Below are 57,671 nucleotides of genomic sequence, written 5' to 3'. Positions count from 1 at the left end.
TGTGAGGAGAAATCAAAATTCGACGCGGAAGCGATATCGCCGCCACCGTCACCACCAGAATCCTGCTCATCCTCTTCAACGTCGTCTACACCGTGAAGAAGCGCATCAATTTCGTCTTGACTGAGGAGATCGGTCACATTGCACCTATTGCATTACAAAGCCAGTAAATAACACCCGCTCAACGACTGTTTTGCCGGTGACTTTTTCCATTGCAGCCTGCACGGTATCTACAGCCTGCTTGCGGACTTCCATCTGTCCTTGCGGCGTACGCAGTTGCTCCACAGTTGCAGCCCCGAATGTTGTTAGGAGGCTATGTTCAACCAGAGGTAAGTTCTGCTTCGCCATTATCTCGTTCTGGTCACCACGCACCATCAACTGCACATTCACCTGCACTAGCCGCTGCTGCATGTCACCGGTGACGTTAAACACAAACGGTTGTGGTAACGACACATAAATTGCTTGAAGGTTCACAGGTTCAGGTTCTTCAATCACAATATCTTCTTCCTGTGGCGCGCTTTCGCCCCCCATCAGGAAAAAGAATGCACCTGCACCACCACCGAGTAACAACACTGCCGCTACGATGATAATGATCAGTTTCTTTTTACCACCACCGCCACCACCGTCGCCAGCTTCAATATCTTCATCTGCCATGGTTTACCTCAGTTAGGGGTTAATTCCGTTTCCAGCTCCAAAACAAGCGCAGCAAGAATGCTACATCAAGCATAATAGTCAACACGATCTTTCGGTGTGTTGACATAGTAGTCTTGGCTTGTCACAGAGTGATCTGTATCTTGTTCATCGCCCCGTCCAAACTGGGAAGAATTGCCTTGTCCACTTTGGCTTTCACCCTGTTGGGCTTGGTTACCTGCAAAAGACTGTCTTCCCCCTGCATCCTGATGCTGAACGGAAGACTGCGCAAGTTGCAAACCTTGTTGCTGCATCATTTCACGCAGGCGCGGTATGGATTGCTCCACCAGCTCCCTTGCAGCCTGATTTGCCACGGTAAACTGTACTGATGCCTGATCGTTGTTTACCGAGAGTTTAATTTGTAGTCTGCCAAGCTCTGGCGGGTCTAAACGAATATCAACATGCTTCAGGTTTTTCGACATCATCATGTTCACACGTTCAGACAAAGCATTTGCCGCTTCTGTCTGGTTCTGACTCATTTGCAATGGTGTCTGTACAGCTGAGGCATCAAGTTTCGCTACGGTTGTACCCGCCTGATGACCAAAGCTCGATGCCAGTTGCTGTGCCAAATGATCGGCTTTTGCTTCAGTACCTGGACGCGCGGTTTCTGTCAGTTGCTTGGCGGCGGTGGCTTCTAGCAAAGCCTGACTTGCTTCAGGTTGTGGCTGATTCGAACCTTTTTGCATTACCCCTGGTGTCCACGGTATAGCGGAGAATGCGGACATCGGTGTCGCTGGCTGGGTTTGTGGGTTCACCGCCGCATGCACAGCAGACGCAGCCTGACTCATATTAGCCTGTCCCGCTGGAGTTAAACCTTTAGCCTGCAGGTCAGCCAATGCCTTTTCTGGTTCACCGTTCATGGTTGAAGCCGCAGCAACCATCTGAGCCCGCATCATCATTTCTTGCTGAGCTTTTGTTCCCGCCCACTCAGGGGACTGGCTGGCTTTGGCCATCATCTCCGGTATGATTTCACCGTCACTATTAGTAGTGGCTACTGTAGGCTGACCCATTATAGATGCTGCGATAACAGGGGCATCTGGGTTTGTTGTTTCCTGCGCGATCAACGTGCGCAAAGCATCAACCGCGGCGATGAGTTCTGCATCGCTCAACGCTTTTGTTTTAACTTGAGCAGCACCACTTTCTGTTGGCACATTCAGTAAGCCAGTTTCCATTTCAGCAACCAGTTGCTCAACAATCATCCTCTCATCATCGGTGAGTATACTGATAGGCTTGGAAAGCAAAGCATCCACTCCAACTTTCGCCGCCTGCTCCAAATTGGGCGTGTTGGTATCGGCAGGTGTCTTTCCGTCAAGTTGAGGGACCGCGACTTTCAGTTCCGCTTTCGGTGCCTGAGCTTGCAATGCCAACGCGACTTTTACTTCTTCAGGCAGCGCTCCACTGTTATTGGCTTGTTGCGGCAAGCTTTTGCCATCAGCTTTGATCGATTCTACCTGAGCCGCTTTCAATTCCAGTGAAGCTTCATCTCGTTTGGTCTGAAGCACTTGATTAGATTCGTTCAGACGTTGTAACAGAACTTCACCATCCTGTTTGGCGGCCTGTTGGAGGTTCAAGGTGCTTTCATCGCCATTCTCAATCGCTTTTGTGGTTTTCGCGACCTGAGCATCAGCCTCGCCGTTAATGGCGAGCTTGGCGGCGACGTGTTCACCGTCGGCGTTAAAAATTTCTTTATCCAGCGCCAACTTTTCGGCATCTTCACCTTCAACACCCGCCAATGATTTTGCCAGCGCGGCATTGATTGTCTCTTCACTGACAGCATCACCTTCAGCAACGACCGCTTTTTCATCTGATATAGCTTCAGCTCCGCCAGAAACCAGCTGAGCCAGTTGAGAAAAGAAACCTTCTCCTTCGCTTTCAGACACTTCTGGAGACATGACAGCTTTGCCTTCGGCCATCGGCGCTTTGCTGCTTGATAAACCGGAGAGTAAGAAACTGGTTTGGCTCATAATTATCCCGCTTCAGATTCTTTATCGTTTGGCGCCGGAAACCTTGTCCGGCAACGTATTAGAAAGTTAAAAGCAATTATCAGGCCAAAATATTAGAACGAGGATTTCTGACGGGTGTATATGAGGGTGGCGAACTCATCCATCTGTTTTTGCTCCAGACGTTCAGCCCGCATTTTTGCTTCCTTTTGGCGCTTTTCCACCAGCCATTCCAAAGACTTGGTTTTTTGACGGCAATGCTGCCAATGTTCGCGGCACTGCTCTACATTGTCTTCAAAATCCATTGCCGCCTGGCGCTGTTTTGCCAGTGTTTCATCCAGTTGGACGATAAAGCGGTTAAGGTGACCATAGCTGCTGGCACTTAGGCCTGCCTGCCCACGTTCAGACATTTGACGAAAATAGTCCAGACGGTAGCGCTCAATCTGCTCCACCTGAACATAGTAGCTTTGCAACTCCTGCTGAGCAGCCACCAGCGTCAAATGAGCATGATGCTCCTGCTCTTTGGCTTGGTCGATAAGAAGGTTCATCGCCGCTTCTGACATGGATTACCTATTGAAGTGTAGACCGTAGCATGTTGACGCACATGTCATACGGCACCACATCTTTCATGCCCTGCTGCAGGTACATATACAAACGTGGTTTAAGGGTGAACGCCTGATCGATAGCCTGATCGGTTCCCGGCTTATAAGCGCCGATAGAAACCAAATCCTGATTTTTACGGCAGACGGACAGCACTTGCCGCACGGCGCGTGCCATCAGCATATGTTCATCATTCACTATGTTTGGCATCACACGGCTCACCGAGCGTTCTACATCAATGGCTGGGTAATGCCCTGCATCTGCCATTTCTCGGGAAAGCACGATGTGACCATCAAGGATCGCACGTGCAGCATCCGAAATGGGATCCTGCAGGTCATCACCTTCGGTCAACACAGTAAAAAACGCCGTGATAGAGCCCTGACCTTCGTTACCGTTACCCGCACGTTCTACGAGTGCTGGCAATTTAGCAAACACCGAAGGTGGATAGCCTTTGGTGGCTGGAGGCTCACCGACCGACAAGGCAATTTCACGCTGTGCCTGGGCAAAACGGGTCAGGGAGTCCATCAAAAGCAGCACATCCAAACCCTGATCACGAAAGAATTCTGCGATAGTCAGTGCGGTTTGACAGCCTTTCAAACGCATCAGAGGTGACGCATCTGCAGGAGCTGCTATGACAACTGAGCGCTCGCGTCCTTCTTTGCCAAGGATCTCGTCAATGAACTCTTTGACTTCGCGGCCACGTTCACCAATCAGCCCCACAACAACCACCTGTGCTGTCGTGCCTCGGGTCATCATACCCAGCGTCACGGATTTACCCACACCAGAGCCAGCAAAAAGACCAATACGCTGACCTTTACCGACTGTCAGCAAACCATTGATGGCTTTAATACCCACATCCAGTGGCGTATCAATAGGTTTTCTTGCCAACGGGTTGATAGCTGTAGGGGTGAAAGGAGCGGTTTGTCCGGTAAAGATATCACCTAATCCATCCAGCGGATTACCGACACCATCAATCACGCGGCCAAGCAATTCATGACCCACAGGAATGCCCTGTTCGCCAACCATTGGTGTCACGCGCGCGCCTGGGAGCACACCGGAAATTTGCTCGCTTGGCATTAAATAAAGGGTTTCACCGGCAAAACCGACCACTTCGGCTTCGATGGTTCCATTGAGGGTTTCGACTTTGCAAAGGCTACCAATAGGTGCGCGGCAACCGATAGCTTCTAACGTTAAACCAACCACACGCACCAGTTTGCCAGAGGCAACCGGACGCGTGGATAAACTGTCGGTTTTAAGTGCTGCAAGTCTTTCAGACAGGCTGACCATCATCATCTCCCGCCAGAACCTCTGCATCATGGATTTCTTCAGAAGTAGGTTCCATATCAAGCACTGGTTCGTCGCCGGAATTAGCAGGATTTAAATCTTGCTCTTGTTGAGCGACAGTGACATCTTCTCCTTGCTCGGGAATATCGCCCGTCACCAACTTGTCTGCGCCCTGAAGCACGTCCGCCCCGAGCCCATCAGCTGATGGCTCAGGCTCTTTAGGCATATTCTGCCCGGCAAAACGGGTCAGCATTTCACGAATGCGATCTTCCATCCGGTAATCCACCACAGAATCACCGCAAGCGACCTGGATATCGCCTCGATTGATGGCTGGCTCAGCAATCAAACGCCATTCGCGATCCCGCAGCGATTCCACTCTATGGGCGGTTGTCACCACATCCAAATCTTCGGGATGGAGATAAATAGTAATTTGACGACCATTCATTGGCAGTGCGTTCACGGCTTCACGCAGGGTATTTAAAATCACCTGAGGGTTAGTCTGAACTTCGGTCTGAATCACCGCTTTAGACAGGTGTAACACCAATTCAACGACTTGGTTTTGAACCTGGTGATCAACCTGCTCTAACGGGAAGGCAAGCTTAGTGAGAATCGCATCAAGGTGGTGGCAGCGATTTTCAATCAACTGCTGACCGTCATCCATTGCCTGCTGGTAGCCTTCTTCTTTGCCGGCTTCGAAACCTTCTGTTTTGCCTTCTCCGAAGCCCGCTTCTTTACCTTCAGTGAAACCCGCTTCGCGGCCTTCAGCCATGCCCTCTTCAACAGCAGACTGGCGGATTTGCTCCAACGATTCTGCGGTCAGCATGGAAAGGTCAAGTTCCGGTTCCTGATCTTCTTCAGCCAGTTCCGCAGGTTCCCAACCTGGATCGTAGTTCATCGCCGTATCACGCGGAGGCGCGTTGGACGGGTCGTAATTTGGAATATCCCAACGCTCCAGAACGCCCTCTGGCTGCTCGTTTGCACGAATATATCCGCGACGACGTTCTAAGCTCATGTTGTTACCTTATAAAACTCTTTATTAAAGCATTTTTGATATTGAAAAAGGTGCATAATTACAGGAATTCGTCCGCACCACCGCTGCTCAGCATAATTTCGCCAGAATCAGCCAACTTGCGGGCAACGGAAAGAATTTCTTTCTGAGCCGCTTCGACATCTGCCACACGAATTGGGCCCATGGTTTCGAGGTCGTCCTGCAGCATTTCTGCCGCACGTTTCGACATGTTGCCAAGGATCTTGTCGCGAAGACCTTCCTCCGCACCTTTAAGCGCTTTGAGCAGCGCTTCCTGAGGTACGTCTTTGAGAATGGCTTGAATACCACGATCGTCCACATCGGCCAAATTGTCGAAGACGAACATGAGATCCTGAATTTGTGATGCCATCTCTTCGTCGGTTTGACCGATTTGTTCCATCAGTGCCGACTCAAGCGAGTTATCCATATAGTTCATGATATCTGCAGCCGCTTTCAAGCCGCCGATCTTGGCTGCTTGCGCGCCGGCTTGGCCTGCGAATTGTTTCTCCATGATTTCATTCAGCTCATGCAGTGCAGCTGGCTGAACTTCTTCCAGGTTGGCAATACGCATCACTAGGTCAAGGGCATCACGTTCTGCAAACTGCGCCAGAATAACAGCTGATTGTTCCGGTTCCAGATATGAAAGCACGATGGTTTGTATCTGCGGGTGTTCGTTGATGATGATGGAGGCCACCTGACGGGGATCCATCCATTTTAGAGAATCCAGACCTTTAGAGCCGCTGCCCAGTACAATCTGGTCAACCAGATTGTTAGCCTTGTCTTCACCCAAAGCTGCAATCAGCGCATTACGTACGAAGTCTTCACTACCCAACCCAATGGCGGTATAGCCTTGGATTTCTTCTAAGAATGCTCGGTGTACCGCGTTCACTTTGTCTGGATTTAGGTCTGTCAGCTGGGTCATGGCACCACCCACTTTCTGAACCTGCTTCGGCTCTAAGTGACGGATGATACTCGCCGCATCCTGCTCAGTTAGACTAAGCAGCAGAATGGAGGCCTTTTCCATACCTGATAGCTGAGAAATATCAAAGTTACTCACAGCGCCATCTTTATCTTCTTTAGCCATCGTTACTTAACCAACTTTTCACTACCTGAGCAGCAAGATCAGGTTCATTTGCAACAAGAGCCCTGACTGCTTTGAGCAGGTCTTCATCTTTATGGAGATCAGGCAGGTTGAGGTTTGATGAGCTCATACCAAAGCTACTCGAACCATCCAGATCTGCGCCGATCAGGCCGATATCATCATCCGGGCTGAGAGGCAGGCCATCGGGACCAAGCATCTCGCCATTCGGTCCCAGTGTACCGTCGTCGTCTTTCGCTGGATTAATAAGTTTGGACATTGCTGGGCGAATCAAGACCAGTACCACCACGATGACAACCAGTGAAGCGGCCAGCCAGCGCACCCAATCGTTGAAATTCTCGTGTTCCCAAATAGGCACTTCACCCAGCGCCACTTCTTCCGGCGTAACAAACGGAACAGAAATGACTTCCAGAATATCCCCACGGTTTTCAGCGTAACCCACACCACCAACAAGAAGACGGCGAATTTTCTCAAGCTCTGCATCACCCACTGGTGTGCGGGTTATTTCACCGCTTTCCGGGTTCGTTGACGTCATGTAGTCCACCGCAACGGACACGGTTTGACGGGCAATGGTACCAGTCTGACCACGACGATGGCTGATGGTGGTATCTAATTCATAGTTCCGGGTCGCTTCGCGGCTCAATGAGCCTTTATCGCCAGCACCGCCATTTTTTAGATCCTGCACATCCTGAGGAATGGCGGAATCAACAGGTGGCTGATTACTGAGTGCGCCAGGAACACCAGCTACGTAGTCGGTGTTGTTGTAATTCTCGCGGGTGTATTCGCTTCGCGTTGAAGAGGTTGCAGGGTCGAAACGCTTACGGGTTTCCTCAATCGCACTGAAATCCATGGTGACATCGACCTGAGAGGTGTAGTTACCCAGCCCCAGTACAGGGATCAGAATCGCGTCAATTTTCTCGCGCAGTGATTGCTCTTGTTTACGCTCCAGCTCATATTCCTTACGACGCTGGGAGGCCATTGGGTCCTGGCTGCCCGAGCTCAGCAGACGTCCGTGTTGGTCTGTCACTGTCACACGGGATGGCTTGAGGCTTGGTACCGCAGATGCCACCATATCAACAATGGAGTCAACTTCTTCCTGGCCTAGCTGCGTGCTACCGCGAACGGTAAGGAAAACCGTCGCGGAGGCTTCCTGGTTATGGCGAACAAACACGCTTTGTTTTGGCATAGCCAGCAGTACGCGGGCTTTGCTGACAGCGCGGATTTTTTCAATCGCTGCAGCAAGCTGACGTTCGCGGCTCAGTTTGAGACGTTCTCGCTCCAGTTGCTGGGACACACCAAAGCCCATGTCCTGCATCAGAATGTCATCACCTTCTTCAGATGCTGAATTCAGGCCGGCACGGCTCAAGTTTAATTTAATCGTGGAATAGTCCTTGGCTGGCACACGAATCGTGTTGCCTTCCAGCTTATAATCAATTTTCTGTTGGTCGAGGTGGTCGAGAACCGGTATCAGTTCTTCGGTTTCGTAAGTCCCCAGTGGGCGCATTTCAGGTTCCTGAACCCACAAAAACAGCAACACAACAAGAGAAATACAAATCGCGACGGCAGCAACAAGGATCAATTGGCGCGCGATATCTACCCCACCCAAAGGACCGGTTGGTGTGACATCACGCTCCATCATATCCGGATCAGCAAACGATGATCCGCCATCTGTGGTGGCGGGCAATGCCGCAGCACCATCGTTGAGGGCAAGTTGTGTGTTGTTATCTTCCGCCACAGGTTAGATCCTAAATTAAACAGGCATGTTCATCAGTTCTTTATATGCTTCGACCAGCTTATTGCGGGTCTGGACCGTCGCTTCGAATGCCACGCTGGATTTGTTACGTGCAATCATTACGTCAGACAGGCTCACGCTGCGGTCGCCTTGGTCAAAGCGTGTCGCCATTTCATTGGAGGTCTTTTGGATCCCATTCACTGTATTGATAGCACCAGATAAAAGTTCGCCAAAATCTTGGGAGACCTGTTGACCAGTCGCAGCACGAGACGTGTTCTGCGCTTCCAATGCCATGGTCTGCATCTCATGTTGCATCGGGTTAATTTTCATAGGTCTTCCTCACTGTCAAAACTTTGGCAATTCCCGTCTTTTCGGGCTTTAGGGGCGTTCTGATTAGCTTTCATGCAATTATCAAGCCAATCCCAATAACGTACTTACTCAACAAAAAGCACCGCTTCATTGAGGAATATCGATGCCCGCATCACGCATTTTGGCGAGCTTATAACGAAGGGTTCGTGGGCTGATACCCAAGCGTTCAGCTACATCCTTACGACGGCCCTCACAGGCGCGTATTGTTTCCAAGATGATGGCAAACTCCTGATCGCGAAGCTCACTGCCAAGGCTGTCCGCCGAAGCCACGATGGACTCAGTGCGACTCGGTATAGCCTGTGGCTGGATAATCGGCGTAACGATTTCGTTGGAGGACACCAGATTTTGTAGGCTGCCCGCATCTTTCCAGTCCACTCCTTCAAGTAAGATATCGCCGGCTTCAATAATACCCTGATGGCAAAGGATCAGCCCACGCTGCATCACGTTGTCCAGTTCGCGCACATTCCCTGGCCAGCGATACTGTGTCAGTTTTTCGGCAGCCTCCTGGGTCAGTTGCGGCACCGCTTGACCCAGCTTGCAGCAATGGCGTTTAAGAAGGTGTTCTGCCAGAGGGATAATGTCTCCAACACGTTCACACAAAGGCAGCCAGGAGATTGGAAAAACATTCAGTCGGTAGTAAAGGTCTTCACGGAAGTTACCTTCTTCTACATATTGGCGCAGATCGCGGTTACTGGTTGCCAGCACACGTACATCAAGCTTGATGCTCTTCCGACTACCCAGGCGCTCAACTTCACGTTCCTGAAGCACACGAAGTAATTTAGCTTGAAGCGCTAAGTCCATCTCACTGATTTCATCAAGCAAAATGGTGCCGCCCTGTGCCTGTTCAAATTTACCAGGACACGCCTGGACCGCACCGGTAAAGGCACCTTTTTCATAGCCAAACAGGGTCGCTTCCAGCATGTTTTCTGGAATCGCCGCACAGTTAATAGCAACGAAAGGACCTTCCATACGCAGTGAATGGCGGTGAATATGACGTGCCATCACTTCTTTACCTGAACCACTCGGACCAAGAATCATCACGTTAGCATCAGTTTTGGCAACACGATCCGCCAATGCAATCAACGCCTGGCTTTTCGGGTCAGCAACGACTGCGTCACTGTTATCCGCTTTCACTGGCGCATAGCGGCTCACCATGTTTAGCAGCACTTCCGGCGCAAACGGCTTTGCCATGTAGTCGATAGCGCCCTCTTTCATGGCAGCTACTGCATCCTGAATGTTGGCGTAGGCTGTCATCAAAAGCACGGGCAGGTTGGGATAATTCAGTTTGAGGTTTCTCAACAGCCCCAGACCATCCATGCCCGCCATCTGTACATCAGAGACCACGATGTCGACCGTTTCATTTTTCAGCAGTAACAAAGCCTGCTCGGCACTGTTTGCTTCGAGCCACTGGTAACCTGCAAGCGCGAGGGTATCCACCAAGGCTTCACGCAAGCCTTCATCATCTTCAACGATAAGTACTTTGCTCTGATTCATTATGCTTCTCCTGATACCTCTTCCTGCGTGGTATCGCAGTTGTCTGCCAGTGGTAGGCAGAGCGTAAAACAGGCACCCTGGCCCGGTTGAGATTGAAGTGTCAGCCGGCCTTTGTGGGCATGGCAGACCATTTGAACAACAGCGAGACCAAGGCCTGTGCCTTGTTGCCTCGTTGTGAAAAAGGGTTCAAGAATCTTGCTTTGAAGTTCTGGGGCGATACCTGGACCATTATCAGCCACCGACAGGAAGAGCTGTCCATGAATCGCACGGGCATCGACGACAACTTTGCTGCCTTTACCAGCAACCTGAATGGCATTAACGACCAGATTCGACAGCGCACTTGCCAGCGCATTCATGTTGCCCAGCAACTGATGGGATTCATCATCGCAGTTAATTTCAAAATCGACCTGTTGGCTGCTGACGAGTGCTTCGACCATGGGCTCAAATTCATTAAGCAGGTGCTCAAGCGAAAAGATGTTTACGACTTTGTTGTCACCGCCTTTAGCAAACAGCAGCATGTCATTGACCTGCTTTTCAAGATCATGAAGCCTGTCCACCAGCTTCATCTGGAAGCGTTTACGGGTTGGCTCATTGAGGTTTGGCGCACCGAGGTTTGCCGCATAAAGTAAAGCACTGGAAAGTGGCGTACGCACCTGATGCGCCAGTGAAGCAACCATCTTACCCAACGAGGAGAGGCGCTGGAGATCGCTGACACGCGATTGCAAAAGGCGGGTTTCCGTCATGTCGGTAATAAGAATGAGCTGACCGGAATCAGAAGCGGAAATGCCGAGTTTCACTTTGCGTCCGTCACGCAGTGAAACTTCATGACCGTCATCTTCTCGGGGCGAAAACGCTCGGTTGATCACATCAACCCAACGCTCTTGCGTCAGCGGAGTGCCAAGCAGACGAAATGCTTCTGGGTTGGCTTCTGCCACCCGGCCGAACGGATCGAGCAATATCACGCCTGCTGGCATGACATCTAATACCTGTTTGTATCTCAGCACCTGCTGATCGACGGTTCCCAAAGGAGAATGATTGGCTTCCATAATGCTCGACTATTTAGCTCTCTTTTTTCTGACGCCAGATAGCTCCAAGCAGATAATGTGCCAATTATTAATTTGATAAGATTCAGATAGTTAGACAAAAAGACACAAAAAAGCGAAGTCAAAAAAATGACTTCGCTTTCATATGAATCAATTCCGTATCACGAAGGAATGTTTGCGATCAGGCAATATCTTCTTTGTTCAGGCCGTATTTACGCATTTTCTCAACCAGTGTTGTGCGTCGCATACCCAGCATATCTGCTGCGCGTGCCACGATGCCCATTTGCGCCTCCAGTGCCTGACGAATCATGTCTACTTCCAGGTCTGCCAGCATCGCCTTAAGGTCAACACCTTCTGGTGGGAGCCCAGCAGTCGAAGGATTGGCAAAGCCAGGCATCTCTTCTTCCGGTTCATCCATTGCAAACACGGCATGAAGAGCATCACGTTCCAGATCCTCCTCTGCTTCAAAACCACCCAGCGTCTCAGGCTGAAATTCGGGAATGTCGCTGTAACGATATTTCTTCGGCAGTCTGTTCACATCCACCATTTGGCCCGGATACAAAATAACCATGCGCTCAATCAGGTTCGCGAGTTCACGAACGTTACCTGGCCAGTCGTGTTCCATCAGCGAGCTGATAGCACGAGGCGTCAGGTGCACCTGATTCCCGCCTTCTGCCTCCAAACGCGCCATCAGTTCCTGAATCAGCAATGGTGTATCTTCAATACGTTCACGCAATGCCGGCATTTCGATAGGGAATACGTTCAGGCGATAAAATAGATCCTCACGGAATGAGCCTTCTTCGATCATAGTGTCGAGATTGCGGTGTGTCGCCGCCACAACACGCACATTCACCTGAATGGTCTTATTGCCGCCAACACGCTCAAAGCAACGCTCCTGAAGCACACGAAGTAGTTTGACCTGCATCGGCTGCGGCATGTCGCCAATTTCGTCCAGGAATAGAGTGCCGCCCTCTGCCAGTTCAAAGCGGCCTTTACGCGCAGAAATTGCGCCAGTAAATGCCCCTTTCTCGTGACCGAACAGTTCACTCTCTAGCAGTTCCGGTGGAATCGCACCGCAGTTTACGGGCACGAAAGGCCCTTTACCGCGCTGCGAATGGTAATGGATGTTGCGTGCAACAACTTCTTTACCGGTACCAGATTCACCTAGAATCAGTACGCTGGCGTCGGTTCCAGCAACTTGCTCGATAAGATGACGAACATCAGCGATAGCTTCACTACGACCAACCATGCTTCTGAAGAGCGTATTTTTTCGGCTAAGTTGAGGAATGTTAAATGCAAGCTTGCCAGAAAACTCCTTACAGTGTCGGAGTGCATCAGCAAGTTGGGGGTAATTTAGTGGCAGCTCAAGCTCACCAACAAAATTCGGCAGTCCAGACAATTCCGTTTTATGTTTCGCAAGCGCTATAACAGGAATATGATTGTTAATTGCCAAACTGTCCAGCACCTGTGAAAAGCGCTGTGGTGAGTGAATGTTACCCAGAAAGCAAGCGCCCTCGGCCTGTTTCCAATGCGAATCATTTAGCTCAGTGGTCGAACATAGCAGGTATTGCTCACCAATAAACTCCAAGACAACGCCTAAATCGTGACGAAATTTTTCATCATCCTCGATAACAAGAATCTTCGTTAAACCTTGCATGTGTGAGATATATCTGCCCTAAAACTTTCTAAGTCATCGGCGAGACGAATGTCACCAATAACTAAATAATCCAGCTATTGTAATTATTGCTTGCTATAAGGCAACCAGAGACACAATAAAGCTGTGACTCCAGTACCAAGACAGAATAGATTGTAGTGAATCCGACGAGATTTTATGCGTCTGCAGAGGTGATATTGTGATACTCAGCCGGTATTTGATCCCACGCTGATTTAATTTCGCGCAAAATATCGATCACATCGTCGATAGGTGTTTCCAAGTTGTCTCGGTTTGCCTCAGAAATTTGACGGATCATAAAGTCGTAAAGTGCATCCAAGTTAGTTGCAATTTCACCGCCATCATCCATCGACAAACACGTACGCAGGCTAATGATAATATCCAGCGCCTTACCCAGACGTTCGCCTTTCACTGCAACGTCACCTTGCAACATTGCCGCTTTGCCCTGAACCAAACGTTCGATAGCGCCCGCCATTAGCATTTGAATCACCTTGTGTGGTGATGCAGCACTCAGCTGGCTGTCTACTGAAACTTTTTTGTAGGCCTGAAGTGACCCTCTCATAACATTCCTCACCTACTCGAACTTTTTATAAACTTGCACTGACTGGCGCCCTTTCTTAAAACGACTGGCATGGGCGGCAGCGCTATCACGCTGTACTTTTATAAGACTAAATAACTGCTCTGTTCTGGCGATTGCCTTTGACCATGCAGCTTGTTCCGGCTTTTCCGGCAACACCGTGATTTCTGCCAGACATTGTTTTCTATTATTCAATAACCGTGCCATCTCACTGGAGTCGACAGGGTCTGAATTCAGTATTGCCAGAAGCTGTTCATCAATCTCTGACAGTTGGGATAGCAAAGCTTGCATCGTCATCTCTCTTACATTGCCGGCATGATATTCATCATGGCGGACAATTGAGATTGCATCTCTGCCATCGCGTTATCCATAGCGGAAAACTGTTTTAAAGTACGGTTTTCCAAGTCTTCCATTCGGCGATCCAGTTTGTCCTGCTCATCTTGCAGTCGGATACGCTGATCACCCAGACTGGATTCACGATTACGGATTGCGCCACCCACCCCGGTAAAGTTCTTTACAGTGTCTTCCACTTTACGGGCGAACCCCTGATTACCACCGAAGAAGCCTTCTAACGCACCAAAGTTGCGCGTCAATTGTTTGTCCAGCAGGTTGTAGTTGATTTCTAAACGTCCATCCATAGTGGTGGAGATACCAAGTTCACTGAGCGTTTTCAGGGAATCCGGTGCGCCTTCAATTGGCGTAGAAAACAACGAGCGCATTTGGTTAACCGCAGATCGAATAACGCTGTCACCCACCAAAGGACCACCTTGTTGGGTTTCCGGGTCGTATTTAGATAACGCCTTTGTTACCTGATAGAAGGCATTGTAAGCATCAACAAACTCTTCGAGTGACGCTTTTACGGTGTCTCTGTCTTCATCCACCGTGATGACCACAGGGCCATCTGAGGGTGCAGTCAATTGAGACACTTCTATTTCCACGCCCCGGATAGCGTCAGCAAAGGTGTTGGTATCGCTGGAAACCGAAGCCAGTCCATCGATCAGAATGCGGGCATCTAAAGCGGCTTGCATTTCATTCATCGAATTGGTTGCACTGGCCGGGTTATATGCCAGTGCCTGCAACGGTGAGGTTACTGGAGCATTCACACTGACCGAAATTTGGTTGTCTGCGCCTGTTTTGTCTCCACCGAGGATCAACCTCGCCCCGCTATCATCATTAATGACAGAGGCTTTGATACCAGGATTGCTTGCATTGTTATTGATGGTTCTAACGATGTCGAGTAGCGAACTGCTGTTCGCGTCGATATCAATCGTGGTAGTTCGGCCGCCCAAACTCAGTGTGATTTGCCCTGCGCCAAAATCGGCCTTGGAGTCTAAACCGTCAGAAACTAGCTTGTGAGACTGCGCGAGTTGCTGTACATCGATGGAGTAAACACCGGTAACGGCTTGGTGGTCGGCGGAGGCGGAGACAGCTTCTGGATTGTTTGAAACTGTACTCCGCGCCGCGAAGGTATTATTACGGCGAAAGTCATACATCATGTCTTTCATCGTATCGAGGGAAGTTTTAAGCCTGCCGTAAGCACTGATGTTAGTTTCAACATCGTTCAAGCCTCTCACGATACGCTCTTGTTTGGGCGCTCTCTCGGCTTCAACAATTTTGCTGACCATGGAGTTGATGTCCATGCCACTGCCAAGGCCTGTTGCGCTTAAACCCATTGTTACTTACCTCAGTTATACCTTTTCTGCAACGAGCCCCCTCGCATGAAGAGACAGTTGCTGAGCTAGCTCTAGCATTTCTTTCTCGGGAATCTGTCGAATGATGTCACCACTACTCATTTCGTAGACAGTAACCACACTTCTTCCTGAATCCTCATCGAGTCGAAATGACAAGCCTTTGTTAAAGGTAGACACAAACTCATCCAGTCGCTCAACCAGCATTTCGAGCTGTTCTTGCTGCATACGACGCGTATCTTCAAGCTTTTGGACTTGTTCTACACGGCGCTGAGACAGCTTTTCAACATTCTCTGCCATCTGCCGCTGGTTCGTGATGTTGGGTTGAGTCCCCTCCACAGATTGTTTACTGCTAGCAACTTTCGTGCCTGACTGTGGAGTCACATGAGACAGGGATGACGTCGAAACGGATGATAGGTCCATCGTAGTTCACCTCCTGTTAGCTATTGACGGTGAGGGGCAAGCTCACCGTCATTTTTCGTCTTGCTATTAGCCTAACAGGCTCAGTGCAGCTGACGGTGCTTGCTTCGCTTGTGCAAGTATAGACGTACCTGACTGCTGTAGGATCTGAGATTTAGTGAACTGAGTCGTTTCTTTTGCAAAATCAACGTCACGGATGCGGCTGTTAGATGCGCTAACGTTCTCGTTAACGTTATCCAGGTTCGCAATCGCGTGGCTTAAGCGGTTCTGTTTCGCACCCAATTCGGCACGATGTGAATCGATGTATTGCATCGCATTATCCACAAGACCAACTGCGCGCTGAGCGCCACCAACGGTGCTGACGTCAACATCTTGCACTGTTTGGTCAACTTTCGTTGCACCTGCAATGCCCAGAGAGGTCGCCAGTGCACCGGTGAATGCAACATCAGCACCTGAAGCAGATACGATTTGCAGTTCGCCGTTTTCAGTCACAGACGCTGACACTTTGCCATCTGCCTGACCATTAATGTACGTTGCTACTTCTTCAACATCATCGCCTGCTTTTGAAGAAACGTTGATGGTCGCAGTCGTACCGTCCGCATTAGTGATCGCCATAGACAGAGTAGAGCCACCAGTTGCGGTCCAAGCAGCCATGTCTGCAGATGCCGCCACAGTCGCTTTATAGGTCGCACCACCCATCATTGCTTCGTCAGCACGGATGTTCTTGAACTCCATGAAGACCGCTTCACCCGCGTCAGCACCGATTTGGAATGCTTTGGTACCGTAAGTACCGTTCAACAATTTCGCACCACCAAACGAAGTGGTTTCCGCGATACGGTTCAGCTCGTCTTGAAGGGCAACAATTTCTTCCTGGATGGCCAAACGCTCTTGGTCACCGTTGGCACCGTTCGCAGATTGCAGTGACAGGTCTCGCATACGCTGCAGGATGTTGGTGGATTCTTCCATCGCACCTTCAGCAGTTTGCGACATTGAGATACCGTCGTTTGCGTTACGTACTGCAACGTCCAAGCCACGGCTTTGTGAAATCAGGCGGTTAGAGATTTGCAGACCTGCTGCATCATCCTTTGCACTGTTGATTCGAAAACCTGACGACAGACGCTCCATCGAATTGTTCAACGCATCGGTTGAGCTGTTCAAGTAGCGCTGAGCGGTCATTGCAGGCACGTTAGTGTTTACTGTAATAGCCATAACTATTCTCCTTTGGTACTAAGTCCGGCTTCCGCCCAGCAACCCAGGGAAAACCAGTTCTAAATCTCTCACAACCCATGTAACGGCACGTTCGGAAAAACCTTTACACCTTTTTTCCTACTTTTTTACAAGCCACCTTTGAGGGTGAAAATCCGTAAAATCATGGCGCTATGAAGGTTTTCGCCTTAAAGGGGAAAAACTTTAGAAATGATTTAAAAAATTTGTCGCGGAAAAAGAGGCGAACAGCCAGAAACCCAGTAATAACAAGGCTTCACACATAAAGATATGAGGGAGAAATTCAGACTGGAGGCGCAAAAAACGCACAAAAAAAGCGGCAACCGCTTGCCGCTTTTCGGGACCTATATTCCAGATTACTGGAGGAGGTTGAGCGCCGCCTGTGGCAACTGCTTTGCCTGAGCAAGAATAGAGGTACTTGCCTGCTGCAGAATTTGGCCTTTGGTGAGCTCCGTCGTTTCTTTCGCAAAATCAGTGTCGCGGATGCGGCTGTTGGACGCAGAAACGTTTTCCTGGATGTTAGAGAGGTTACTGATGGTATGGCTCAAGCGGTTTTGCTTTGCACCCAAATCAGCTCGCTGACTGTCGATGTACTGCATCGCTGAGTCAATAATACCTACAGCCATCTGTGCGCCACCTGCATCGCTGACGTCAATATCTTGCGTGGTCGCTCCTGCACCTGCACCAGTCACTAAGCCTAGAGAGGCTGAGAGGCCACCGCCAAAGGTGACATTGCCAGATAGCTTCTCTTCAGCGATGAAGATCTGCAGTTGACCTGCTTCGTCTACAGAGGCTGTCACCATCTCATCAGACTGACCATTAATATAGGTCGCCACTTCTTCAATATCGTCACCCACTTTAGCGTCGATATTCAGGTTAATGGAGTTACCGTCTTTGGTCGTAAACGCCATAGTCAGTGTCGCTGCCGTACTTGCCACTTCCCAACCAGCCGATTTACCGGAAGAAGCAATAAACTCAGTACCGCCCATACGGAAATCGTCAGCACGGATACTGCTCAACCCCATGATAATGGCCTCACCAGAGTCAGCACCAATCTGGAATGCCGCTTCACCAAATGAGCCATTCAGTAGTCGGCGACCACCAAATGCAGTGGTTTCTGCAATACGGTTGAGTTCATCCTGAAGAGCTGACACTTCTTCCTGAATCGCAATACGTTCAGACTTACCATTCGCACCATTCGCCGATTGCAGAGACAGGTCACGCATACGTTGCAGGATATTGGTCGATTCCTGCATAGCACCTTCTGCTGTTTGGGCAATTGAAATACCATCGTTAGCGTTGCGCATTGCAACGTCCAAGCCACGTGTTTGTGCAATGAGTCGGTTTGAAATCTGCAGACCAGCGGCATCATCTTTCGCACTGTTGATCCGACTACCAGACGACAAGCGTTCCATCGACGTATTTAAATCGTTTGTCGACTTGTTCAGGTAACGCTGCGCAGTCATCGCAGACACGTTGGTGTTAACTGTTACACCCATTTTGCTCTCCTTTGACTTTCGCGTATTTTGCGAAACAGCCTACCCGCGACAAATTGTCCGAATGTAGAAGCGGGACCAGCCTTCAGTTCGTTATCAGGAATGGTATCAATACAACTGATACCTCATGCCGAATGTTATTCAAATAGCATGCCAATTTTTGGAAAGTCTTTATTATCAAAAACTTAAAAGCAACAAGAGCGGAGCTGACTAACAAAACGGCAAATAATTTGACTTTCTTCTCAAGAAAATCGGCAACTTGCCGCCTCCGGTCATTGCCTCCTCATAAACATAGCACCAGATCTTACAAACAAGAGGGTTGAATCACATTTTGTTCAAATAAATTTTTGTTCTCAAAACAGAGATAAAGGGATTTATCCATAAAACATATGCGAGTTCATCCATAAAACACGCGTCTTCCGGCATGGTATTTGCTGTCTTTTATTTAGTTTAAAAACTTAGGTTTTTCGTTCGAATAACTATATGGATCCTTTATGAACAATCCCTCCCAAACCAATGAAAGTGCTATGACACTGGAACAAGCGTTTGAGCATGGCGTTTCGCTCTACCAACATCAGAAAAAACGCGAAGCCCGAGAGGTGTTCGAACATATTCTCTCCCTTGCCCCGGATGCCTTGCCAGTACTACAGGTACTGGCGGTAATGGACAGCGAAGAAGGCGCTTGGAAGGAAGCACTGATAAAACTCGACCATGCCTTGACTGTCGAGCCCGGCGATGCCTCTATCCTTTTCGACAAAGCAACCTTGCTAGCACAAAACGGCATGAATAAAGACGCGCTGGAGATCGTCGACGCACTGCTTGGTGTGGCACCAGATCATCAGGAGCTTCTCGCCATGCGGCAACAACTTACCGCAGCGATCGGCAAGATGGGAGAGAGCCGCCGCACGGCAAAACAGATGAATCATGTCTCAGCACAAAAAAATGCCGCGTTAGATGCCGAAGTACAAGAAACCCTTACCCTCGCTAACCAGATGGTGGAAAGCGGCAAGTTAGATCAAGCCAAACAACTTTTTAACGCAGTGCTCAGTGTGGCTGGTGATAACCCAATAGCACTTCTTGGTTTGGCAAAGATATACTTGGGTGAGGAAAACTTCGGTCTTGCGCGCCAATACCTACTGCGAGCATTTAATGAAGACACGTCAGAACAAGAAATCCTAGTGCTGCTTAGCAACAGTGCGATCAAAATTGAAGACTACAAAGCGGCCAGAGAACATGCGCGATTTGGCCTGAACGTTTGGCCTGACGAGCCACTTTTTTGCCGCTTGATAGTGCTCAGCTATGAAAAAGAAGAAAACTGGCTGGAAGCCTTCCGACAAGCCAAAACTTTTATTAAACAATACCCGACCGACGTGGATTTGCTGAACCGCCTGGCAACCGCAAGCTTCCAGTTGTTGCGCAAGCGCCATAACTTCACACCAGACGCAATTCTGGAATGTCAGCAACGCATTCAACAGGCAGCCAGCTTGGCAAACCAAGAAAACAAGCTGCGTCTATCGACATATCTCGCTGAAGTACTTTGGTATAAAGGTGAAGCCAAAGCCTCGAAAGCTTTGCTTGAAGATTACATTGCCAAGTATCCGGAAGATGTGGAAGCTGGTTTTAACGTCAGCTTTGTCTACCGCACACTCGGCGAATGGGAAAACTATTACCGCGCCAATGAGCTTGGTCTCACTTGCCATCGTCGACTGCGCTACAGTGGTAGCTTGCCACAGTGGAGCCTTGAGCGTCCGAAAGATGACGTCGTACTGGTAATGCCAGAACAAGGTGTGGGTGATGAAATCCTTTATTTCCATAATCTTGCTATGGTGCTGGAAAATACTAAGAGGGTTTATGTAGCCTGTGACCCTCGCTTGGAATCAGTGCTTAACCGCGCTTACCCGGAGGCGGTTATGGTCCCGGTTAAACGCATTGAAGGCGAAGACATCCATATCCCAGAAAACGTGATGAATGACATCACTTCCTGGGTGGCAGGTGGTAGCCTTGCCGGGATCTGCTTTGAAAAACATGGCCGTCACGTTTACCAATCTGGTTACGTGAATTTGCCGGAAGACAAGAAAGCGCATTGGCAATCTAAGCTGGATGACATCCGTAACCTGTGTGCTGGAAAGAAGTTGATTGGCATTTGCTGGCGAAGTGGTCTGGCTGCGGCAACGCGTAACATACACTACCTGATTGCCGAAGAAGTTGCGCATTTGGTCAAACAGGTCCCGGATGCCGTGTTTATCAACCTCCAATACGGTGATTGCAACAAAGAACTTAAAAAAATTGAAAAGATCTCTAAAATCAGAGTGTTGCAGCTTGAAGGGTTAGATCTGCGTGATGATTTTGAAGGTACCGCAGCCGCCATTAAACAATTAGATGCAGTGATCACAGCAGGTACGGCGGTCCACCGCCTGACCACTGCAGTTGGTACTCCTTGCCACGTATTTTTCGCCGGTACAGAAGAGTCTGATTTCAACCAGCCTGAACCTTTGTATTGCGACAGCGAGTTTGGATATTTCTACCCGCCAATGCTGGAAAACAAATACCCTATGTTGGAATCCATTGCGCGACATATCTCGGAAAACACCTATCCCCATCCCGTCTCGTGACTTGAAAGACGTTGTCGAAAGTTGGTGGCATATACTGCTTTTTGATGGAGGTGACTACACCTACAAAGGAACGCCGCGATCACAACGCCAGTCAAACTAGCTGAATCCTGCATCTTCAGGTTATTTGGGTATATCGAGAGCATAAAAAAGGTCAGCACTTGCTGACCTTTTCAATCTCGCGACTCTTACACTTCCGTTACCAGTTCAGCAGAGCAAGGCGGACGTCGGGTCTCTCTTGCCGAGATGAGTAGCAAACAGAATGCTACTGCCGCCGCCACAAGCATCGCCAATATGACACTATGATAGCTATGCAGCTCTGCCACAAACCCAACCGTCACACCGGATGCTAGGCTTGCCATCATAATGGCATTGTTAAACAGTGTCGTTGCGACCCCCATCTGGTTCGGCATCTTGTTCTGAATAACGACCATACCCAGGCTCGCACTGATACCAACGGCTAAACCGTTCAGTAATTGCAAGGCATAAATTTGCCATAGTGAATCAGCATTGAACAACAGGATATAGAACAGACAAGCCGATACCGCACTCAAGACCATTAGACGTTGTGGTGCAACTTTAGCCGCCCACAGACCTGCCAAAACCATGACCGGAATTTCCACAAACGCTGCCAAGCCGAGCAACTGGCCTGCCACTGACCCTGCCATATCAAGCTCCTTTGTCACATACAAAGGGATCGACATGACATACATGTTGTTGGCCAAAAACAACATGAATACTGCCCCCAAATATAACGGTGCTCCCTGAATCTTGCGCCATGATTGACGCACTTCCACTTCCCTCATGTTATCAGTGTCTTTTGCTTTGGTTGACGGGAACATACGCCAAACAATCAACACCGAAATAACCGTGGTGGCAGTGGCAAACAGGAATGCGCCGTTAAATCCAAATGCATCGTACAGGATGAATGCCAGTGGCGGACCAATCACCCAAGACATGGACATCATGGCGCGCATCAGTGAAACAAACAGTGTGCTATTGTCGCCGAGCTGCTTATCGGCATATTCACGACCAATAGCAAAAATTTGCGGTAGGGCCGCTGCTGAGAAACTCGAGATGAAGACCATCACGGCCAACGCCAGATAAAAATCACGGATTACCATAAAAAGCGCCGTGACGAGAATAAACGCCACTTGCGCTAACAAGATAATTTGGCGGCGATGCCAACCTACATCAGAGAGTTTGGCAATACGCTGTGAAACAATCACGCCACTAAATATAGAAATAGCGAGGAATACGCCCATCTCGAGTGGCGTTGCATCAAGTCCGTCGACAACAAAAATCCCTAAAAGTGGATAGAAAAATCCATAGCCCAGACCAGCAAACAAGCTGACCAGCAGATAGCAAAGCGAGGCTCTATCAGTTAAGAAGCTCACATAGTTTCTCATTCATTAATTCCCACAAAAAGCGCCTAGACGCGTTGATTTGAGCAGCCAGTCGACTTGACCATGTATTCGTTATTTCACTGCAGTTTAGGGATAAATATGCACCTCATGTGATAGCCATCGAGCAACTACCAATACTATTCATTCAATTTCTTTAAACCTACTGACAATCTGGGTAAAACTAATGTCAGCACTCATTTATCACCCAGTGAGATACCTCCATGCGGCCAACCATTGAACGTGTTCAAAAAGATGTCAGTCCAAGTTGGCATTTTGTCGATTATCAATGCACCACTTCCAAGCTGGGGATGCAGTGTGATTGGCACTATCACGATGAAATCGAGTTGGTGCTGTATCACGACCCTCATTATGTGGCGCCCGGAAAAATCATCATTGATGATTACGTCGGTGAGGCGGCACATGGCTATGCTTATCTCACCGGCCCCGGTTTGCCGCACATGTTGACCCGAGTGGCTTCGACAGCCACACCGGAGCGCCCCAGTAGCTCGCATGTACTTTGGTTTGATCAGTCTTGGATTCAATCATTGGTGGTCACGGTTCCAGCGTTATCTGCCGTTAGTGACATGTTGGTACGCGCAAACAAAGGGCTGATGTTATCCAAAGCGACGTTTGATGCTTTGTACCCTTTGATGAATGGCGCGTCGCAGCTAAAACCCGCCGCACAGTTTGTGCGGGTGGTGGAAATCCTTATGCTGCTTTGTGAAGACAAATCAGCGCAAACACTGACATCTCGCCCTTTCTGTTTTTATGTGGCGAAAGATACGCCTATCCTCGACAAACTGGAAAAAGCGCAGCAGTTTATCGCTGACAATTACGATGCGCAAATATCTGTTCAAGATATATGCAGACACCTCCACATGAGCGAAAGCTCGGTATATCGGATGTTCGAAAAGCACTTTGCAGACAGTTTCTCAGATCACCTAAAAAATTATCGCCTTGGTAAAGCCTGCGAGATGCTCGTGCGCTCAAACATCCCAGTTTCAGTTGTTGCAGAGCGGGTGGGGTTTTCTAACCTGTCGAACTTCAACCGACAGTTCAAAACAACCAAAGGCATGACGCCGAGCGGCTTCAGAAAGTTGTTTGGGTAGCCTTCAGATTTGAGATTTGAGATTTGAGATTTGAGAAGATATCTAGATGCTGCTAGCGAGGCTTAACATTCTCGATTCACAGCACCTTTAAGCAATTTAAATGCAACTAATTTGCGGTGTTAAATGTAATTGAAGAGCGAGAGATCTTTCGTCTTGGCAAAAGCTTGTTGTGAAGCCTGCAACGCTAACATGTTCTCGTTCATATCAATGACAGCAGTAGAGTAATCAAGATCTTCCATGGTCCCGAGAGAACGGTTTAGCACCAGTTTGAAATCTTTGTGCATGCTTTCCTGTCTGTCCAGCGTTGTCAGTCGGGTGCCGACTTCAGAGCGTGCTTTGTTAAGATGCTTAAAGGCGGCAGAGAACTGCTCGGTCACCTGATGTAATTCAGCGGTTGCCGATGCGTTGAAGATACTTTCGTGTGAAAGCTCAATCCCTTTTTTAAAGGCATCAAACACGTTGAACGTATCCTGACGCTCCAGCGCAATTGTATCCCCATCCATCATTTCACCTTCAAAGCTCAGGCTCAACGTTCCCCACTGTACGCCGTTTTGAGGATCATAAACGCCGCTGCTCACCACACTGCCATTTTGCGTCAGTTCGTACGTCGTTTGCCCTGCCCCATCCACACTGAAACTCACGGCATAGTCAGAGTTATCAGCATTGTTTGTGTTTGTTGCCTGCGCAAGCAAAAGCACTGAGCCACTTTCGAGCGAGTACTCTGGCTGGTAATCACCAAATGGGTTTTTTATTTCCATAAACACCTGATCACCAGGATCGCTGGTTTGTACTTCCACCGCTGGTGCCACTTGTGAGGTTCGGTGATAACTATCTCCGGCATACCGCACATTCAGCGCACTGTCGCGGTAAAAAGGCTGTTTGCTCGACTGGGTGCCAGAGAAAAGAAAATTCCCTGACTCGTCTTTTGCATTCACCAGATTCATAAAGTTATCGTAAAGACCCTTCAAGTCCTGACGGTGTGCAGTTCGGTCATCGTCAGACAGGGAACCGTTGATCATTTCCATCGTCTTTCGCTTCGCGCTGTCGACCAGTTGCTCCGCGTCATCAACCGCGATCTCCGCACGGGTTTGACGGTTTCGGGCAAGGGTAATCGAGTCAATATACTGATCGAGCTGTTTGTCCTGCTGGCGGAAGTTCTGGATATAAATTGAGGAGACTGGGTCGTCCCCTGACGTCAGCACACGCTTACCTGTCGCCAGCTGGTCTTGGTTGTCCTGCAACTTCACCTGCTGACGCATCATGTCATTCGACACTGACTGGTAATTGTGAAAACTGGCAATACGGCTAATCATCACTCAGATCCTTATCGGGTTGCATTCAGCAGGGTTTCAAACGTTTCGTTTGCGGCTGTCATGATTCGGGAAGACGCCATATAGGCTTGCTGGAATTTCATCATGTTTGCCGCCTCTTCATCGAGGTTAACCCCGGAGATTTCCGCCACACGTCCTGCCGCTGCGTCATGTTCAACGCGGCTGACATCCTCAAGGCGGGCGAAGGAGGCTTTCTGCACACCTAAGTCCGTATTCAAGCCTTCATAAACATCAATCAGACTTGAACGGCCACCGTCCATCAATTTTCGGGTTTGCAGTTGCTGCATGCGGATAAGGTTACCGTTCTCACCATCGGCAGGAAGCAAACTCACGGCGAAGATGTCTTCTGCCGCAGCACCCGGTGTCAGTTCAAATGTGGTGCCATTTACTGTCACAGGTGATGATGGTGGGTAAGCTTGCGGCGCCAGCAGGATATTGCCTTTCATGTCCAACACCGCAAATTGGGAAGCATCCGGCGAGATAGCCACCTGAAACTCTTGCTGCGCCCCCTGCTGAAGCACTTTGAGGCTGCCTTGACCTGTAATGACCGATTTGGAGCTGACATAACTTTGAGCGGCAATTTTTGCCGGATCTTCCATGGTAACCGCAATCTGACCAGCACCTTGGCGAACTGGCCGGATAATCACCCGCTCTCCTGCTGCCAGACCAACATCAACCTGAATACGCAAGCCATCATAATCAATTGACGGCGGTGAACCGGATGGTGTGACTGCCACCATGTTCTTTTCCGGATCGACCAAGGTGTACTGACTGCCATCAAACTTCAGTTGGTAATCACCAATTTTCAGTTGCGACAAATCATCGATATACACTTTCAGTTCTGCTGTGGAGTCCGACGCTATCAGTGAACGGTTGCGAGCGAAATCATCACTGTTAAAATCCACAAAAATGTTTTCACCAACCTGACCGCTTAGATCAAATCCCTGCGATTGAAGCTCATTAATCGACATGGCAAAACCTGCTGCCAAACGACCTAACTCATCACGAGCCTGTGCCAGTGTGTTGTCGCGATATTCGAACATTGCACCGAGCTTGCCACGAATATCTGCATTGTCGATGGGCTTTAGCGCTTTACCTTCCACCAGCGCCAGACGGCGCTTTTGGTAATCTGGTGTACCAGGTACGGTTTGCAGTTCGCTCGAATGCAAGCCAGAAACCAGTGTATGTCCACTGCCTATAATCACGTTGTAAAGACCGTCATCACGCTGGTTCACGCTTACTTGAGTAAACTCAGATAATTCATTGATGAGCCTTTGGTGACGATCAAGCAGATCATTATCCACAGTTTGTGTTTTCAAAATCGCTTTATGGATATCAACAATTTCCGCGCCAATGTCATTCATACGCTTCAAAGTAGTGTCGATTTCGACCGTGGTATCCGCTTCCTGATTTTGCAGAACGTTGTTGATATCGTTTAGACCTGCAGCAACCATGCGTGACTTTTCCAGTACCACTTTACGGGCACCCATGTCACTTGGGCTATCTGCCAGACCCTTCACCGCCCCATAGAACTCGTTCATGTTCTCTGGAATTTTCTTTGCGGAGTGGGACATCATGTCATCCAACATCGTGAGTTGGCTGTTGCGGGTTTGGGCATGTGCCAATGCAGACGTGGTGATGTTGTACTCGTTGACGGCAAACTTGTCATAGTTACGGCGAACAGCGGCCGCATGCACGCCGTGGCCCCATTGGTTTGCCGACCAATAGGCAGAGTCATTGGCGCGCTGCTCAACGGACTGACGGCTATAGCCTTCAGTGTTCACGTTCGAGATGTTGTGACCCGTTGTATTCAGTTGCCGCTGTGCTGTCAGAACGCCCTGAGAACCGAGCGTCAGCAGATCAAACCCCATTCTGCCCCCGTATGCGGAAACGCATAACTTACAAAATTATCTATTGCCCAGAAATATTCAAGAATCGTGCCATAGTAATTTAAGCTTTAAATCAATAAGATAAGTTATTTTCTCAACACTTCGGCATCGTCACAAAGCACAAAGGGCAAGGGATTGCCGCCTGGCGGCATCAGCCGGTAAGCCAACTCCAAAGGCCCAGGGAGAAATTAGGTAAGAGGTCGATACCAAGAAATGACTTCAGTAAATACAGGGAGGTAATAAGAACAGAGAACAGGATAAAACTGCCCAGCAGCAAAGCGATAACCCGCCCTGCATTCGCGGCTCTCTGTTCTGCACGAGTGAGGCCACGACGGTTTCGCCCACAAAGGAAAACCAAATAGTAGTGCCAACCAAAACCACCAATGATAGGTCGAAAATCAATGGCATGCTGCGCCTTGGCTCGGGTACCGAACATTAGTTTTAGCTGGAGTAATTGCGCATCAGTAAAAGTGTCCGCAATATCTTTTGGCGTTTTATCGAGAAAAGCACGGATGAAAGGATCACGGTGGATAGAACCCTTAGCGTACTCCGACAAACTTTGTGGACCCGTGGCTGTCTGTTCAAGAGATGGATGTTGCTCTACCATGGTTTTCTACCTTTCGCTGTGAGAGAGCAGACGACAATATACCGCTAGCGCGAATTATTGCTCCATCATTCCTTTTACGCGATTAAATACGCTGATCACTTTGTCAGAGTATTGAGGATCTGTCGCGTAACCTGCTTGATGCAGACCTCGGATAAATTGCTCCGGCTCTGCTGTCTGTTGAAGTGCCGTTGAGTAGCGAGGATTCCGGTTCAGAAAACTCACGTAATCATTGAAACTGTCTTCATATGAAGCATAGGCACGAAATGACGCCATTTCCTGTACCGGGATATCATCATGAAATTCCAGCGTCTGAGTAGCCACTTTGTTGCCATCCCAACGGGGATCCGCTTTGATGTTGAAAAGGTTATGACTGGAACCACGCGCATTGGCGATCACCTTCTTACCCCAACCGGTCTCTAGTGCAGCTTGTGCAATCAAAATAGCAGGATCTGTCCCTAAGGTTCGCGCTGCCTTTTTCGCATAAGGTGCCAGACGGCTAACAAACTCATCCGGTGTTTCAAATGGTTTGCCGGCTTCCACTTTTGGTGCTGTATTTTGCTGCGCCAACATATGTGGATTTGGGATAACAGTGTCGTCGAGTAAAGGAGACAGTGCTTGCGCTTCAGCTTCGTCTTCTGTCACGTTCGGTGCAAGTGGTATGGTCGGCTGAAGGCGAATGCGATCACTCGCACTGTTATCACCCACATCCATTGGCTCACTGTTTTGAGACCCTTTGAACTGTTGAACAATCAAATCTGCCAGCCCCAGTGAACCTTCACGGGAAAGCGCACTGGAAAGCTGTTCGTCTGCCATTTGTTCATAGAATTTGGACGTGCGGTTATCAATCAAATCTGACTCGAAGGCTTCGTTGGCACTTCGCATCGATTTAAACAGCATTTGGGTAAACAGCGCTTCGAACTGCTCTGCGGCCGCATGCAGAGCATCGTCTGACTGTTCGCCATTCGATGCCTTCTGGCGAAGAATGTCCAGTCGGCTAAGATCGTGAATAAATCCGGTATCTAATGGTGCTTTCATGGTTTAAATCACTATCAGTTGACCGTCGATGGCACCCGCTTGCTTGAGTGCCTGCAATATTGCCATTAAATCTGATGGCGCTGCGCCAACACCGTTCACTGCGCGGACCAAATCATCCAACGTAACACCGGGCTTGAAGTGGAACATGCGACCATCTTCTTCAGACACTTCTACACCTGAGTCTGGAACAACCACAGTTTCGCCACCAGAGAATGCGCCCGGTTGGCTTACCTGCAGGTTTTCGTTGATGGTGACCGTCATGCCTCCGTGTGTGATGGCTGCAGGGCGAAGACGAACGTTTTGTCCCACCACAATAGTACCTGTGCGGCTGTTAACGATGATTTTAGCGGCAGCGTCTGCCGGAACAAACTCGAGGTTTTCCACTGTAGACAGGAAGGCAACACGCTGAGACAAATCACGCGGTGCACGGACACGTACTGAGGTCGCATCCATCGCGGAAGCGGTATTTGGCCCAAGAAAACTGTTGATGGAGTCCGCCATGCGCTGTGCTGTGGTGAAATCGGATTCAAACAGGTTGAACGTGATGTGGTCGCCGCGGCCAAAAGGTGAAGGAACCTCCTGTTCGACCGTAGCACCATTGGTAATACGACCAACGGTTGGCGTATTGCCCACGATAGATGAACCATCAGCTCCTTCCGCACTGAAGCCACCGACAATCAGGTTTCCCTGTGCAACGGCGTAGACTTTACCGTCTAAGCCTTTCATGAAAGTTTGCACCAGAGTACCACCGCGCAAGCTCTTGGCAGAGCCGATAGACGATACCGTGATGTCAATTTTCTGACCTTGTTTGGAAAACGCTGGAAGCTCAGCACTCACTGCAACGGCAGCCACGTTCTTAGTTTTCGGTTTAGTACCTGGTGGTAATTGAATGCCGAAGTTTTTCAACATGGCATTAAAGCTCTGATCGGTAAATGGTGTGCTCTCCCCCGTACCGGCAAGACCTACTACCAATCCGTATCCCACCAGCTGGTTACTTCGCACGCCGGCAACTTCCGACACATCTTTAATGCGGGCAGCCTGCACCGCTGGGGCAATCAATACGGCAATCAAAAACAGCTTTAGCCAACTCTTCACGTCAATTCTCCGGCGATTCTTTTACGCGTTATAGAACCACATTAAAGAATCGTGCCAAGAATCCCTGATCTTGCGTATCCTGGCGATCACCAGTGCCAGAGTATTGGATTCGCGCATTGGAAATACGCGTTGAGGCGATGGTGTTTTCCGAGGTAATGTCGTCAGGGCGAATCGTGCCGCTCAGACGGATATATTCGTCTCCAGTGTTTAATGTCAGCCATTTCTCACCACGGATCATCAGGTTACCATTCGACATCACGTCAATGACTTCGACGGAAATCGAACCGGAAATGCTATTGCTCTGATCGGCACTGGTTGAGCCACTGGTGGAATTATCATGGGCGGCAGCATAAGAAAGATTACGCTCACCAATCGTTACTTCCTGCCCCCCTAGTGACAGAGGATCCATACTCAGGTCACTGGATTTTGCCGCATCACTGCTGGCACTCTTTTTGGCTTGTGTTTTTTCTTCCAACATGACGGTCACGATGTCACCAATACCGCGTGGCTTAGTATCGTCGTAAAGATCTTGCGCACTCACTGCACTAAAGAGAGAGCCCGTTGCCGTTGCGTAATGTTCAGGTTGGCGAGTAGGATGAAGAGGCGTCCAGTTAGGATCACCCGCGACCGGGTCTTCACGTTCACGAAGCAGGCCAATCAGGCCTTCATTGCCCGGGTCAGTCGTCCCTTCTACCGCATCGGTCTCAGTAGTTCCCTGCACCACTTCGCTCTGATTCTCTGCCAGAAAAGCTTCTGGATTCATTAGTTCACAACCAGATACCGTCGCCAGCATAAAACCTGTGATCAATAACTTTTTCATCCGCGGCTTACTCCCTTATAGCTGCTGGTTGACGTAACTCAACATCTGATCGACTGACGAAATCACTTTGGAGTTCATTTCATAAACTCGCTGTGCTTCAATCATGTTTACCAACTCTTCGGTCACGTTGACGTTGGAGGTTTCCAGCATTGACTGTCGAACGCTGCCGAGACCATCAAGGCCCGGTACACCCTCTTGTGGGTCACCGCTCGCACCAGTTGGCAGATAGAGGTTTTGCCCTATTGGCTCAAGGCCACCCGGATTGATGAAGTCAACCGTGGTGATCTGGCCGATAACGGCATTTGCCTGTTGCCCGCGCAATCTTGCAGAGACTTCACCATCAGTACCGATGGTCACCTGAATCGCATCAGGCGGTACGACAATTTCTGGCTCCAACGGATACCCAGCACCTGAAGTTACAATCACACCTTCATCATTCAGGGTGAACTGACCGTTACGCTGATAACCGATGTTGCCGTCCGGCAGCAGGATCTGGAAGAAACCATCACCTTCTATCATCAAGTCGAGGGCGTTGTTGGTGGTCTGGGCGTTACCATTGGTGTGAACGCGCTGTGTCGCTACCACTTTCGAACCGGCACCTAACATCAGTCCGCTTGGCAGTTCGGTATTTTGTGAAGACTGACCGCCAGGCTGATTTATGTTCTGGTAAAACAGATCTTCAAAAACTGCACGAGACTTCTTAAAGCCTACCGTCGAGGCGTTTGCCAGGTTATTCGAAATGGTCGAAATATTGGTCTGTTGTGCGTCTAGGCCAGTTTTACTCACCCACAGTGCTGGATGCATACTAAATTCCTCTCAATTAACCCAAGCGCAGCAGAGAGTTAGATGCTTGATCCATTTCCTCTGCGGTCTTCATTAGTTTGACTTGCATTTCAAAGTGACGCTGAAGATCAATCAAGCCCGTCATCTCGCTGATCGGATTGACATTACTGCCTTCCAGCGCACCCGTCAGAAGTGATACCCCCGCATCGGCTTCATATACTGTGCCGGGGTTAATCGGCTTGAATACACCGTTTTTGTCTTTGAAAAGTTCTTCGTTATTTGGTCGCACAAGTTTGATACGGTCGATTTCTTCCATCGCTTCCGGTGGCGCACCTTGTGGTAACACTGACACCGTACCATCCGTGCCGATTTCAATTTTCGAGACTGGCAGAGGCAGGAAAATAGGTGCACCGCGTTCGCCAAGGATCAAATGGCCATGACCATTTTGCAGCATGCCAGTTTGGTCAACTTTCAAGTTACCCACACGGGTATACCCTTCCTGACCTGTACCATCCAAAACCGCCAGCCAACCGTCACCTTTAATCGCAACGTCAAGTTCACGACCTGTTGTGATAGTTGAACCCTGTGCAAAGCTGTGCCCTGGGCGCTCTGTCATGTTGAACACACGGGTGGGCAAGCCTTCACCGTATGCCTGCATAGCACGAGCCTGCTCAAGGTCAGCGCGAAAGCCTGTAGTACTGACGTTTGCCAGATTGTTGGCACGCAGTTGTAAAGCCTGCATATCTTGTTTGGCGCCACTCATGGCGAGAAATAGTGCGCGATCCATTAAGACGTTCTCCTGTCGCTTATGCAGCAAAGAAAGCAAAAAGAGTGCCAAAGTTTAATATCAATTATTAACAACAGGTTATTAACTAAACTAAGCGAATAAAGGAGAGCGTTGAGAACGGTTTTGGGAAAGGAATTGCCGCCCGGTGATCGGGCGGCAAATAATATTAAGTCACGTTTAACGAATCTGGAGAATTGTTTGTTGCATCTGATTGCCAACTTCCAATGCACGTGAGTTTGCTTGGAAGTTTCGCTGAGCAGTAATCAAATCGACCAGCTCTTGAGTCATATCAATGTTCGATTGTTCAATGGTGCCACTTTTCACTTGACCAAAAGCCCCTTGCATCGCTTCCCCCCAGACGGCATCACCTGAGTTCTGTGTGATTTTCCACTGGGTATTACCTGCTTGTGATAATCCTTGCTGGTTGGATATACGAACCAGAGCTACGCGCCCCAATGCGACGTTTTCACCATTACTATAAGTCGCCATAATTGTACCCTTTGGATCGATGTCTACTTTGGACAGATAACCAGTAGTAGCACCGTCTTCAGTGAACTTTCGCATTTCGAAAGGTGAAGCATACTGCGTTGGTTCTTCGAAGTTGATAGTCAACGCTTGGCTTCCGTCTGCACCATTCAATTCAAGGTTTGCTCCGTTAGCGCCAAACTCCACCGTCTGTAGTGGGTTGCCAGCATTTATCGTATCTATTGAACCATCAGGGTTGAACTGAATCGAGTGGCCGACGTGACCCGTAGCAGACGTAAAATCGCCCGCGGTTAAGCTAAGGGGCTTTTCACCCGTTGGATCTGTCACGGTATAGTAGGTAGCCCATTTGTTTGGTGTTACGTTGTCTTTCACATAATAAGTCGTCAACTTGTATGGCTGCCCCAAAGAGTCAAATACTGTGGCAGATGTCGACTTGTTATATGTATCTGGATCTTCCGGGTTAAACAATGTTGGATCTTTTGACGCACCACCTGCAGGAAGATTGAGGCCAATATCCACATTTTCAGATGCCCGTGGCTGTCCAAACTGATCGGGGACGTTTAACGCTTTGGGCTCAAATGAACCGACTTGCAGCGTTTCGTTATCCACATCATAGCCCAGAAGATACTGGCCTTCTGAGTTAACAATATTGTTGTTTTTGTCGAGGTGGAATGCTCCATTCCTCGTTAAAAAATTGACGTTGGTAGCCAGTTTATCATTGGCGACCGAAAAATAGCCGTTACCACTCACACGCAGGTCAAGGGGGTTGTTAGTGTAAATACTGGAGCCTTCATGAAACTGCTGTGCAACTGTAGACGTCTGCACACCACTACCTGTCGTAGTTTTTGAGTTCGAGAAGATCGACGCAGAATATACATCACCGAACTCTGCACGCGACTCTTTAAAACCAAAAGTGTTGGCGTTCGCAATGTTGTTACTGGTGGTGTTCATGTCTTTTTGAGCTGCCGCCAGGCCACTCAGTGCGATATTTAAAGCCATTGCTGGAACTCCTCTGTCCTTTTAGCTCTTGCTCACGTTGCTAAGGCTTGATGATTTACCTACTTCAAGCACTTCAGTGAGTTTGACCGGAGATGCGTAACCCGCGATGTTCAGCATCACGTTACCGTCGCTATTCCCCAATAGAACACTGTTTACGTTGGCATAAGTGGAAAGCTCAAAATCCTGAGGCTTTCCATCAATGTTGCCGCTTACGTTGACTTTGTAATTGCCTTCCGGCAGTGGATTGCCGGCATCGTCTTTGCCGTCCCATTCAACGCGGTGGTCACCCGGAGACTTAGCCCCCATGCTAAATGTTCTCAGCAATTCGCCACGCTCATTCTGGATACGCACAATCACATCATTCAACGCTTGGGGCAGTTTCACCATACCGGCGATTCCACCTTCAGCGGCTTTAAAACCTTCATTACCCGGAACCAGTACATCCTGACCCACTAAAGATGAAGCTTGCAGTGCCTGACTGGATGTCATAGCAGCATTAAGTGAACCGAATTGCTCGTTCATTTTTCCGATGCCGTCGACAGTTGCAAATGATGCCATCTGTGCAATCATTTGCTCATTATCGACAGGCTTGAACGGATCTTGGTTTGCCAGCTGCTTGGTGAGCAGTGCGAGAAAATCTTCTTGTTTAAGGTCAGCCTGGCCAGTGACTTTTTCGCCGGTATCACCACGCTCAGCACGTTGCTTTTCTTGCAGCGCTTTAAGCTGGTCAATATAGCTACCGCTTCCTGGTCCACCTGCGCCGTCAATAGGATTCATGGTGCTGTACTCCTACCTTATTTGCCCATTTGTAGCGTACGCATCAGCATTTGCTTGCTCGCTTCTGCCACTTCTACATTGGTTTGATAAGAACGGGATGCCGAAATCATGTTGGCCATCTCTTCCATCACATTAACATTGGGCTTGTAAATATAGCCTTCCGCATTTGCCATTGGATGCTCAGGGTTGTACTCCGCGCGGAGCGGCTTCTGGCTTTCTACAATACCCGCAACGCGAACCGGAACACTGTCGCCTTGTTGGTATTTATTTAACTCTGCCGAGAACACAGGGTGACGCGCTTTGTAGGTTTCTGCCGCTGAGCTGCTGACGGAATTTGCATTCGCCAGGTTACTGGATGTGGTGTTGAGTCGAACTGACTCTGCGCTCATGGCAGAACCTGTTACGTTGAACACATTAAAAAGACTCATCCATTATTCCCCTTTCAGTGCCTTGGACATGTTTTTGAACTTGGAGCCAAGGAAATCCAATGACGCTTGATACTCAAGGGCGTTTTGCATGAACAGGTTACGTTCTACCTGTGCATCAACAGTGTTGCCGTCGCCGGTATCAGGCTGGTTTGGAATGCGGTACATTTTCTGGCCGTTCACCTGAGAGGTGGCAGGGATATGCCGCTCATTGGTACGACTCAGGCCAAAGTTTGCCCCAGAGGTAGCCGCTTGCAGCGCTCGTTCGAAGTCAACATCCTGAGCTTTGTAGCCCGGTGTGTTGGCATTTGCCAGGTTGCTCGACAGCGTTTCCGCCCTTTGAGCACGCACACCAACTGTGTGTTGATGAACGCCCAGCGCTTTGTCGAATGATATCGCCATACGGCACCTCCAAAAATCTCATACCGAATACATAGCAAATAAGATGCCAACTTTTACTCTCTCTCAATTCGCAGAATGAATTGCTTTGAATCAATAATTTATCGAGATACCATGATTTCCAATCGGCAAACAACTTTCTGCAGATACAAAAAAAGCGGCAACTTCTGTGCCGCTTTTCTAGTAAGGGGAATAAAGTCTACTTCAATTTATAAATGATGCCGGGATTACAGCGGATCATCTCAAATCTATCGGTCAAACCAGTCAGGGACTCTGACGCTCCCAACAGCAAATAACCACCTGGGTTCAAGCTGCCCGCCATTTGGTTTAACACCTTAGATTTCATATCAGGTGAAAAATATATCAACACGTTACGACAGAAAATAATGTCGAACTTGCCGAGCATACCATAGCTTTCCATCAAGTTTTGCGGCTTGAAGGTCACCATGCGTTTGAGTGTATCCTTCACTTTCATGCGACCATCACCAGCATCTTCAAAGAACTGGCGTTTTCGCTCTGGTGACAGACCACGGCTCAGAGCAAGATTGTCATAAACACCAGTGCGGCAATTTTCCAGCATCGTGGAGGAAATATCTGTCGCTGTGATAGCCAAATTCCCCAGCATGCCAGGTTTTCTTTGCTGAACCTCTTGTACGGTCATGGCAATAGAATAAGGTTCCTGACCGGATGAACTGGCTGCCGACCAAATTTTGATCGGCCTTTTACTCTCTCCCACCTCAGGCAGCAGGCGGTTGGCAAGCACTTCAAAGGGGTAGGTGTCTCTAAACCACAAGGTTTCGTTTGTGGTCATTGCATCAACAGCAGACACGGCTAGATCGCGGTTACGATTTGTGAGAACAAGCTGAAGCAGCTCGGACATTGAAGCGAGTTTATGACGCGTAAGAAGCGGACTGAGTCGGCTTCTTACGAGATATTGCTTACTGTCGCCAAGAACGATGCCACATTTGCTTTCAAGATATTTACAGAAATCACGATACTCTTGTTCTGTGAACGCTATATTCGTCATGGATTAGTTTTCTTGACCTTTCTTCCCTTTTACCGCGTTCATTACGGCTTCTCCGAGTTCATCGGGGTCGAACTTCGGTATAAATGCATCAGCCCCAACTCGCTTTACCATCGCTTCATTGAATACCCCGCTGAGAGAGGAGTGCAATACTACATGAATATCTTTGAGGTTAGGATCTTTTTTGATTTCAGTGGTTAAGGTATAACCATCCATCTCTGGCATCTCGATATCTGAGATGACAAGTGCTAAATCCCCAATGGTATCTTCCGCCGCCATACCTTGGAGTTTACCCAGTGCATCCCGGCCATCGTGCGCCAATACAACATTGTAACCAATAGACTCTACCGCTCGTTTCACCTGACGGCGGGCGACGCTAGAGTCATCAGCCACGAGCACAGTCGTTGGGTCAGAGCTACCTTCCTCAAACACAGGTTTATTGGCTAAGACCTCTTCACTGATGTCTTCGTTCACCGGTGAAATCTTATTCAGAATTTTCTCTACGTCGAGAATTTCTACCAGCTCGCCTTCAATTTCAGTCACGGCGGTGAGATAGTTCGAGCTACCGGTACCTTCTGGCGGAGGCAGAATAGCTTCCCAATGCATGTTAACAATACGCTCAACCGAGCCCACCAAGAAACCTTGAGTAGAGCGGTTAAATTCTGAAATGATGATAAATCGATTTTCCGGGTCAGTGATTGGCAAACCACCAGTTGCAAGACTCATATCAATCACTGAAATGGTTTGCCCTCGGATATGTGCAACCCCTTTAACCAGCGGATGCAAATTCGGCATGGAAGTCAGCTTCGGGCACTGGAGTACTTCCTTTACTTTAAAAACGTTGATGCCGTAACGCTGCTTACGCATCAAACGAAAGGTCAGCAGCTCTAAGCGGTTTTGTCCGACCAGTTGCGTACGCTGATTGACCGTATCAAGAATCCCCGACATAAGATAAACTCCATATTGCCCTGTTTTTGTTATCGTATTGCAGCAAATAGCTTCATTCTCACCCGCATCTTGGCATGCGAATTGAAGGAATTACTGCATCTAAATTCACCATACTAACCAATATGTGACATATGTGTTATCAAAGATTAGTCTGGCTCTTTATCGGCACGTTTCTGTATAGCTTTAGCTCAATTATAGCCGCTGCACCGGCAAGTCAACTCGATGCGATAAAAGAAGCTGCCGAAGGACATGTACAAACTCTGATCACTCCCCCTGAATTTGGCAAGCTTGAAGTTCAGGCAGGCCATCTCGACAGTCGTCTTCAGTTATCTCACTGTCCTTCTGCTCTGGAAGCTATCGTTCCAGGCAGACAATCACTCAATAAAAGCGTCACAGTCATGGTGAGCTGCAAGGAAGATGGTTGGCAAGTCTATGTGCCCGTGCAGATTAAACTGTTAACTCCTGTAGTTGTGGCTAGGCGCCCACTTGATAGAGGGATGACGATAGGTGCAGATGACCTCATCGTCCAACTGGTTGACTCGCGATTTCAAAGGGGCCAAACCTACACGAGCAGCACCACAATTGTCGGTTCTCGTATCAAGCGAGTAGTGGGAATTGGTGAGCCAATTAGCGGAAACGACATCTGCATGGTCTGTCGGAATGATGAAGTTATTATTACCGCTTCCGATGGTGGACTGAATATTATTGCAAAAGGGACAGCATTAAGTGACGGTGCTCTCGGTGAGCAAATTAAAGTCCGTAACAGCAAATCCAATCGGATAGTCGATGGTACAATTACCGCAGTCGGTCAAGTAGTAGTAAAATTCTAATTTAATGCAAATCAGTGCTAAAGTTCATATTAATGCGGCCGATACTGTGAGCAACAGAAGGTTCGGACAGATATAAGGCTTTATTATGGCAAGTATCGATCATCTGCGTTCTGGTCAGCCATTGAGCACGAACAGAAGCAACCAAAGCAAGACACAAAGCACCGCCACCGAAAGCGGTGCTGCTGGTGAAGTGCGTAATCATCGCGGAGATGCGTTCTCTATGAGTGACGAAAGCCGCGCAATTGGCACCCTAAACCAGCAAATGGCTAGTGAAACACATTTTGATAGCGCAAAAGTCGCGGCGATTAAAGCAGCTATAGCAAACGGCTCTTACAAAGTAGATGCGGATCGACTGGCTGCGAATATTATGAAGCACGAAGACGACCTTCGTGGTATGAAGTAACTTTGCATGTCTGAAGCACTCTCTTTTGAGCAACTTCTTCAGGCACAGGCTGAAAATGTTAACGCACTGCTTGAAGTCATGGAAAACGAAACATCGGCAATTTCCTCCAGAAAGGCTGCCGATATTGATGTATGCGCGAAGCAAAAACTCACTTTGATACAAAATATTCAGTTACGAGATGCTCAACTCGCAAAATGTCCCGAGCTCCAATCACCTTCCGAAGAACATCTGACGACCATCTCGCACATCAAAACTTCACTTGAGAAATGTCACCAATTAAATGACGCCAATGGCGTTGCATTACAACGTGCACACCTCAGTATGCACAAACTTCGTAACCTTTTTCAGGAGGCTGCGGGCAAAAGTGAAATGACTTATGACAGTGAAGGACAGGCTTCCGGTAGCCGAACGTTAGGCACGAATGTGAAAGTATAGCCTAGCCCATTATTATAAATACAAGAAAGCCGCTCTTCTTCAGAGCGGCTTTGACGTTTATTCGATGATTAGAAAATGATCGCATCATCTCTTGGTACGTGGTGAGATTCACCATATTCTGACATCTTTTTCATCTTTCGCAGGTTCAGCTGCAGCTCAGTCACATAACTGTCACCCACTTTGTAACTGGCAATCACCTCGGCAGCTCGGATAATGCCATCTGAAGCACCCCGGGTTCTGTCCTGTCCCAGTTGCTGGTCATCCACCTGCGTCAAGCCACTGACACGAATACCGTATACCTGCTCTGAGAGTTCTTTGTATGCTTCCAGCTTGGAAGCCCTCATTGCACGGAACTGTTTTTCTTCTTCCGTTTCACCACGCTGAGCACTGATAGATGCAGTCCCTACTGCGGTGAGCAATTCATCAGAGCGAATCGTGGTGATGGGTTGGCAAGCGGTCAACATCAATAACATTGCCAGAAATAGCCAAGTCTTCATATTCGCTCCAGTATTACGGTTTCAAAATGATAGTGTCAGATGGATGTTTACGTTGGTCACCACGAATGATGACTCCGTCCTGGATCCGCACCTTATGCAAGGTATCAATATCGCGGCCAATTCTGTCCGCCGGCAAGAAACCTTGTGCCGATGCGACTACGACACGAGAGCGCATACCTACAATGCGGGCATTCACTAACACACCGCCGCCTTGGCGTAACATAGTGCCAGTCAGTACATAATCAATTTGTTGTTCTGGATGCAGTTCTTTCCAATCACGACTGATTGAAAAATCACCGTCTTTCGTTACACGAATAGTTCCAGTGTTTTTAAAATCAATGACGGTAAAGCCACGGCGCTGCATTTGGTAAATCATTCCTTCAGTGACGGAGTTCCCCAGCCAGTTGGTTTCATCCATCTCTTCCACATCAACAAATGACACAATAGCCATGGGCGTTCTGGCAGTCAGGTAATTGTTGGTTTCCAGCAACTCTTCCGCCAAACCGTCCATAAAGTAGTTCAGCGTGTGCCGTGGGGTTTGCTGCAACAGGAACGGGCTCCCCGAGTACGGTTCTTTACCGTTGTAGATCGGGCTATAGCCGCAAGATACGGTTGCTAGACTGAGTAATATCATTATCCAGTTTTTCATTGTCGTCTGGCTCCAGACACGATTTCAGAATGACCTGTTAGGTATAAGGGCAAAGGCCCCGCCCACTAACCATCCCTATTTTGGGAACATTATTTGCATTGGGTGGCTATATTCTCGCTTTATTTGCTAACCACCTTGCCGCTTTTTCAGCGATGTCATCTGGTCTAGCAATTTTTATACCCACTATTGGAAACCAAGGTTATGCGCAAAAGAATTCTTAAGCCTCTCGCCGCTTGCATCGCGCTGGTATCGACCTCTGTCAACGCTGCATGGTACGAAGTCACTGGGCTTAGCACGGTTTTGGAAAGCAAAGAGCAGGCAAGAGAGAGGGCCTTGGAAGATGCCATTTATCAGGCACTAAAATTCTCTGGGGCTGATATTGCCGGTCTGACAAGCATTCGTCCTTACCTAAAAGAAGCGAAAGATGATTATTTGTTCAGTGGCGATGAGATCCGCCATATTCAGGTACTGGAAACGAAGGAAAAAAGCGGTGTCATGAAATTGACAGCGCGCATCGACATCTATCCGACGGCAAATGCTTGCCACAAGAACCAATACAAAAAAGGCTTGGTAATGGGACGCTTTGATATCGTCTCCCCTCAACATGCTGCCTTGGGTGGTATCTTCCAGTTTGGGGATGATTTCACGGTACTATTGCAGCGACAGTTTGAAACCCAAGCGCAAAGCTTCGTCGTTCAGGGGATCACGCCCTACTCCATATCTCCTGCACAACCGGATGTCGCAACCATGGTGGCAGAAGATACTGGCGCACAGTATTTATTAGTCGGCACTATTACAGATATGACGGCAACAATTGACCAAAAAGTACTGAGAAAAGATCAGACAAATCGACAACTGGCATTGTCTATCGATGTGATAGATGGGAAATCGGGTGAAGTGATTTACCAGAATATCTACCGCGACATTGCAGCCTGGCCATTTGAGCGCCACAGTAAAATAGACACTAAGACTGCGCGTTTTTGGGCCTCTCCGTATGGCGAAATGGCGCAGAGAATGAGTCGCAATATCCTGTTGGACCTAGAAAGCAATTTAGCATGCAGAGCCACGACGCCTGAGATTGTCTCGATTAATGGTCAAACTGGGCAAATTAATGCCGGTCGTATTCATGGCGTGAAGCACGGTGACGAGCTAGCGCTATGGCACAACGCTTCCTTCACCGATCAATACGGCATTCACCGTACTCAGATGAAAAAGAGTGAGATCGGGCTATCGGTAACGCGTGTTTACGAGAGTTCAGCGGAAGTAGCAGTCTCACCTGTGGAGCTAGGTAAAAGCATTCAGATCGGCGACTTGGTAACCAAATACACACAATAATTCCTTTAAAGCCTTAACGTTACGGCACAATTGGGTATACTAACCATCCGGCGTTGATAATCCGCACATCAGCGCCAACGCTCCCATAGCTCAACAGGATAGAGCAGTCGCCTCCTAAGCGATCGATCGGGGTTCGAGTCCCTGTGGGAGCGCCATTTCAATTTCACCCCCGTTTCAATTTGCTGTTATCCACTCCATCGAATACGATTTCTTGCCATATGCTCTAAACGAAAAACAGGCCACAAGGGCCCGTTTTGGAGATAAAGACAACGTTCTAAGAGGTTAGAAGTACCATTCAGTACCGATACGAATCATTGTATCTTCGCCTTTGTAGCTACCTGCTGCATCACTTTGCTGCGCTACACGCAGGAAGGTGTATACAGAATTGAAGCTGTGACCTACTTCACCGGTGATGGTTTCACGCTTCAGGAACTCATCTTTCGCGCCATCAGTTTCGCCGTCTTGAGATGCATAACCCAGGCGGAAGTTAGTTGCGCCCATGTAGTAGTTAGCTTGGATAGTGTAAGCATCGATTTCGCGCTTATCGTAACCTTTAGAGTAGCTATCTGCGTTGCGGTCAAACTCACCTGACTTGTATGCACCAGCAATCATTACGCTATCAATCGGACGCAGTTCGAAACCTGCGAACCAGTTGCTTGTATCACCAACAACTGACTTAGCAACTTTAGTGTTTACACCAGTGTCTTTATCTTTTTCAACAACAGTGTCGTCATCGAAGTTTGTATCACTGGTGTTTTCAAATGCTGCGTGCAGAGTCAGCATTTGTACTGGTTTGATAGTGAAGCTACCGCTGTAGAACTTGGAGTCTTCAGTATTTTCGCTACCGTTACCACCAGAGATAGAGAACTTAACCATGTCTGCAAACATTGGTGAGTCGAAGCGGATTTGTTGGCTCTTACGGTCAAAGTGGAAACGTTCACCGGCACGCCAACCACGGTCAAACGTCGTACCCATGTTTGAAGCACTGTATGGCCAGTCAACCAGTTCGTACATAGGCGTCAACATACGACCGAAGCGTACTTGACCCCAGTCATCACCACGCATACCAACGAAGGTGTCACGGTTACCGATATCAGCACCAGTATCCAGCATCCAGCCAGATTCCATTTGAACGAATGCTTCAACTGAATCAGTCATAACTTGAGAGGCACGGAAACCTACTCGAGATTCGTTTTCTAGTGCGAAAGTGCTGTCTTTAGTACCGTAATCTACAGCAGAGATTGAAACCACACCGTAAAGCTCAACTGAGTTTTCATCAGTTTGTGCAATTACGTAAGCATTTGCAGCAGTTGATGCCATAACTGCTGCAGCTACCGCTGAGCCAATTACTGTGCGTTTGAAAAATTTATCCATGGAAAACTCCTAATAAAGTATGTGTGCTTCTGATGGAGAGTTCTCTTTCTTTTAGTTGGCCGCCGAAAGAAAGAGAGCATCAGTGCGACTTAATTGATGTCGTTTATCAACACGGCAGAGATTAATTAATTTCAAACGAAAAAAAACCATTAACTGAATGAAGTTTGAATTACCTCACCAGAGACACATAAATAGTCATAAAAACCATTAAAATCAATATATTAACTGAATATAAAAACATATAAAATCTCACTAATCTTTAGATGCTCATATCAAAAAGGGATCTGGCTAGCAAATATCAACCCTCCTTTAGCCAGATAAACTTTTCCAACGAGAAAATGAAGGTCTTATGCGTGATCAAGATCGATGAATTAAAAACAAGCAAGGCTAGGGATTGGTATCACCAGATCAAACCTTTCCTCCCCAAAAGCACCAAAAAAGTATGCAAGTGACATATTCATCGACAAAAAGCATGGTGACCTTCTAGTTTTTATGTGGCTATAATTTTCCATAGGCTGCTTCGCAAGGAAACATTGATAGAAAAGCCACCAGTAAAGAAGGGGTTGATATGAAGTATTGGGATTCAACCAGTGCTGTTCTTGCGCTTGCATTAAGTTTTATGCGTCAGCATATATAGTTGATGGAACTGCAGTAAATATACCCAAACAGATAATGTAGCAATGTGCCATGATGGATAATTTTTGGGTATGGGTTGAAAACCAAAAGCGCATCATCGAAGCAAGAAACTAGAATATACAAAGAGCCCATTTCATATGGGCTCTTTTCAAATGCGACGCTTGAGAACGAATCAGATAGAAGCTTCGCGACCACGTATAAATTCAACAGCATGTTCAATTCGAGAGACAACACGTGCTCTCCCAATCAAGTTCATCACTGCATCAACTGATGGCGACTGGCCTTGTCCTGTCACGGCAACGCGGAGTGGCATACCTACTTTACCCATTCCTAATTCGAGCTCGCAACAAACGTCTGCAATAAGCTGATGGAGGTTTTCAGTATTCCAGTCCTCTAGAGACTCTGCTTTACTTAGTGCCAACTCAAGAGCTTCTTTTGCTACAGGGCGAAGGTGTTTCTTCGCTGCACCCGCCTCAAATTGCTCGAAGTCCTGGTAAAAATAACGACACTGCTCAGCCAACTCTATTAAAGTGTTACAACGCTCGCCAACAAGCTTAATTACATCAGTAATTGCTGGGCCATTACTGACATCAATCTCTTTTGCATTTAGATGCCATTGAAGGTATTCAGCAACATACTCTGGAGCAGATGTCTTTATGTAGTGGTTGTTCAACCACAACAATTTTTCAGTGTTAAATGCCGAAGCCGATTTACTGACCGACTCCAGGTTAAACAGCTTGATCATCTCATCCAGAGAAAAAATTTCCTGGTCACCGTGAGACCAACCAAGACGCACAAGGTAATTCAACAGAGCCTTTGGTAGGTAACCGTCATCTCGGTACTGCATCACACTCACCGCACCATGGCGTTTAGAGAGCTTCGCACCATCATCACCCAGAATCATTGAGCAATGCGCGAACTCAGGTACTGCTGCACCAATAGCTTTGTAGATATTGATTTGACGCGGTGTGTTATTGATATGGTCTTCACCACGAATTACTTGAGTAATTCCCATGTCCCAGTCATCAATCACAACGCAGAAGTTATATGTCGGGCTGCCATCAGTTCGGCGGATAATCAGATCATCTAGCTCACTGTTTGCGATTTCGATACGGCCACGGATTTTGTCATCAAAAACCACAGTGCCTTCTTTCGGGTTGCGAAAACGAATACAAAATGGAGATTCTTCCGTTGCTGCTTGATTTGCAGCAAGCACTTTTGGGTGGTTTGCATCGTAGCGAGGCTTCACACCAGCGGCCATTTGCTCCTCACGAATTTCATCAAGCAACTCTTTGGGCGCATAGCACTTGTACGCTTTATCTTCCGATAGCAATTGGTCAACAACCTCGTTGTAACGTTCAAAGCGCTTGGTTTGGTAATAGGGACCTTCATCCCAGTCAAGACCCAGCCACTCCATGCCTTCAATAATCGCATCGATTGCTTCTTGAGTTGAGCGCTCTAAATCAGTGTCTTCTATTCGAAGTACAAACTCACCACTTGCGTGCTTTGCACAAAGCCAGGAATATAGTGCAGTACGCGCACCACCTACATGCAAGAAGCCTGTTGGGCTTGGAGCGAAGCGAGTTTTGACTGTCATTTTACCACCTAAGTTATCTAAAAACGTGGGAGCCGTGTTTTGGGGCGTTATTGTATCATCGGCCTTCTCAGACACAATTCCTGACAGAGATATTTTTCTTAGCCTCATCCCTCAGTTTTAGTCTGGATACCTACCTTATTTTTTGAAGCAAAAGTAGAATCATCCAAACATATCAGCAAAAGCGCTAGCATTGGCTTTGTAAGGAGTAAAGGTGTTAAAAAAATCAGTCCTAGCAATAACTGTTCTAGGTATCAGTACAAGTGTTTTCGCCGACGTCTCGGTAAAAATCCCTAATGGTGTACAGGTGTTAGTGGAGAATGGAAATGAAACAAATTTTTCAAATCTAGGGTTCGATTCAAAGGACACCATCATTTTTCCCAATGGTAATAACCAATTGGTTTTTAGGCTGTCCCATATCGTTCAAGAATCTGGAAGCAAGAAAACCAAGTATAAATCCGTTCCTATGATCGCAACATTTACCGCGAATGATACCACGCTCAATCTTAAGATTAACAAAAGGATAACTACACTTGACGAAGGGCGGACATTCAATAAAAAGCCTAATTTTACTATCGAGGATAACGGGTCACCTATCGAGGTAAAATCTGATGTTCTACCAGTGGGGTTCGACTTAATGACTGACTTTTCGGCTTTAATGCGAACTTATAACGAAGGAGATCACATAGCTAGCTGGAAATTGGAAGATGATTTTTTAGTGGTACAAAAAAATACCCCTGTACAAATTAACAATCTAGACACTTCAACTTTTAGCTCAACAACAGCAAATAGTGAAAACGTTGAATCAGAGAAGATGCTTAAATTTTGGTTTTCTCAATCAAGTTCGCAAGAGCAGAAGAACTTCCTAAGCTGGGCAATACAAAACGTGAAGCAGCACTAAACCACCTTTAAAAAAGAGCTTATTCAGCTTTGATTAATAACCAGTTAACCACAAGAACAAAGTAGAAGGCCATCTGCAGTGTAGGTGGCTTTAAAGGGCTCCCTAAAAGCCGACTTAACATCACTTAAAAGGAGTCTGTAGTGGTTCATTAAACCACTACACCACTACATACTTAAAATCATGACAATAAAAAGCCCGGCTAGTGCCGGGCTCATTTCTATATCAAGTACTTCTTAGAAGTAGTATTCCAGACCGAAACGCCAGCCCAGATCGCTATCTTGGTTAGCTCCGTCTTTGTCTAAGTGTACCAGACGACCGTAAACAACCGCTGATGGGTCGAGGCTGTACATCAGCTGACCAGTGATAGCGCGCGTACCAGTGTCAACTTGCTTAACACCACCATTTTCGAAGTCATTTGATTGTGCATAGTTAACGTTAGCAGTCCAGTAGTCAGCAAACACCAAGTAAGCACCTAACTTATAAGCATCCTGAGACGCTTTCGTTTGCTCGTTGCTTTCTGGATCTACTTCACCAGTTACATATGCAGTGTGGAAACCAAATCCGTCAAAATCAAAGTTTGCACCTACAACGTACGCGGTTGCATCGCCACGGCCTTTGGTCGCGTTGATTTCACGGTCATCGACTTGTTCCAGACCTGCTTTACCAGTAAAGAAACCAGCTGTGTACTGAAGGCTACCACCGTAAACGTTAGACCCTTTCACACTTTCTTCACCACGACCAGCTGCCAGAGAGAAAGAAAAACCTGAAAGGTTTGCAGAGTCATAGCGAACCATGTTTGGTTGACGATCATAGTTGATAGAGCCTGGGTTAGAGATGCTAAAGCCAGCACCAGAAGATTGGCCAGTGTAACCATCAACAACTTCGAAGAACGGCGTCAAGAGTCGACCAAAACGAACTTTACCCGCTTCTTCAAGATCCAGTCCCAGATAAGTGTCACGAACACCCAAACCGCTACCTGAACCATCATCACCTACGTTACCACCTTCCATTTGCCAGAAGATTTTTGGTCCACGCTCGAAATCTTTTGTGCCACGAACGCCGATGCGAGATTCGTTATCAAAATCGATTTTACCAGCGTTTGCGTCAGTTGTGTCTGTTACAGCATTTTGCGCAACTGAAACTGCAACCTGACCATAAATGTCAAATGCAGCTTCAGCCAGTACTGAAGTTGAACCAAGTGCAGCAGTAGTTACTGCAGCGGCGACGATAGAACGTTTAAACATCTTTTCCATGGAAAATAACTCCTAAAGGGATTTTTCAGAATTCCAAGTCATCGCCGTTATGGTTGGCCGCCGTAGCAATGACTCGTTTATTCGATTTTCTAAAACGACCCAAATTCATCGCTTTAGATTTTTTGTCACCGATTGAACTCTCCCTCAACCGATGAGTCTCAGACTACTTTCACCTGAAAAAACATCAACGAGAACTTTATTTGTTATTAAAAAAATATGACTCGGTGCAAAGTTCCATCCATGTTCGTGATCGAGATCCCTTATTTAGATAAACACATCAAAATAAAAACATAAAACATTAAAAAACAATTACTTATGATCATTCCGCGGTCAGTAAAAATACTAAAAACACTGTATTGAGATCGTTATCACATATTCATTTTCGAGACATAAAAATGAATTTCCAGTCGTTTTAATGGTCAAATTTCACCTCGTGAAATATCTGAATTGGATCGCAAAAGCGCTAGGGGCGGGGCATAAAAAAACGCCAGCATGATGCTGGCGTTTGTGGAGGATTGGTATTTAATGAAATTAACGTGACAGCAATCTCACCATTCCGTCTTCATCCAGAATTTCAATGCCAAGTTGCTGGGCTTTAGCCAACTTAGAGCCGGCGGCTTCACCAGCAATCAAGAGATCGGTTTTTGCAGAAACGCTGCCCGTCACTTTCGCACCTAACGCTTGAAGGGCTGCCTTTGCATCATTGCGGGGCATTTGTGAGAGGGTTCCTGTCAGAACAACAATTTTACCCGCCAATGGTTGAGGTTCATTTTCGTCTCGCTGTTCAATGGCAGGCCAGGTAATGCCACTTTCCAGCAAGGCATCAATCACTTCTTTGTTGTGCTCTTCATTAAAGAAATTCACCACATGTTTAGCGACAATGACGCCCACATCCTGCACTTCGACTAACTGTTCTTCTGTCGCTTCTCGAATCGCGTCGAAGGTGAAGAAGTGGTTCGCCAGGTTTGCTGCCGTTGCCTCTCCTACTTCCCTGATGCCTAGAGAGTAAATAAAGCGAGCCAGTGTGGTTTCTTTAGCTTTAGCCAGTGCATCCACGAGGTTTTGTGCGGATTTTGGCCCCATACGGTCAAGCATGGTCACTTGGCCCGCTGTAAGCTTGAACAAATCCGCGGGTGTGGTGATCAGCTCTTTTTCAATTAGCTGCTCAACTATCTTGTCGCCAAGCCCATCGATATCCAGTGCTTTTCGGGAAGAAAAGTGCTTAATAGCCTCTTTGCGTTGTGCACGGCAAATCAAACCACCGGTACAGCGAGCAACTGCTTCACCTTCCACGCGCTCAACGTGGGACTGGCAAACCGGACAAGCATCTGGGAAAACCACATCTTTTGCATCATCAGGGCGACGGCTATCCACTACGCTGACGATTTGTGGGATCACATCGCCTGCACGGCGAATAATGACGGTATCGCCAATTTTTACGCCAAGACGCGCAATCTCATCCGCATTATGCAATGTAGCGTTCGAAACCGTTACGCCGCCGACAAACACAGGTTCCAGTTTAGCAACCGGCGTAATAGCACCGGTACGGCCAACCTGAAACTCGACATCTTGTAATACAGTGATTTCTTCCTGAGCAGGGAACTTATAGGCAATAGCCCAGCGCGGCGCTCGGGCGACGAAACCTAAACGCTCTTGAGTATCAATGGCGTCAACTTTGATCACCACACCGTCAATTTCATACGGCAAGTCATTGCGACGCGCGCCGATATCCTGATAGTAAGCTTTGACGTTTTCGATGCCTTCGACTTTTTTGACTTCCGGACTGAGTGGAATGCCCCAGATTTTCAGTTGTTCTAAACGACCGATATGGGAATCACCAAACGCTTCGGACATCACACCCACTGAGTAGGCATAGAAACGAAGGGGACGGGTTGCGGTAATTTTTGGATCTAGCTGACGAAGGCTTCCTGCCGCGGCATTGCGCGGGTTCGCAAATGCTTTTTCACCTTTTTTGATGTTTTTTTCGTTAAGTTTTTCAAAGCCTTCCTTAGGCATGAAGACTTCGCCACGCACTTCCAAACGCTGAGGCCAGCCTTTCCCTTGAAGCTGCAAGGGAACATTGCGGATGGTACGGACATTGTGAGTGATGTTCTCACCTGTCGCACCGTCACCACGGGTAGCGGCTTGTACCAGAACACCATTCTCATACATCAAGCTCACTGCCAGACCATCCAGCTTAGGCTCACAGCTAAAGATGAAATCACCCGAGATGTTCAGCCTGTCCTTCATGCGCTTTTCAAACGCTTCAAGCTCTTCATCACCGAAGGCATTGTCGAGAGACAGCATTGGAATTTCGTGACGAACCTGTTCAAAGGCGCCCAGAGGTGCACCGCCTACGCGCTGGCTTGGCGAATCTGCCGTCATCAACTCTGGATACTCGGCTTCTATCGCCAGCAGTTCTTGCATCATGCGGTCATATTCCGCATCCGGAAGTTCGGGTTTGTCTTCGACGTAGTAAAGGTGGCCGTGATAGTTAAGCTGCGTTTTCAGCGACTGCAGTTTTTGTTGAATTTCCGTGGTCATCAATGCTGCCTAGTTTGCTTCACCACTTTTTAGTGGCTTGGATATTGAGAATGTGAGCCAGTATACCCGAACTCCCACAAGGCGCGAAAATACCACTTGTTGATAATGCATCCATGCGATTATGATGCTGTCAGATTTATCATTGAGTGACACCATGAAGGGTAACGCATTAAGACACAACGGCAGTTTGGGCGCTTTGCTCGCGTTGCTGCTTGTCTTTTTTTCGCTGCCATCATTTGCGGCAAACTCTGTCGCTAACAGCGCTCACTCAAACTGTCTGGTGGTCACTCAGCATGAAGCCCAGACATCAGCACAAGATGCGCTCACTTCGTTAAATGCTGAGCACCGGGCGCCAGCCAAATCGCTAACACCAAGCCTATCCACCTTACTCAGAAACGGCTCCTGGCTGCCAGAAAGGCTCGCCAACACTGAACCTGAATATGAACTGGTTATCGAGCTGGCAAACGTTGCCACTTTGCTTGATTACTATCATTACGATGACACTTTCAGCCACTGGCACGACTGGACTCGCTCTCCCCCAGCGACCAGACACCGTATCGCGGGCTGGAAAGATTCCAATCTGCAATACCGATTCATTTCTCAAGCTCAAGCCTGAACTTCAAATCCCAGCTGATTTCCATCGGCGAACTAAACACGTCCACGCAGTGGACTAAAGATTTGACGTATTTGCCGTAAATGTTTTGCGGTGACGAGCGAGAGCTATGCAAAAAACAACTCAAAAAAGAACAGGTCGAACGACCCTGTTAAATCACTATCCTGCATGGAAGTACGTGGTGCTGATCACCACCATCATCATCATGCTGTTCAGCGCCCTGCCGTCTTGGTTTGGCGAAAGTCCGGCTATCATGATTTCCCACAAAGGGAATACGCCATCGGCTGTCGCGATCAAAAGCATCTTGGATAACAAAGATGTCGACGTGACACGCATTGACCAACAAGGCAATAAAACCACCGTGGTGCTCGGCGAAGCATCGCAACAAAATGCGGCTAAGCAGATTTTGGCAAAACGTATGCCGGAAGATGACACCGTGACACTGGCCATGGTGCCAGCAGCACCAGCTTGGCTACTGGAGATGGGATTCAAGCCAATCAAGCTTGGTCTCGACCTTCGCGGTGGCGTGCAATTCCTGCTGGATGTCGACATGCAGCAAGTTTTCCATGCTCATGCAACACAAGCCGCTGATGCGGTCCGCGAGCACGCGCGCGAGCTTCGAGTCCGTGGTGTACGCGTTCAGGTTAATGCCGATGGTGATTTAAAAGTCGTAGCGCCATCCAGCGCCTCTGAAGGCGAACTGCGCCAATTCCTTCGCGAGCAATATCCGCAATGGGAAGTAAAAGGCAGTGGTGACTACACCCTGACCATGAGTTTGAAAGAAGCAGAAAAGCAAACACTCACTAACCTAACTGTGCAACAGAACCTGCAAACCATGCGCTCTCGTATTGAGGAGCTCGGCATCACAGAAGCGGCTGTTCAACGTCAGGGCGAACACCGCATCCGCATCGAACTGCCAGGCGTTCAAGACCCAGCCGCCGCCAAAAACGTGATTGGCGCAACTGCAAGTCTTGCGTTCTATGAAGTGGTAAGTGATTACAAACCTGGCTCTATGGTGATCCCAGAGCAAAACGGTCGCCCGGTGCACGTTAACCGCAAACCGGTTCTGTCAGGTGAGCACATTGTCGATGCGCGCGCCAGCATGGGTGAAATGGGCATGCCGGAAGTGAACATTTCGCTGGATTCGACCGGCGGTAAGAAAATATCTGACTTCTCAGCACAGCATATCGGCAAACCTATGGCGACGGCTTACAGCGAATACAGCCGCAATGCAGAAGGTAAAACTGAGCAAGAAACGTCCATCATCAGCGTGGCGACCATTCAGTCCCAACTGGGTAACCGTTTCCGTATTACTGGCGTCGGCACCCTGCCTGAAGCGCAGGATTTGGCGCTGCTGCTGCGTGCTGGCTCTCTCACTGCACCAGTAACCATCGTTGAAGAACGCACCATTGGTCCTTCTTTAGGTGCTGAAAACATTCAAAACGGCTTTGCAGCGCTGGCAATGGGGATGGGCCTAACCCTTCTGTTTATGGCGGTGTGGTACCGCAAGCTTGGCTGGGTGGCAAACCTCGCCCTTGTCGTCAATATGGTGATGCTACTGGGTCTGATTGCCCTGCTTCCTGGCGCAGTACTTACACTACCGGGTATCGCAGGTCTTGTGCTTACTGTCGGTATGGCGGTGGATACCAATGTTCTGATCTTCGAACGTATTAAAGAGAAAGTCCGTGAAGGAAGAAGCCTGGCTCAGTCGATTGATTTGGGTTTCAGCAGTGCGTTCGCCACTATCCTCGACTCTAACATCACCACACTTATCTCAGCCGCAACCTTGTATGCCATTGGTAATGGCCCTATCCAAGGTTTTGCTCTGACACTGGGCTTAGGTTTGTTGACCAGTATGTTTACCGGAATCTTCGCGTCTCGCGCAGTGATCAATCTGGTTTGGGGTAGAGATTCACGTCGCGGTGTGAGGGTATAACAATGATTACGATGAAAAACGCAACAAAACTTCGCCGTATTGGCAGCCTGATTTCCTGTGTACTCATGGTGCTTTCTATCTTCACGTTGAGCACTAGGGGCCTCAATTTCGGTCTCGATTTTACTGGCGGTATGATCAGTGAAGTTCAACTGGACTCAACGCTGACTGCCAATAAAATTCAGGACAAACTGGAAGCTGCGCTCAAACAGCCAGTGACCGTGGTGTCAGCCGGAGAAGCCGGTGATTGGGTAGTTCGTTACGCCGCACCGGAGAAATTGAGTGAACAGCCTGAACTCAAACCTATCCTCGAATCATTCTCTCAAACTGTTGAGATGATTAACGTTAGTCTGGTCGGCCCACAAGTCGGTCAAGAGCTGGCAGAACAAGGGGGATTGGCTGTGCTTATTACTCTGCTGGTGATTCTGGGTTACCTGAGTTTCCGCTTCGAGTGGCGACTGGCATCCGGCGCACTCCTGGCGCTGGTACATGACGTCGTTCTCCTGCTGGGCTTTTTCTCTATCACAGGAATGGAGTTCAACCTGACCGTGTTGGCTGCACTCTTGGCCGTGCTGGGTTACTCACTGAATGACTCCATCATCATCTCTGACCGGATCAGGGAACTGCTGAAAGCGAACGTGACCTTGCCAATCGCAGAGCTCAACAACCGCGCGATTGCTTCTACCATGTCCCGTACTCTCATCACTTCAGGAACCACACTGATTTCAGTGGGGTCACTGTGGCTGTTGGGGGGAGAGCCACTATATGGTTTCTCCATCACCATGTTTATCGGCATTGTCGCGAGTACCTGGTCAACCATGACAGTCGCGACCATTATTCCGGAAATGACGAATCTGCGTCCCGAGCATTATATGCCGACGCCTGTATCCGACGCGCCTTAATACTGTTCTTCCCAAGCCCGCTTCTGCGGGCTTTTTTATACTCACTCCGTCATCCTGTAAGCAATGTCTAACGAACACGGTCACTTACCTATTAGGTATGACTGCCGCTTGCAATCTGTCAGCGCGCTCAACAGAATGCTGTGCAAAATTGGATTAAATTTTTAGGCCATGTATCAACACACTTCAATAAAAAGCACTCGAGTAATCATCGCTTTACTTGCTTTGATGTTTTTTGTGTCGCTACCAGTGAAAGCCCAGACACCGGGTACCGGATGGCTGAAGAACCCTGCCCACCCACCGGTCACAGCCCGCGTTGCGCTGACTGGCAATGCCAATGAATCAACCAACGCCGTTGAAGGCTTTCTGGAAATCAACCTCTCCGGCGACTGGAAAACCTACTGGCGCTCTCCCGGAGAAGGCGGCGTTGCGCCGAGTCTGAACTGGAAAGCGTCAGAAAACATTAAAGATGTGGACTGGCAATGGCCTGCCCCACAACGTTTCGATTTGTTGGGTATTGATACGCTGGGCTACACGGGCGATATCATTTTTCCCATCACGCTCTACGTTGAGGACATCAACAAACCAGCAAACTTTGCAGGTACCTTAACGGTCTCTTCCTGTACCACAGTGTGTGTGCTCACGGACTACGAGTTTGAACTGGCATTTACACCAAACAATCTAAAACCCAATGCAGAGTTGCTGCACACGCATGCGCAGGCCGCTAGCCAAGTCCCTAAAGCATCACCTCAACTGAAAAATATCAGCGCCGTATGGGATGATACAAAACAGCAACTGCAAGTTTCCGCAAGTAAAATCATCGATTGGCAATCACCCGACATCATTGTTGATGGCAGTTTGGACGCACTAACCGATGTGGCTTTTTCTGTGCCGACAATCTCAGTGAATGGCGAGACCGTCACCGCTACCTACTCCGCCAGCAGTTGGATGAAACAGCCTGCGTTAGCCGATGAAATGGTGACCATCACATTTATTGACAAAGATTTTCTGGCTGAACAGAAAATCACGGCAAGGGCGGGAACCATTGTTGAGGCAGTACCGGATTTTTCCTTTACATCTGCCATCGCCTTCGCGCTGTTAGGTGGGCTTATTCTTAATATCATGCCTTGTGTGTTGCCGGTGCTTGGCCTAAAACTCAGCAGCGTGGTCACCGCTCAGGGTCTGGCGAAAGTACAAATACGTAAACAATTTCTTGCCTCAGCGGCGGGGATCTTGTTTTCATTTTGGCTACTCGCTGCCTTCCTGCTCACCCTCAAACTCACTGGTAACGCGATCGGTTGGGGCATTCAATTCCAAAGCCCGCTGTTTATCGGTGTAATGGTGGGGATTACGACGCTGTTTGCTGCCAACATGTTGGGATTATTCGAGATCAGTCTGCCCTCTTCGGCGAATACCTGGCTGGCAACCCGGGGCGATAACTCCTATGTCGGGCACTTTACCCAAGGCATGTTTGCCACATTACTTGCTACCCCATGTTCTGCACCGTTTCTTGGCACTGCGGTTGCGTTTGCTCTAACCGCGTCAACACCAACCCTGTTTGCGATTTTCTCCGCGCTAGCTATTAGTATGGCGCTGCCTTGGTTACTCGTTGCCGCCATGCCTTCCCTAGCAACGAAATTACCAAAACCAGGCGCTTGGATGAACCGAGTGAAGTGGTTATTTGGCTTTCTGATGCTCGCAACCAGCGTCTGGCTACTGACATTGCTGGCCAATCATTTATCGCTGCTTTGGCTTATCATCCTGAGCTTCATCGTCATTGCCTTTTTCATCACCAGAATCCACAAAGTTCACGGTAAGAAAACAGCAGTGATCGTCAGTGGCATGGGCATTTTTCTGACGGCTGTGACGCTGGTAATTGCAAGCCTTACAGCCTCTAAATGGGTGACGCCTCTGCCACCTGATTTGGCGTGGCAAAAGCTCGATGAATCGCGGATAGCGCAAGAAGTGAATGCCGGAAATACCGTGTTTGTGGATGTCACTGCAGATTGGTGTATCACCTGTAAAGCAAACAAAATCGGTGTTTTACTGCAAGAGCCCGTCTACTCCAGACTTCAAGCCGAAGATATGGTGATACTCCAGGGTGATTGGACTTCTCCCAACGGTTATGTGACCAACTATCTGCGTAAATACGGCCGCTATGGTGTGCCTTTCAATATTGTTTATGGCCCAGCGGCGCCAGAAGGCATCCCGCTTCCTGTCGTGCTGTCGAGTGAAGATGTCATTCGCGCCATCAATCATGCTAAAGGAGGTTGAAACCATGGACACTCCAAAAGACAAGAGTAAATGGAAACAGCCCGGATTCTGGATAAAGGAAATCCTGACACTGGTGATCTTGTTTTCTGTTATTTCATTCGCTCTGGATCTTTGGCGCAGTCAAGACATGCCGAACGAGCAGTTGCCAAATGTTGCCTTACAGGATCTTTCAGGTGAAACAATAGATTTAGTCGCTCTAAGTGAAGACAAACCCGTGGTTTTGTACTTTTGGGCCACATGGTGTGGCGCATGCAAATTTGTGACGCCAACCGTGGACTGGTTAGCGGAGGATCATGATGTCATCTCTGTTGCGATCACTTCAGGCTCAAATGATCGTATTACGGCATACCTTCAACATCACGACCTGAAATTCGCCACCATCAATGATGAGCGAGGATCTTTGTCAGGTATGTGGGGCGTGCGTGCGACACCGACCATAGTGATTGTTAAAGACGGCAAAATCGCATCTATCACTACCGGTATCACCACACCACCCGGTTTATTGGCTCGCCTTTGGTTGGCTTAAACCATCGCTTTCACAGGCACTATTCAAACGATCACCACCTCCATAGGAGGGGGGTTAGGACTGACAACAAAATACCCGGCCATTGATTAGTGACATGAATTCCTAATCATGCCGGGCATTTTCATATCTATGAAAATTTGGAAAACCTTTTTCGAGCCACCTTAAATTTGTAGAAACCGACAAAATCCCGCCGCCTAATTTTCAACCAAACCAGTGTGTAATAACAAAAAAAGCAACAAAAACAACCAACACTGAGAGGAAACAATATGTTACGCACTCGACTACTCCCTTTGGTGGCAGTGGTATCGGCGACAATACCTCAACTCGCCTTTGCACATGGCTATATGGACTACCCACCCGCACGTCAGGAGATTTGTGACAGCGACGGTGGCTATTGGGAATCAACAGATGGCTCAACCATCCCTAACGCGGCTTGTCGTGCAGCATTTAAAGAATCCGGCTGGTATCCGTTTGTGCAAAAGCCGGAATTTGCCAAACTCGTTTCTAATTTCACGAATCAAGTTGCTGTTGAAACTGCAGTTCCAGATGGTGCATTGTGTTCAGCAGGTGACCCGAAAAAAGCCGGTATCGACATTCCTTCTTCTGAATGGCAAGCCACACCGATTGACCCTAGTCTAAACGGTAAGCTGACCCTGCTATACCGTGCATCAACGCCTCACAATCCGAGCTTCTGGAAATTCTACCTCTCAAACGCCGCCTATAATTCGGCGACTAATGCACTGAAATGGTCAGATCTGGATTTGATAGCGGAATTTGGCAATGTACCCGTTGTGATCATCAACGAGAAGAAGTACTACCAAATGACTATCACCTTGCCGACCGACCGCACTGGCAACGCAGTGCTTTATTCACGCTGGCAACGTGATGACCCGGCAGGCGAAGGCTTCTACAACTGTTCAGACATCAGCTTTGGTGGCGACATCGTTGTTCCAACATGGCAAAGCCTTGGTGCAGCAGTCAAAGCAACTGACGACGCCAATAGTGGAGATACCGTCTGGTTCCGCGTTTTCGATGGAAGTGGGACAGAAACCGTGTTCGAAAAGGTCGCTATTGACGAGACAAACCAAGACGAAGCGGTTTGGGCCTCTCAGTTAGCAGATATCATCAACAATGGCTCGACCGGTGTTCGTCTCGGCAAACTCTCACAAGACGGTTTGGTGTCTTGGGACAACGCCGATCTATACGGCAATCTGGTTTACGTGAAAGACCAAAGCGCTACCTTCCAACTCGATATCAAACGGGAAGTCGTGAACAACGTACCGGTTCTCAACGCCCCACTGGCAGTGAGTGTAGAAAGCGGTCAATCCACTCAAATTGCTGTTTCAGCAACAGATGCTGACAACGATGCACTGACATTCAGTGCCAGCCAAGGCACTGTGACAGTTACAGGCAATGATGCAGCCATCAGTTACACTGCGCCAGCAACCACCACTGACCTTAACGACACGATTACTGTGACAGTCACTGACGGCACTGCGAGTGCTGAGGCTGTGATCAGCGTAAACGTGAAAGGTAGCGGTAGCACTGGTGGTGAAACAAACTGGGATGCGAATGCGACCTATCTGGCTGGCGATAAAGTGACACACTTTGGCGTGACGTATACGGCACAGTGGTGGAACAAAAGTGAGGAGCCGGGAACGTCTTCCGTATGGGTAGCGGACAAAGGTGCTGGCGACCAAGCCTGGAGTAAAGATATTGCCTACAGCGGCGGCGATACTGTGGTTTATGAGACCAAAACCTACAAAGCAAAATGGTGGACCAAAGGCGATCTACCAACGAATGGCGGGCCTTGGGCGGAAGTGAAATAACGCACTCTTCCTCAATGTAGCTGATACAAAAAACGCCCCTTGAAGGGTAACACCTATCACTTAAGGTTTAAGGTGCTTAGAGCGAACAGGGTAGCGAGTTTTATTAATACGAACGGTCCTCGCTTTGGGCCGTTTTCTTTTTTTGGGGAGTATGTAGCGTTTCACTCTCTCCCGCATGGCTCTTAGCTTTCTCGGGATTGAGCCGGGGGCTGCTATCGCACACCACATCAGCTCATCCTGAATATCTCTCAATGCCATCATAAAA

52 protein-coding genes, 1 tRNA gene and 1 pseudogene (1 of these 54 running past the window's edge) are annotated in these 57,671 nt (G+C 48.4%); 14 read left to right on the top strand and 40 right to left on the bottom strand.

Going from position 1 to position 57,671, the window contains the following annotated elements; all coding sequences use genetic code 11:
• The 18 genes from fliM to GMA8713_RS00190 all read right to left on the bottom strand — a co-directional run.
• Positions 1-137: the 5' portion of a flagellar motor switch protein FliM gene (gene fliM / locus GMA8713_RS00275; protein WP_062704597.1), read on the bottom strand. Its footprint begins 928 nt before the window's first position; the window shows 137 of its 1,065 coding nt (coding positions 1-137); it begins with the start codon at positions 135-137; its stop codon lies beyond the left edge, outside the window.
• A 7-nt stretch (positions 138-144) separates the two neighbouring features.
• Entirely contained in the window at positions 145-651 is a 507-nt protein-coding gene (gene fliL / locus GMA8713_RS00270; protein ID WP_062704595.1) for a flagellar basal body-associated protein FliL, read from the bottom strand.
• Between the two features lie 65 nt (positions 652-716).
• Positions 717-2,651 carry a flagellar hook-length control protein FliK gene (locus GMA8713_RS00265; protein WP_062704593.1) on the bottom strand — a complete coding sequence of 645 codons (1,935 nt, stop codon included), beginning with the start codon at positions 2,649-2,651 and terminating at the stop codon, positions 717-719.
• 92 nt (positions 2,652-2,743) lie between these two features.
• The gene (gene fliJ, locus GMA8713_RS00260; protein WP_062704591.1) at positions 2,744-3,190 is read right to left on the bottom strand and encodes a flagellar export protein FliJ; all 447 of its coding nucleotides are present in this window, start codon (positions 3,188-3,190) and stop codon (positions 2,744-2,746) included.
• Between the two features lie 7 nt (positions 3,191-3,197).
• Positions 3,198-4,514: a flagellar protein export ATPase FliI gene (gene fliI / locus GMA8713_RS00255; RefSeq protein WP_062704589.1), complete on the bottom strand. Its 1,317-nt coding sequence runs from the start codon at positions 4,512-4,514 to the stop codon at positions 3,198-3,200.
• Positions 4,498-5,523, bottom strand: coding sequence for a flagellar assembly protein FliH (gene fliH / locus GMA8713_RS00250; RefSeq protein WP_062704587.1), 1,026 nt, complete (start codon positions 5,521-5,523; stop codon positions 4,498-4,500). Before fliH ends, fliI begins: the two co-directional genes overlap by 17 nt.
• 58 nt (positions 5,524-5,581) lie before the next feature.
• Positions 5,582-6,622 carry a flagellar motor switch protein FliG gene (gene fliG / locus GMA8713_RS00245; RefSeq protein WP_062704585.1) on the bottom strand — a complete coding sequence of 347 codons (1,041 nt, stop codon included), beginning with the start codon at positions 6,620-6,622 and terminating at the stop codon, positions 5,582-5,584.
• Positions 6,615-8,372, bottom strand: coding sequence for a flagellar basal-body MS-ring/collar protein FliF (gene fliF, locus GMA8713_RS00240; RefSeq protein ID WP_062704583.1), 1,758 nt, complete (start codon positions 8,370-8,372; stop codon positions 6,615-6,617). The genes fliG and fliF overlap by 8 nt, the downstream gene beginning before the upstream one ends.
• Positions 8,373-8,387: 15 nt before the next feature.
• Positions 8,388-8,699, bottom strand: a complete 312-nt coding sequence (fliE, locus tag GMA8713_RS00235; RefSeq protein WP_062704581.1) for a flagellar hook-basal body complex protein FliE — start codon at positions 8,697-8,699, stop codon at positions 8,388-8,390.
• A 126-nt stretch (positions 8,700-8,825) separates the two neighbouring features.
• On the bottom strand, positions 8,826-10,232 hold the full coding sequence (locus GMA8713_RS00230) for a sigma-54-dependent transcriptional regulator (protein ID WP_062704579.1): 1,407 nt from the start codon (positions 10,230-10,232) through the stop codon (positions 8,826-8,828).
• The gene (locus tag GMA8713_RS00225; protein ID WP_062704576.1) at positions 10,232-11,278 is read right to left on the bottom strand and encodes a sensor histidine kinase; all 1,047 of its coding nucleotides are present in this window, start codon (positions 11,276-11,278) and stop codon (positions 10,232-10,234) included. The genes GMA8713_RS00230 and GMA8713_RS00225 overlap by 1 nt, the downstream gene beginning before the upstream one ends.
• 178 nt (positions 11,279-11,456) lie before the next feature.
• The gene (locus GMA8713_RS00220; protein WP_062704574.1) at positions 11,457-12,932 is read right to left on the bottom strand and encodes a sigma-54 dependent transcriptional regulator; all 1,476 of its coding nucleotides are present in this window, start codon (positions 12,930-12,932) and stop codon (positions 11,457-11,459) included.
• A 172-nt stretch (positions 12,933-13,104) separates the two neighbouring features.
• Positions 13,105-13,509 carry a flagellar export chaperone FliS gene (fliS, locus tag GMA8713_RS00215; protein ID WP_062704572.1) on the bottom strand — a complete coding sequence of 135 codons (405 nt, stop codon included), beginning with the start codon at positions 13,507-13,509 and terminating at the stop codon, positions 13,105-13,107.
• A 12-nt stretch (positions 13,510-13,521) separates the two neighbouring features.
• On the bottom strand, positions 13,522-13,815 hold the full coding sequence (locus GMA8713_RS00210; RefSeq protein ID WP_062704569.1) for a hypothetical protein: 294 nt from the start codon (positions 13,813-13,815) through the stop codon (positions 13,522-13,524).
• Between the two features lie 11 nt (positions 13,816-13,826).
• Entirely contained in the window at positions 13,827-15,197 is a 1,371-nt protein-coding gene (fliD, locus tag GMA8713_RS00205) for a flagellar filament capping protein FliD (protein WP_062704567.1), read from the bottom strand.
• 15 nt (positions 15,198-15,212) lie between these two features.
• On the bottom strand, positions 15,213-15,635 hold the full coding sequence (locus GMA8713_RS00200; RefSeq protein ID WP_062704565.1) for a flagellar protein FlaG: 423 nt from the start codon (positions 15,633-15,635) through the stop codon (positions 15,213-15,215).
• 66 nt (positions 15,636-15,701) lie between these two features.
• Positions 15,702-16,841, bottom strand: coding sequence for a flagellin (locus tag GMA8713_RS00195; RefSeq protein ID WP_062704563.1), 1,140 nt, complete (start codon positions 16,839-16,841; stop codon positions 15,702-15,704).
• Positions 16,842-17,212: 371 nt separating this feature from the next.
• On the bottom strand, positions 17,213-18,355 hold the full coding sequence (locus GMA8713_RS00190; protein ID WP_062704561.1) for a flagellin: 1,143 nt from the start codon (positions 18,353-18,355) through the stop codon (positions 17,213-17,215).
• Between the two features lie 491 nt (positions 18,356-18,846).
• On the opposite strand from GMA8713_RS00190, the gene GMA8713_RS00185 reads away from it, so the two are divergent.
• Entirely contained in the window at positions 18,847-20,964 is a 2,118-nt protein-coding gene (locus tag GMA8713_RS00185) for a tetratricopeptide repeat protein (protein WP_062704559.1), read from the top strand.
• Between the two features lie 185 nt (positions 20,965-21,149).
• Here GMA8713_RS00185 and GMA8713_RS00180 read toward each other — a convergent pair whose 3' ends face one another.
• Positions 21,150-22,370, bottom strand: coding sequence for a sugar efflux transporter (locus GMA8713_RS00180; protein WP_062704557.1), 1,221 nt, complete (start codon positions 22,368-22,370; stop codon positions 21,150-21,152).
• Between the two features lie 218 nt (positions 22,371-22,588).
• Between GMA8713_RS00180 and GMA8713_RS00175 the strand changes: the two genes are divergently transcribed.
• Entirely contained in the window at positions 22,589-23,476 is an 888-nt protein-coding gene (locus GMA8713_RS00175) for an AraC family transcriptional regulator (RefSeq protein WP_062704556.1), read from the top strand.
• Positions 23,477-23,595: 119 nt separating this feature from the next.
• On the opposite strand, the gene flgL is transcribed toward GMA8713_RS00175, so the two are convergent.
• The 14 genes from flgL to GMA8713_RS00105 all read right to left on the bottom strand — a co-directional run bounded on the left by flgL (position 23,596) and on the right by GMA8713_RS00105 (position 36,881).
• Positions 23,596-24,789, bottom strand: a complete 1,194-nt coding sequence (flgL, locus tag GMA8713_RS00170; protein ID WP_062704555.1) for a flagellar hook-associated protein FlgL — start codon at positions 24,787-24,789, stop codon at positions 23,596-23,598.
• An 11-nt stretch (positions 24,790-24,800) separates the two neighbouring features.
• Positions 24,801-26,678, bottom strand: a complete 1,878-nt coding sequence (gene flgK / locus GMA8713_RS00165; RefSeq protein ID WP_062704554.1) for a flagellar hook-associated protein FlgK — start codon at positions 26,676-26,678, stop codon at positions 24,801-24,803.
• Positions 26,679-26,847: 169 nt separating this feature from the next.
• Positions 26,848-27,303, bottom strand: a complete 456-nt coding sequence (locus GMA8713_RS00160; protein ID WP_062704552.1) for a hypothetical protein — start codon at positions 27,301-27,303, stop codon at positions 26,848-26,850.
• 54 nt (positions 27,304-27,357) lie between these two features.
• Positions 27,358-28,338 carry a flagellar assembly peptidoglycan hydrolase FlgJ gene (gene flgJ / locus GMA8713_RS00155; protein WP_062704550.1) on the bottom strand — a complete coding sequence of 327 codons (981 nt, stop codon included), beginning with the start codon at positions 28,336-28,338 and terminating at the stop codon, positions 27,358-27,360.
• A gap of 3 nt (positions 28,339-28,341) precedes the next feature.
• The gene (locus GMA8713_RS00150; RefSeq protein ID WP_062704548.1) at positions 28,342-29,433 is read right to left on the bottom strand and encodes a flagellar basal body P-ring protein FlgI; all 1,092 of its coding nucleotides are present in this window, start codon (positions 29,431-29,433) and stop codon (positions 28,342-28,344) included.
• Positions 29,434-29,461: 28 nt separating this feature from the next.
• Positions 29,462-30,253: a flagellar basal body L-ring protein FlgH gene (gene flgH / locus GMA8713_RS00145; RefSeq protein WP_062704546.1), complete on the bottom strand. Its 792-nt coding sequence runs from the start codon at positions 30,251-30,253 to the stop codon at positions 29,462-29,464.
• Between the two features lie 15 nt (positions 30,254-30,268).
• Positions 30,269-31,057, bottom strand: coding sequence for a flagellar basal-body rod protein FlgG (flgG, locus tag GMA8713_RS00140; RefSeq protein WP_002537902.1), 789 nt, complete (start codon positions 31,055-31,057; stop codon positions 30,269-30,271).
• Positions 31,058-31,073: 16 nt separating this feature from the next.
• Positions 31,074-31,823 (bottom strand): flagellar basal body rod protein FlgF, encoded by a 750-nt coding sequence (locus GMA8713_RS00135; RefSeq protein WP_062704544.1) that lies wholly within the window; start codon positions 31,821-31,823, stop codon positions 31,074-31,076.
• A gap of 177 nt (positions 31,824-32,000) precedes the next feature.
• Positions 32,001-33,308 carry a flagellar hook protein FlgE gene (flgE, locus tag GMA8713_RS00130; protein ID WP_062704542.1) on the bottom strand — a complete coding sequence of 436 codons (1,308 nt, stop codon included), beginning with the start codon at positions 33,306-33,308 and terminating at the stop codon, positions 32,001-32,003.
• Between the two features lie 21 nt (positions 33,309-33,329).
• Positions 33,330-34,085: a flagellar hook assembly protein FlgD gene (gene flgD / locus GMA8713_RS00125; protein WP_062704540.1), complete on the bottom strand. Its 756-nt coding sequence runs from the start codon at positions 34,083-34,085 to the stop codon at positions 33,330-33,332.
• 17 nt (positions 34,086-34,102) lie between these two features.
• Entirely contained in the window at positions 34,103-34,513 is a 411-nt protein-coding gene (flgC, locus tag GMA8713_RS00120; protein WP_062704538.1) for a flagellar basal body rod protein FlgC, read from the bottom strand.
• Positions 34,514-34,516: 3 nt separating this feature from the next.
• Positions 34,517-34,912, bottom strand: coding sequence for a flagellar basal body rod protein FlgB (flgB, locus tag GMA8713_RS00115; protein WP_002537909.1), 396 nt, complete (start codon positions 34,910-34,912; stop codon positions 34,517-34,519).
• Between the two features lie 196 nt (positions 34,913-35,108).
• Entirely contained in the window at positions 35,109-35,936 is an 828-nt protein-coding gene (locus tag GMA8713_RS00110) for a CheR family methyltransferase (RefSeq protein WP_062704536.1), read from the bottom strand.
• A gap of 3 nt (positions 35,937-35,939) precedes the next feature.
• Complete coding sequence (locus tag GMA8713_RS00105) at positions 35,940-36,881, bottom strand: chemotaxis protein CheV (RefSeq protein WP_062704534.1); 942 nt, start codon at positions 36,879-36,881, stop codon at positions 35,940-35,942.
• A gap of 131 nt (positions 36,882-37,012) precedes the next feature.
• Here GMA8713_RS00105 and flgA point away from each other — a divergent pair, with 131 nt between their 5' ends.
• From flgA to GMA8713_RS00090, 3 genes are all read left to right on the top strand, one after another.
• Complete coding sequence (gene flgA / locus GMA8713_RS00100) at positions 37,013-37,711, top strand: flagellar basal body P-ring formation chaperone FlgA (protein WP_062704532.1); 699 nt, start codon at positions 37,013-37,015, stop codon at positions 37,709-37,711.
• Between the two features lie 85 nt (positions 37,712-37,796).
• Positions 37,797-38,114, top strand: a complete 318-nt coding sequence (gene flgM / locus GMA8713_RS00095; protein ID WP_062704530.1) for a flagellar biosynthesis anti-sigma factor FlgM — start codon at positions 37,797-37,799, stop codon at positions 38,112-38,114.
• 6 nt (positions 38,115-38,120) lie between these two features.
• Entirely contained in the window at positions 38,121-38,549 is a 429-nt protein-coding gene (locus GMA8713_RS00090; RefSeq protein ID WP_062704528.1) for a flagella synthesis protein FlgN, read from the top strand.
• 68 nt (positions 38,550-38,617) lie between these two features.
• On the opposite strand, the gene GMA8713_RS00085 is transcribed toward GMA8713_RS00090, so the two are convergent.
• Positions 38,618-39,046, bottom strand: a complete 429-nt coding sequence (locus GMA8713_RS00085; RefSeq protein ID WP_062704526.1) for an LPP20 family lipoprotein — start codon at positions 39,044-39,046, stop codon at positions 38,618-38,620.
• A gap of 13 nt (positions 39,047-39,059) precedes the next feature.
• Positions 39,060-39,695: a FlgO family outer membrane protein gene (locus tag GMA8713_RS00080; protein WP_062704525.1), complete on the bottom strand. Its 636-nt coding sequence runs from the start codon at positions 39,693-39,695 to the stop codon at positions 39,060-39,062.
• A 201-nt stretch (positions 39,696-39,896) separates the two neighbouring features.
• On the opposite strand from GMA8713_RS00080, the gene GMA8713_RS00075 reads away from it, so the two are divergent.
• Together GMA8713_RS00075 and GMA8713_RS00070 are read left to right on the top strand one after the other, a co-directional pair.
• The gene (locus GMA8713_RS00075) at positions 39,897-41,030 is read left to right on the top strand and encodes a flagella assembly protein FlgT (protein WP_062704524.1); all 1,134 of its coding nucleotides are present in this window, start codon (positions 39,897-39,899) and stop codon (positions 41,028-41,030) included.
• Positions 41,031-41,109: 79 nt separating this feature from the next.
• Positions 41,110-41,185: transfer RNA gene (locus GMA8713_RS00070), tRNA-Arg, on the top strand.
• Between the two features lie 127 nt (positions 41,186-41,312).
• Here GMA8713_RS00070 and GMA8713_RS00065 read toward each other — a convergent pair.
• Both GMA8713_RS00065 and gltX read right to left on the bottom strand, forming a co-directional pair.
• Positions 41,313-42,404 carry a porin gene (locus GMA8713_RS00065; protein WP_062704522.1) on the bottom strand — a complete coding sequence of 364 codons (1,092 nt, stop codon included), beginning with the start codon at positions 42,402-42,404 and terminating at the stop codon, positions 41,313-41,315.
• Between the two features lie 808 nt (positions 42,405-43,212).
• Complete coding sequence (gene gltX / locus GMA8713_RS00055; RefSeq protein WP_062704518.1) at positions 43,213-44,637, bottom strand: glutamate--tRNA ligase; 1,425 nt, start codon at positions 44,635-44,637, stop codon at positions 43,213-43,215.
• A gap of 211 nt (positions 44,638-44,848) precedes the next feature.
• Between gltX and GMA8713_RS00050 the strand changes: the two genes are divergently transcribed.
• Positions 44,849-45,535 (top strand): YccT family protein, encoded by a 687-nt coding sequence (locus GMA8713_RS00050; protein WP_062704516.1) that lies wholly within the window; start codon positions 44,849-44,851, stop codon positions 45,533-45,535.
• A 233-nt stretch (positions 45,536-45,768) separates the two neighbouring features.
• Here the strand turns inward: GMA8713_RS00050 and GMA8713_RS00045 are convergent, their stop codons facing one another.
• Positions 45,769-46,788, bottom strand: coding sequence for a porin (locus GMA8713_RS00045; protein WP_062704514.1), 1,020 nt, complete (start codon positions 46,786-46,788; stop codon positions 45,769-45,771).
• Positions 46,789-47,319: 531 nt separating this feature from the next.
• Positions 47,320-49,332, bottom strand: coding sequence for an NAD-dependent DNA ligase LigA (gene ligA / locus GMA8713_RS00040; protein WP_062704512.1), 2,013 nt, complete (start codon positions 49,330-49,332; stop codon positions 47,320-47,322).
• 154 nt (positions 49,333-49,486) lie between these two features.
• Here ligA and GMA8713_RS00035 point away from each other — a divergent pair, with 154 nt between their 5' ends.
• From GMA8713_RS00035 to GMA8713_RS00010, 6 genes are all read left to right on the top strand, one after another.
• The gene (locus GMA8713_RS00035) at positions 49,487-49,948 is read left to right on the top strand and encodes a hypothetical protein (protein ID WP_062704511.1); all 462 of its coding nucleotides are present in this window, start codon (positions 49,487-49,489) and stop codon (positions 49,946-49,948) included.
• 106 nt (positions 49,949-50,054) lie between these two features.
• On the top strand, positions 50,055-51,881 hold the full coding sequence (gene secD / locus GMA8713_RS00030) for a protein translocase subunit SecD (protein ID WP_084387628.1): 1,827 nt from the start codon (positions 50,055-50,057) through the stop codon (positions 51,879-51,881).
• Between the two features lie 2 nt (positions 51,882-51,883).
• A complete protein-coding gene (secF, locus tag GMA8713_RS00025) occupies positions 51,884-52,780 on the top strand; it encodes a protein translocase subunit SecF (RefSeq protein WP_062704509.1) in 897 nt (298 codons plus the stop codon).
• 168 nt (positions 52,781-52,948) lie between these two features.
• The gene (locus GMA8713_RS00020) at positions 52,949-55,051 is read left to right on the top strand and encodes a protein-disulfide reductase DsbD family protein (RefSeq protein ID WP_062704508.1); all 2,103 of its coding nucleotides are present in this window, start codon (positions 52,949-52,951) and stop codon (positions 55,049-55,051) included.
• Positions 55,052-55,055: 4 nt separating this feature from the next.
• Entirely contained in the window at positions 55,056-55,577 is a 522-nt protein-coding gene (locus GMA8713_RS00015) for a protein disulfide oxidoreductase (RefSeq protein WP_062704507.1), read from the top strand.
• A 266-nt stretch (positions 55,578-55,843) separates the two neighbouring features.
• Complete coding sequence (locus GMA8713_RS00010) at positions 55,844-57,406, top strand: lytic polysaccharide monooxygenase (RefSeq protein ID WP_062704505.1); 1,563 nt, start codon at positions 55,844-55,846, stop codon at positions 57,404-57,406.
• A 60-nt stretch (positions 57,407-57,466) separates the two neighbouring features.
• On the opposite strand, the pseudogene GMA8713_RS27975 reads toward GMA8713_RS00010, so the two are convergent.
• Positions 57,467-57,671 (bottom strand): annotated as a pseudogene (locus GMA8713_RS27975) (IS4 family transposase); the annotation flags it as partial.

Source organism: Grimontia marina (assembly GCF_900060185.1).
GTDB lineage: Bacteria > Pseudomonadota > Gammaproteobacteria > Enterobacterales > Vibrionaceae > Enterovibrio > Enterovibrio marinus.
Note: the sequence above shows the minus strand (reverse complement) of the source record. Positions and strands in the feature narration are given on the sequence as shown.

Excerpts from the sequence above, each read along its gene's own strand:
- fliL (WP_062704595.1), bottom strand. The coding sequence starts at position 651 with ATGGCAGATGAAGATATTGAAGCTGGCGACGGTGGTGGCGGTGGTGGT.
- GMA8713_RS00265 (WP_062704593.1), bottom strand. The coding sequence starts at position 2,651 with ATGAGCCAAACCAGTTTCTTACTCTCCGGTTTATCAAGCAGCAAAGCG.
- fliJ (WP_062704591.1), bottom strand. The coding sequence starts at position 3,190 with ATGTCAGAAGCGGCGATGAACCTTCTTATCGACCAAGCCAAAGAGCAG.
- fliI (WP_062704589.1), bottom strand. The coding sequence starts at position 4,514 with ATGGTCAGCCTGTCTGAAAGACTTGCAGCACTTAAAACCGACAGTTTA.
- fliH (WP_062704587.1), bottom strand. The coding sequence starts at position 5,523 with ATGAGCTTAGAACGTCGTCGCGGATATATTCGTGCAAACGAGCAGCCA.
- fliG (WP_062704585.1), bottom strand. The coding sequence starts at position 6,622 with ATGGCTAAAGAAGATAAAGATGGCGCTGTGAGTAACTTTGATATTTCT.
- fliE (WP_062704581.1), bottom strand. The coding sequence starts at position 8,699 with ATGAAAATTAACCCGATGCAACATGAGATGCAGACCATGGCATTGGAA.
- GMA8713_RS00230 (WP_062704579.1), bottom strand. The coding sequence starts at position 10,232 with ATGAATCAGAGCAAAGTACTTATCGTTGAAGATGATGAAGGCTTGCGT.
- GMA8713_RS00225 (WP_062704576.1), bottom strand. The coding sequence starts at position 11,278 with ATGGAAGCCAATCATTCTCCTTTGGGAACCGTCGATCAGCAGGTGCTG.
- GMA8713_RS00220 (WP_062704574.1), bottom strand. The coding sequence starts at position 12,932 with ATGCAAGGTTTAACGAAGATTCTTGTTATCGAGGATGATGAAAAATTT.
- fliS (WP_062704572.1), bottom strand. The coding sequence starts at position 13,509 with ATGAGAGGGTCACTTCAGGCCTACAAAAAAGTTTCAGTAGACAGCCAG.
- GMA8713_RS00210 (WP_062704569.1), bottom strand. The coding sequence starts at position 13,815 with ATGCAAGCTTTGCTATCCCAACTGTCAGAGATTGATGAACAGCTTCTG.
- fliD (WP_062704567.1), bottom strand. The coding sequence starts at position 15,197 with ATGGGTTTAAGCGCAACAGGCCTTGGCAGTGGCATGGACATCAACTCC.
- GMA8713_RS00200 (WP_062704565.1), bottom strand. The coding sequence starts at position 15,635 with ATGGACCTATCATCCGTTTCGACGTCATCCCTGTCTCATGTGACTCCA.
- GMA8713_RS00195 (WP_062704563.1), bottom strand. The coding sequence starts at position 16,841 with ATGGCTATTACAGTAAACACTAACGTGCCTGCAATGACCGCTCAGCGC.
- GMA8713_RS00190 (WP_062704561.1), bottom strand. The coding sequence starts at position 18,355 with ATGGGTGTAACAGTTAACACCAACGTGTCTGCGATGACTGCGCAGCGT.
- GMA8713_RS00185 (WP_062704559.1), top strand. The coding sequence starts at position 18,847 with ATGAACAATCCCTCCCAAACCAATGAAAGTGCTATGACACTGGAACAA.
- GMA8713_RS00180 (WP_062704557.1), bottom strand. The coding sequence starts at position 22,370 with ATGAGAAACTATGTGAGCTTCTTAACTGATAGAGCCTCGCTTTGCTAT.
- GMA8713_RS00175 (WP_062704556.1), top strand. The coding sequence starts at position 22,589 with ATGCGGCCAACCATTGAACGTGTTCAAAAAGATGTCAGTCCAAGTTGG.
- flgL (WP_062704555.1), bottom strand. The coding sequence starts at position 24,789 with ATGATTAGCCGTATTGCCAGTTTTCACAATTACCAGTCAGTGTCGAAT.
- flgK (WP_062704554.1), bottom strand. The coding sequence starts at position 26,678 with ATGGGGTTTGATCTGCTGACGCTCGGTTCTCAGGGCGTTCTGACAGCA.
- GMA8713_RS00160 (WP_062704552.1), bottom strand. The coding sequence starts at position 27,303 with ATGGTAGAGCAACATCCATCTCTTGAACAGACAGCCACGGGTCCACAA.
- flgJ (WP_062704550.1), bottom strand. The coding sequence starts at position 28,338 with ATGAAAGCACCATTAGATACCGGATTTATTCACGATCTTAGCCGACTG.
- flgH (WP_062704546.1), bottom strand. The coding sequence starts at position 30,253 with ATGAAAAAGTTATTGATCACAGGTTTTATGCTGGCGACGGTATCTGGT.
- flgG (WP_002537902.1), bottom strand. The coding sequence starts at position 31,057 with ATGCATCCAGCACTGTGGGTGAGTAAAACTGGCCTAGACGCACAACAG.
- GMA8713_RS00135 (WP_062704544.1), bottom strand. The coding sequence starts at position 31,823 with ATGGATCGCGCACTATTTCTCGCCATGAGTGGCGCCAAACAAGATATG.
- flgE (WP_062704542.1), bottom strand. The coding sequence starts at position 33,308 with ATGGCTTTAAATATCGCACTGAGTGGCCTGGCGGCAGCTCAAAAAGAC.
- flgD (WP_062704540.1), bottom strand. The coding sequence starts at position 34,085 with ATGAATCCTATTGACGGCGCAGGTGGACCAGGAAGCGGTAGCTATATT.
- flgC (WP_062704538.1), bottom strand. The coding sequence starts at position 34,513 with ATGAGTCTTTTTAATGTGTTCAACGTAACAGGTTCTGCCATGAGCGCA.
- flgB (WP_002537909.1), bottom strand. The coding sequence starts at position 34,912 with ATGGCGATATCATTCGACAAAGCGCTGGGCGTTCATCAACACACAGTT.
- GMA8713_RS00110 (WP_062704536.1), bottom strand. The coding sequence starts at position 35,936 with ATGACGAATATAGCGTTCACAGAACAAGAGTATCGTGATTTCTGTAAA.
- GMA8713_RS00105 (WP_062704534.1), bottom strand. The coding sequence starts at position 36,881 with ATGTCGGGGATTCTTGATACGGTCAATCAGCGTACGCAACTGGTCGGA.
- flgA (WP_062704532.1), top strand. The coding sequence starts at position 37,013 with ATGTGTTATCAAAGATTAGTCTGGCTCTTTATCGGCACGTTTCTGTAT.
- flgM (WP_062704530.1), top strand. The coding sequence starts at position 37,797 with ATGGCAAGTATCGATCATCTGCGTTCTGGTCAGCCATTGAGCACGAAC.
- GMA8713_RS00090 (WP_062704528.1), top strand. The coding sequence starts at position 38,121 with ATGTCTGAAGCACTCTCTTTTGAGCAACTTCTTCAGGCACAGGCTGAA.
- GMA8713_RS00085 (WP_062704526.1), bottom strand. The coding sequence starts at position 39,046 with ATGAAGACTTGGCTATTTCTGGCAATGTTATTGATGTTGACCGCTTGC.
- GMA8713_RS00080 (WP_062704525.1), bottom strand. The coding sequence starts at position 39,695 with ATGAAAAACTGGATAATGATATTACTCAGTCTAGCAACCGTATCTTGC.
- GMA8713_RS00075 (WP_062704524.1), top strand. The coding sequence starts at position 39,897 with ATGCGCAAAAGAATTCTTAAGCCTCTCGCCGCTTGCATCGCGCTGGTA.
- GMA8713_RS00065 (WP_062704522.1), bottom strand. The coding sequence starts at position 42,404 with ATGGATAAATTTTTCAAACGCACAGTAATTGGCTCAGCGGTAGCTGCA.
- gltX (WP_062704518.1), bottom strand. The coding sequence starts at position 44,637 with ATGACAGTCAAAACTCGCTTCGCTCCAAGCCCAACAGGCTTCTTGCAT.
- GMA8713_RS00045 (WP_062704514.1), bottom strand. The coding sequence starts at position 46,788 with ATGGAAAAGATGTTTAAACGTTCTATCGTCGCCGCTGCAGTAACTACT.
- ligA (WP_062704512.1), bottom strand. The coding sequence starts at position 49,332 with ATGACCACGGAAATTCAACAAAAACTGCAGTCGCTGAAAACGCAGCTT.
- GMA8713_RS00035 (WP_062704511.1), top strand. The coding sequence starts at position 49,487 with ATGAAGGGTAACGCATTAAGACACAACGGCAGTTTGGGCGCTTTGCTC.
- secD (WP_084387628.1), top strand. The coding sequence starts at position 50,055 with ATGCAAAAAACAACTCAAAAAAGAACAGGTCGAACGACCCTGTTAAAT.
- secF (WP_062704509.1), top strand. The coding sequence starts at position 51,884 with ATGATTACGATGAAAAACGCAACAAAACTTCGCCGTATTGGCAGCCTG.
- GMA8713_RS00020 (WP_062704508.1), top strand. The coding sequence starts at position 52,949 with ATGTATCAACACACTTCAATAAAAAGCACTCGAGTAATCATCGCTTTA.
- GMA8713_RS00015 (WP_062704507.1), top strand. The coding sequence starts at position 55,056 with ATGGACACTCCAAAAGACAAGAGTAAATGGAAACAGCCCGGATTCTGG.
- GMA8713_RS00010 (WP_062704505.1), top strand. The coding sequence starts at position 55,844 with ATGTTACGCACTCGACTACTCCCTTTGGTGGCAGTGGTATCGGCGACA.